Here is a 57,671-nt window from a genome sequence, read left to right as displayed (position 1 = left end):
TCAGAACTCAAGGGGTCTCCTTGGGAACTTTTTTATTGACTGGTGTCAATGTGGCCGATGCGCGTACCTATTTTTTCAGCTACTTCACGCCGCCGCCTGGGGGGCCGGCTTGGATTGGTTGGGCTTATAACCCAGGAGACCCTGAGTATGAAGGAGAAATCCCTGAGTTAGAGGAGATACAGCTAAACCCATCCAAGGGGCAAGCAGAAACCCAACCGGTTCTCCCCCTGGATGATAAGGTGCTTATTGGTATTTATCATACTCACAACTCGGAAAGTTACGCCGGTGACGGGGGAGAGGAACGGGATGATGGGGGGAACGGAGAGATAGTCAGTGTCGGAAAAACTTTAAAGGAATCTTTAGGTAAGCATGGTATTCGAGCTGTTCAAACCTTGGATCTTCATGATGTTGAAGATTTCAATAAAGCCTACAGTAAGTCGGTTTATACCGCCGCAGCCTTGGTCAGGAATTATCCTTCTATAAAACTCCTCTTGGATCTTCATCGGGATGGGCTGCCCCCAGGGGTCAATAAGTCCACGGTTATGATCCAGGGCAAAGAAGTTGGACGGGTAATGATCGTCATCGGCCAAAAAAATCCTCATTGGGAAAAGAATGAAGCCCTGGCCAAAGAGATTATTGCTTTTGCGGAGGAGAAATATCCGGGATTATTTATTCCCCGAATAACCTATGCCTCGGATGCCCGCTATAATCAGCATTTGCTGGATGGAGCTATTCTGTTTGAAATCGGTAGTCAACTAAATACCTATGAGGAGGCGGAAGGGACTGCAGAAATCCTGGGAAGCCTATTGGCGGATTGGCTAAAAGAGAAAGAGTCTGACCTAGGATCAGAATAAGATTCAGCATGAGAATGGCGATTGTCCTGGTTTAGCTTTCCCCCCGTATGGAAAAATGGTATAATTCCATATTAGAGAATTTTAGCATCAAGATGAGAGGCAAAAGGGGACGAAACTATGTCAGGTACGCGGACGGTTGCTATGGCGGCCGGACTCTTAATGCTTACACAGCTTGCTTCAAGGGTTCTGGGCTTTTTAAGAGAATCTTTGATGGCGAATTTCTATGGGAAAACGGGAGTGACCGATGCTTATCAAACGGCATTTATTCTTCCGGATTTAATTTATTGGTTATTAGTAGGCGGAGTTTTAAGCTCTGCCTTTATTCCTGTATTCTCGGAATATATCCATAAAGGAAAAGAAGAGGAGGGCTGGCGGGTAGCCAGCTCCTTCATTAATCTTATCCTATTGTTTTTAAGTATTTTGGTTATCTTGGCCCTTATCTTTACTCCCCAATTTATTCGTTTGCAGGTTCCCGGATTTACAGCGGAAAACCAAGCCTTAACAGTTCTTCTCACCCGCATTATCTTGATTCAACCCCTGCTTTTGGCTTTAAGCGGAATTACCATGGGAATCTTAAACTCCTATAAAATCTTTTGGCCTAGTGCCTTGGGTACGGTTCTATATAATGCCAGCGTCATTGTCTTCGGTGTGATTCTGGCACGACCCGATGATCCGGAATCCATCTCGGGTTTCGCAATCGGGGTCGTGGTAGGAGCCTTGCTTAATTTTGTGGTGCAGATACCTGCTCTGCGCCGTCAAGGTCTTCGCTATTACCCCATCATTGATTGGCGGCACCCTGGGGTTCGCAAAATAGCGGTACTAGCCGTTCCCATTATTCTTAGCTATTCCTTGAACCAAATCCAAGTGGTGGTGAATTCAAACTTAGGGTCCCACCTTGTAGAAGGGAGCTTGACGTCAGTATGGTATTCTTACCGTTTATACCAGCTTCCGGTGGGTATCTTTGCCCTGGCTATTGCTGTGGCTGTATTTCCAACCTTAAATGAACATGCTACACTGAATAAATGGAAGGAATTTGTCCGGACTTCATCCCTTGCTGTGCGTATGGTAATTTTTATTACCTTACCCATTTCTGTGGGAATGATTGTTTTGCGCTATCCCTTGATTCGGGTACTCTTTGAGCATGGTGCCTTTACCCCTGTAGATACTTTCGCTACGGCTATTCCTCTTTTGTATTTTGCCGTAGGGATATCCGCTCAATCTGTGATTCAAATCCTGCCTCGGATGTTTTATGCTCTACAAGACACCTGGACTCCGGTCATCATCGGCATTATCTCCATGTTAGCCAATGTGGCTTTCATGTTTCTCTTGGTTAAACCCCTGCAAAGTGGTGGTCTGGCTTTTGCAACTTCCTTAGCCGCCGTGCTTAATATGATCCTGCTCCTTTATCTCTTACGTAAGCGTTTGAAATCTATCGATGGATGGAGAATGCTCACAACCACCCTGAAGACTTTGCTGGCCTCCGGTGTGATGGGGATTGCAGTCTGGTTTGGGGGACAGTGGCTGACCTCCCTTGTAGGAGTAGGAAAATTTGCTTCCGTCTTTGTTTTGCTGGCGGGAACCTTTATCGGCGCACTCATTTTTGCTGGTATAACAAAGATTATGGGGATGGAGGAATTTGACCAGACCCTTGGATTGTTCCAGAAACGTTTCAAGAGAGGGTAAGTCGGCATAATGAAAAAACCTAGGAGTTATCTCAGCCTGGAAAAAACAATACTAATATTAATCTGCTTAGTGGTGGCTTTATCTTTATTGGTTACGAATGTTTTGGTAAGCGAAGAAGTAGCCACCGTTACGGAGAAAAATATTGCCAGTCGGGCAGTGAATATATCCCGGATCGTGGCCCATTCACCTATCGTTATTGAAGGCCTCAGTGATCGGCGGGATAAAAGCGAGATTCAAACCTATGCCAGTGAATTGATGGACTTGACTAAAGTAAATTTCATTGTGGTCATGGACATGGAAGGTATTCGTGTATCCCATCCCAATATTAATGAACTGGGAAAACCATTTATGGGAGGAGATGAAGGAGCGGTTCTGCAGGGCAAGGAACATATTTCCACAGCTGAAGGAACCTTAGGTTTGTCCATGCGGGCCTTCTCTCCCGTTTTTGATGAAGAGGGTAAGCAAGTGGGCGCCGTCGCTGTGGGTATTCTTATGAATACTGTTGAAGAGGCTGTGAAAGAAAGCCGGTCAAAAACATATTTCGGTATGGGCTTAGGGCTTATTGTGGGAATCCTGGGGGCGATCTTTTTGGCCAAGCGCATCAAGAAAATTATGTTTGGGCTGGAACCCTTTGAGATCGCTCGGATTCTTCAGGAACGGAGCGCTATGCTGGAGTCGGTGAGAGAAGGGATCGTAGCTATCGATGCTGAGGGAAAAGTCACGTTAACCAACGCTGAAGCGACGCGCCTCATGAGCCTGGCAGGAATCGGTGATGTAAAAGAAGTTGATATGGAGATGATTCCTAATCCAGTATTTAAACACGTCCTTGATAAGGGTGAGCCGGTGCTGGATTTAGAATATGATGTTCGGGGAGTTACTCTTCTTACTAATACGGTGCCTTTAAAAGTGAATGGGGAAATTGTGGGTGCTGTCTCAACCTTTCGGGACAAAACAGAAATTAAGCAATTAGGGGAAGAGCTATCCGGGGTAAAGATTTATGCGGAGGCATTAAGAGCTCAGGCCCATGAATTTATGAATAAAATCCATGTGATTCTGGGTTTGGTTCATATGAAGAATTATGATCAATTAGGACCTTATGTAAGTCAGATCGCCAATCAATATCAAACGAAGGGCGGACCAATTGTCCGTAATATCCGAGATCCTATCCTTGCAGGGTTTATCCAAGCTAAAATGAGTTATGCCCGGGAAAATGGCGGTGAACTGGTGCTTGACGAAGAGAGTTATTGTCCCCAGGCCAAAGATTCATCCATGGTTCATGACCTGGTAACTATTATCGGAAATCTTTTAACCAATTCCTTTGAGGCCGTAAAAGAGAAAGATTATAAAGAGGTAGAGCTCAGCCTTATATACAGTGAAGGGGAATTGGTCATCCGGGTTTCTGACCAGGGATCAGGAATTCCCACTCCTGTCATGAAAGATATCTTTGTTAAAGGCTATTCTACTAAATCCAATGGCCGCGGTTTTGGATTGTTTTTGGTTCAGAAAAGTGTGGAACAACGAAAAGGGCGAATTCATATTGATTCAGGAGATAATAAAGGTACCACCTTTAAAATTTTCCTACCTTACGACCCTTTGGAGGAGACGCTATGATTAAAGCACTAATTATAGAAGATGACCCGATGGTCGCTGAACTCAATCGTCTTTATCTGGAACAAGTCGGAGGATTTCAACTGGTTGCTAGTGCTGGATCGGCAGCTGAAGCTATGAAGGTGTTAAAAAAGAAAAAGGTTGATTTAATTCTTCTCGATATTTTTATGCCCGGCATTAATGGTCTGGAATTTCTCACTCAACTTCGAAAAAGCGAGATAGAATCTGATGTCATTATTGTGTCAGCATCCACGGATAGCCAAAGCATTCGCAAGGCTCTTCAGCATGGCGCGGTGGATTATCTAATTAAGCCTTTTGAGTATGAGCGTTTTCGGGATGCACTTAATGCTTACAAAAAAAGAGAACTGCTTATGAAAAACAAGGAAAAGCTCAGCCAAAAGGATCTGGATGAGCAGATTTTTAATAAGGAAGAGGAAGAGATTGTCGAGAAAAAACCTGATCTGCCAAAGGGCATTAGCCGAGACACCTTAAAATTGGTCTGGGATCATATCCTGGTAACTTGTGATACATCCTTCACCACAGAGGAAATGGCTCAGAGGGTAGGAATTTCTCGCGTTTCCATGAGTAAATATATAAGCTTTTTACGCGGGCAAGAGGTTTTGAATACAGAGATCAGTTATGGAGCTGTAGGTAGGCCGGTTAATTATCATCGAATCAATCAGTTGAAAGTAAAGGACTTCAAACAGTATTTAAAAGAAATTCAGTAGAATTAGCTATTTATCAGGAAAGAAAGTACTGGGGTGAATGCTCCGATACTTTCCTTTTTTTAGGCTTAATTGGACTATGTTCACTTTCATAAATTACATAACTCTTTTTAAACTTACTTAAACTGTTTAATATTTTGTGAAAGATTTATTATGGACAAAAGGAAGGTTAAATAGTCGGCAAAGGGCTTATTAAGCCTTCTAGACAAAAATTGAAAAGGAGAGGAAAAGGAGTATGAAAAAGATTAGCGTGTTGATTCTTGCCCTTTTAATGGTCGTTGGTCCTATCACAGGCTGTAGCACGGAATCTGCAACCAATGAAACTCCTGGAACGAGTACACTTGTCGTACAAGACAAAAGTGCGGATATCGTAGTTATCGGTGCCGGCGGAGCAGGAATGACTGCAGCTATTCAAGCGGTACAAGATGGTGCGAAGAATGTGGTTCTTGTGGAAAAGATGCCCATTACAGGCGGAAACAGTGTTCGTTCCACAGGTGGTTTAAATGCAGCTCCTACTAAGTATCAAGAAAGAGATGGGATTGAAGACTCCATCGAGCTTTTTGTGGAGGATACCATGAAGGGCGGACATAACCTCAATGATGAAGCACTGGTTAGAACTCTGGCTGAACACTCTGCCGCTGCGGTAGACTGGGTCAATGAAATCGGCGGCGATTTAAGCGTGGTCGGTATGTTTGGCGGAGCCAGTGTAAAACGGATTCACCGTCCCTCAGATACAAGTGCTGTAGGTCCTATGCTCGTTACTACCTTAAACAATAAAGTTAAAGAGCTAGGCATTCCCATTCTCCTTAATACCAAAGCCGAAGAAATTCTTGTCGATGTTAATGGAGCAGTAACCGGAGTTAAAGTAACAGGTGAAGAAGGAACCTATACCATTAATGCCAAAGCTGTGGTTTTGGCTACCGGTGGTTTCGGAGCCAATGCAGATATGGTGACGAAGTACAAATCGTCCCTGAAAGGTTTTGCAACAACCAATCATAAAGGGGCTACAGGGGACGGAATCGTCATGGCCGAAAAAATCGGTGCTGATTTCGTCGATATGGATCAAATTCAAACCCATCCCACTGTAAATCCTACTGACCAAACCATGTACACTGAAGGTGTTCGTGGTAATGGGGCAATTCTCGTGAATAAAGAAGGAAAGCGCTTCATCAATGAATTAGAAACTCGTGATGTGGTTTCAGAAGCCATCTTGAAACAAACGGGTGGTCAAGCTTATCTATTATTCGATCAAGAAGTCCGTGAAAGCTTAAAAGCTATCGAATCCTATATCAAGGGTGGAATCATTTTTGAAGCCGATACTATTGAAGGTCTGGCTGAACAAATCGGTGTCGACCCAGCTAATTTGAAAGAAACCATGGAAAAGTACGCCGGATATCAAGCATCTGGCAGCGACCCGGATTTTGGACGGGCTAGTATGGAGTTCCCTCTTACCCAATCTAAATACTATGCCGGATTATGTGCTCCTGCAATTCACCATACTATGGGTGGGGTAAAGATCAATACAGAGGCTCAAGTACTCAACACAGAGGGCAGCCCCATTCCGGGACTCTTTGCCGGTGGTGAAATTACCGGTGGGGTTCATGGTGGAAACCGTCTTGGTGGCAATGCGGTTGCCGATATTGTAATCTTTGGTCGTATCGCCGGATCTGGTGCTCATGCTTATGTGATGGAGAACGGTGGAATCACTGAACCCACTATCCAAGCTGCTGCTAAACCTGCTGAGGCGAAACCGGAAGTCGAAGCTAACTACAAAGACGGCACCTACACTGGTGTTGGCCAAGGTAAAGGTGGCGAGATTAAGGTAGAAGTCGTGGTTAAAGACGGCCAAGTTATTAAAGTAACGCTGAAGGAGCATGCCGAAACCCCCGGTATATTCGAGAACGCTGAAGAGGGCGTGGTTGGTGAAATCATCAGAAAGCAAGTCACTGAAGTGGATGTCGTCGGTGGTGCCACTATGACCAGTAAAGGTATTATGGAAGCTGTAGCCCAAGCTTTAGAAGGAGCAAAATAAAGTTCCGTGTTATTCTGTTGATTAAACCTCATAGAAAATAAGAAGGAGCAAGTAATTGCTTCTTCTTTTTATATCGTAGGGGTGTTGAAAATCAGAGCAGAATGTGAAATGGAGCGAAATTTTCCTTGCCCTTCTCTTTCAATTCTTGCTCAAATAAGTAATTGGCAGTATAATATTAGTTTAGAATGTATCTTAAAAATCGTTTTTTCTAATACAAAACTGGATTTTGTTGAAATGAGGGGTAAAAACTTGGCACAGGCCTCACAACGTATACGCAACTTTTCAATCATTGCTCATATTGACCATGGAAAATCCACACTTGCCGACCGTTTGATCGAATATACGGGAGCTCTCAGTAAGCGGGAAATGGAAGCCCAGGTCTTGGATAATATGGATCTGGAGCGGGAACGGGGGATTACCATTAAACTGCAGACCGTTCGTTTGCAATACCCAGCTAAGGATGGAGAAACCTATGAATTGAATTTGATTGATACGCCGGGTCATGTTGACTTCACTTATGAAGTATCCCGTAGTTTGGCAGCCTGTGAAGGAGCCTTATTGATTGTGGACGCAGCTCAAGGGATTGAAGCTCAGACCTTAGCCAATGTCTATTTGGCCTTGGAAAACAATCTGGAGATTATTCCTGTCATTAATAAGATAGATCTACCCAGTGCCGAACCGGAGCGGGTTAAGCAGGAGATCGAGGATGTTATTGGCTTAGATGCCGGTGAAGCCATCCTGGCTTCTGCCAAAGCCGGAATTGGAATTGAAGATATCCTGGAAGCCGTCGTCGCCAAGGTTCCACCGCCCCAAGGGGATGATAATGCACCTTTAAAGGCTTTGATTTTTGACTCGTATTTCGACGCTTATAAAGGAGCCATTTCCTATGTCCGAGTCATGGAAGGTCGTGTGGCTAAAGGAACCCAGATTAAGATGATGTCTTCAGGGAAAGTTTTTGATGTTACAGAAGTAGGGATGTTTACCCCGGCCTTAAGGATCGTTAATGAAATTAAAGCGGGTCAAGTAGGCTATATTGCTGCTAGTATCAAGAACGTAAGAGATACCCAGGTGGGGGATACCATTACCGATGCGGAAAATCCGGCACTTTATCCTCTGCCGGGGTATCGCAAGGCTACACCCATGGTCTTCTGTGGTCTTTATCCTGTGGATTCCAGTGACTATGGTCGGTTGAAGGACGCTTTGGAGAAGCTACACCTCAATGATTCCAGCTTAGTCTTTGAGCCGGAGACCTCCAGCGCTCTGGGTTTCGGTTACCGTTGCGGCTTCTTGGGACTTTTGCATATGGATGTCATTCAGGAGCGTTTGGAGCGGGAATACGATTTGAATTTGATCACCACTGCACCCAGTGTGGTCTATAAAGTGTATAAAACCGACGGAGAGGTTTTAAATATTGATAATCCCTCCAACCTTCCTAAAGTCGATGAGATAGAGACCATTGAAGAGCCTATCGTCAAAGCAAATATTATGGTGCCTTCGGATTTTGTGGGAGCTATCATGGAGCTGAATCAGGAAAAGCGGGGTAATTTCCTCAATATGGATTATCTGTCGGCTAACAGGGTCAGCTTAATCTACGAACTTCCCTTAAGTGAGATTGTCTATGACTATTTTGATCAGCTTAAATCCCGAACCAAAGGATATGCTTCCCTGGATTATGAATTAGCCGGATACAAAGCGGCTTCCCTGGTTAAGCTGGATGTTCTCCTCAACGGTGAGCTGGTGGATGCTCTTTCTTTTATTGTTCATAAGGAAAAGTCCTATGCCCGTGGCCGTCGCTTAGTGGAAAAGTTACGGGAGATCATCCCCCGTCAGATGTTTGAGGTGCCTATTCAAGCGGTTATTGGGCAAAAGGTTGTCGCCAGAGAGACCGTCAAAGCCATGCGCAAGGATGTCCTGGCCAAGTGCTACGGAGGGGACATCTCCCGTAAGCGGAAGCTCCTGGAGAAGCAAAAAGAAGGTAAAAAGCGCATGAAACAAGTGGGAAGCGTTGAGATTCCCCAGGACGCCTTTATGGCAGTGCTGAAGATCGACGACTAGTGAATCATGGGGACAGGTACTTGTGACATGTGCCTTAAGTCAAATGCCGTTCACATGCTGAAATTCGAATACTTGATAAGACATGGCGAACTGTCTGCCCTTTGAGGGCATGGAGTTCGCTGCCTCTTTATATAGAGGAATTTGGGGAGAGCCCCCCAAGAAAGGGGTGAAGGTATGCCTTCTCTTTATGTCCATGTTCCTTTTTGTGTGAAGAAATGCAATTATTGTGCTTTTTATTCGGAACCTTTGCAACGATCTAAGGTTGAGGGTTATTTGACAAGCTTAAACCGCGAGGCTGACTTAAGGCAACAGAAGGTTCAAGAGGGGATGTCTACCCTTTTTATTGGGGGCGGGACTCCTACGGCTTTAAATGAGGAGGAATTAGATACTCTCTTAAGTATCATCAACAGTAATTTTAAGTTTAAAGATTCGGCGGAAAAAACAATAGAGGCCAATCCGGGTACCCTGACGACTCAGAAGCTCCAGACGCTCCGCAAACAAGGTATCAATAGAGTGTCTTTAGGTGTTCAATCCCTAAATGATGACTTATTGAGACAGATCGGCAGAATCCATCGATCCGAAGAGGTTAAGGATGCGGTACGCTTGATCAGGGAGGCGGGCTTTAAGAACCTTAATCTGGATTTGATGTTCGGGTTGCCAGGGCAGAACCTGGCGGACTGGCGGGATACTTTGGAAGAGACTCTTAGGATCCGGCCTGAGCATATTTCTGTTTATGGACTAATGGTCGAAGAGGGTACGCCTATTGCCCTAAATAAAGAGCTGATTGCTAATCTTCCTGATGATGATACCCAAGCCGAGTTGTACCACTTGACTAGAGAGATTCTGGGCAAGGCGGGATATCAACATTACGAAATTTCTAATTATACACTTCCAGGCTATGAATGTCAGCATAATCTTGGCTACTGGCGAAGGATGGAGTATTTAGGGATAGGGCCAGGTGCCGTATCTTGCCTGAATAACCGCCGTTATAAAAACGTTGAAGACATTCTTTTCTATGAAAAGATGCTATCCCAAGGGGAAATTCCGGTAGATAGTAAAGAGAATGAATTTCTTTCAAAACGTGAGCAAATGGTAGAACTTTTGATACTGGGTCTGCGTCTTAAAGATGGGGTTAATTTGCTGCAGTTCAAAAAAGAATATGGTACAGATCTTTTTGAGCTCTATCCTGCTGTTCTGGAGCGTTACCTTAAGGCCGGTGTCTTAAGGATCGAAGACGGCTCCCTTCTCTTAAAACCAGAGTATTGGTTTGTCGCTAATGGAGTGTTGCAAGAATTTGTGTGAAAATGTATCTTGCTCAGGGGAGAAAACCAATGAAGATCTCAGATAATAGCAAGCTATTCATTATTTTCCTTTTTATTCCTATTGTTGTTTTTCCAATTTTATTTGGAGCTTTAAATCAAGAATTTCTGAAAAGGTCTTCTCCTATGGCCGAGAAGGGAATTCTTGATCTTTCGGCTTGGGATTTTTCGGATGATGGAATCATTGAACTCAATGGGGAATGGGAATTTTATTGGGGGCAGTTGCTTTCTCCCGATGATTTTAAACATTCCAACTATCCTGCCATGACCGGGTATTTGAATGTTTTGTCCGATTGGATAGGAAATCTGGATCAAACCCAATTAGCCGCAATGGGATCAGGAACCTATCGTCTATTAGTGAAAAATGTACCAAGTGAGGAAGTCCTCGCTATCAAAAAATCGAATATCAGAACGTCAAGCACCGTATTCGTCAATGGAGAAAAAATAATACAAGATGGCCGGCCTGCCCTCTTAGAAAACGAGTATCTCTTTAGTAATATTCCTCGCGTGGGGTTCTTTGATCTGCACTCCCCGGATATTGAAATTCTCGTACAAGTGTCTAATTATGACTATATGTATGGAGGGATTGTTGCCCCCCTTCTCTTAGGGGAAACTCAGGATATTTTAGAGCTAAGCAACCGTAGGTCCATGGTAGAATTGATTATAGTAGGGATCATTTTTACAATCGGATGGATCTGTTTTCTATCCTACTTCTTTCTTTTCAGGCATAAAAAAAATAAAATGTTTATGAGTATGGCTGTATTTTGTTTTTTTCACGCATTGACCAATTCCATGTATGGGGAAAGAACTCTTTTATTTTTATTTCCCCACATCCCCTTTGATGCCGCCTATAAACTCCTTCAGCTTTCGCTGATTATAACCATTATGAGTTTGGCTGTGTTTCTTAAACAGCTGGATAAAAATTTTATTCCGAAAAAAGTTTATCATATAATTTTAGGACTGTATGCTCTATTCGCCGTGGCCCTACTTCTTCTTCCTTTAAGCATATACGCTTATCTTTGTATCCTCGTCGGCATAATCGAGCTTATTATTTATATTGGAATATTCATAAGAGCGGTCTATATCTATAACATAGTAAAGGAGAATGAACAGGAAAGGACTAAATTTGGCTTCTTGGCTTGTGCCTTAGGGGTACTCAGTTTATACGTGGTGAATCTGGCATTTTTCAGCTTCGGATTAATAGAGGATATGTTTTTCGGGTTTATGCTTAGTTTGATTCTTGCACTCAAGTTAATGGTCTATTTAGCTGTCCAACTATCCGATCTCTATGTGAAGAATAGGGAGATATCTTTAAAATTAGCACTGCAAGAGAAAGAAAATATCGAAAAAGAGTATGCTTTCCTGCGTTCCCAGATTAAGCCCCATTTTCTTTATAATGCCTTAAACACCATCATCTCGTATTGTTATTCGGATAGCCATAAGGCGGGAGAGCTTTTAAGAAGCTTTAGCAATTATCTTCGGGGATCTTTTGATTTTGAGCATTCCAATGGCCTTATAAGCATTGAGCAAGAAATGATGATGGTTTATGGATATGTGGATATCCAAAAGGCACGTTTTGGAGACAAAGTGGAAGTCCTCTTCGATATCGACCCTAAGCTGCTGCAATGTCAGGTTCCGGCTCTTTCCATACAGCCTTTGGTGGAGAACGCTATAAGACATGGCATAATCAAAAAAGAAGCAGGGGGAACCGTCCAAATCAAAATCAGTAAGAAATCAAGTCACATTATGATCCAGGTATCCGATGATGGTATAGGGATTCACAATCAGCGGAGAATGCAAATCCTTAATCATGGAAAAGGAGACACAGGTAAAGAGTCTTTAGGAGGGGTCGGTCTGTATAGTGTTCAAAAACGGTTGAAACATTCCTTGGGCAGTATCTTAAAGATTGAGAGTACCGAAGGTATGGGCACAAAGGTTTATTTTGAAATTGACGAGAGTGAGTAAGGCCTGATTAGGATTAGCCGGTAATTATGATATGGATTCTAGTGTTAAGGGGAGATTTAATGCTGAGAGTGATCTTGGTGGATGATGAGAAACCAGCCCTTGATCTCATGGAGCGAATGTTCAGCAAGAGGAAGGATGTAGAAATTGTCGGGAAGTTTCTGAAGCCTTCTGAAGTGTTGCTGAATGTTGAGAAATTGAAACCTGATGTGGTATATTTGGATATCGATATGCCTGGTACAAATGGAATTGAACTGGCAATGCAAATTGCTGAGATAAATGATCAAGTGGCTTTTGTCTTTGTGACTGCTTATGATCGATTTGCCCTTAATGCCTTTAATGTCAATACCCTGGACTATATACTGAAGCCCGTTGTCGAGGAAAAGCTGGATCGTTCTATAAACAGAGTATACAAACTAAAGGGGATAGGAAAAAGTAAACACAAGACTGAAAGCAATTCAATCGATATAAGGATGTTTGGTGGTTTTGAAGTAAAGATCGGGAGTCAAATGCCCATACGCTGGACGACCGCGAAGGCAGAAGAGCTATTTGCTTATTTATTGCTTAATGATTGTTCCGTGTCTAAATGGGTGCTGATGGATAGGCTATGGCCTAATACTGAAACTCATAAAGCTGAACAAAGTCTATATACAACAATATTTCGGTTGAAGCAATCCTTTAAAGAAAATAATTTAGGCTTTGAGATTCAAGCAGTAAAAAAGACCTATCGACTTATCTCTCTAACAGAATTGCATTGGGATGTAAAGGAGCTGCTTAATTCCCTATCCTTTGACGATGAAGGCTCTATGCAAAGAGCTATGAAAATCTATAAAGGGGATTTGCTGGCAGGAAAAGACTATTTCTGGTGTTATCAGATGAGAGTGGAAATGTTGGCGATCTACCAGAAGCTGGCATTAAAGCTTTTCTACTATTATTTTCAAGAAAAACGCTATCGTGAAGGTTTGGACGTTGTAGAAAGTGTTTTAAGACATACTCCCCTTAACGATGAATTCATGGAGAAGCTTGAATCTTTATTGGATACTAAACTGGATAAACGGATAGTCAGACGGATTTCCGCGATCATAGAAAAAGTGACAATGGAAGAATTGATCTACAAGCACGATTTAGATTCAAATTGATAACATTTTAACTATGATTTTAGAAAAATTATTTTGTGATAGAAGATAAAAGATAAGAATTATAAAGATGGTATTTAAGTATGAGAACCGATGCATGGCTGTTTTAGCAAGCCTTGCGGCGGTTTTTTTTTATATGGGGATGTAAGTTTTTTGTAAGGTAGCTCTCTTTATTATATAGAATACCCGTATTAATAGGTCTGTCTTATTAAACGAAATAGGTGGTGAGAGAAATGAGATGCTTAAATTCTGAATAAGTTAAAATGTATTCCTCAGATGATTTGCTTTTTTGGCTACATTAGGAAATGGCTGCTGGGAATTTAGACTGACCATTAGTATGGTGAGCTCATATGGAGCGAAAGGAGGCTTTACTATTAGTGAACAATAGATCTAAAATGAAATTCAGGAGGAATGACCTGAAAAGCAGATTCAAGTTTTTAATAACTTGGTTATTAACCGCTTGCCTACTGGTGTATAGTCCATTTGGAGCTGTCTCAGTTGCCGCAGAATCTGATGGGGTTATCATGAACGATATACTGGATGACAACAATAGTCTCGAAGAACCATTCTTTCAAATCCAGTCGACTACTCCTTCAGGTATTACTGTGACTACCCCATCAGCAATCAACTACATAGAAGGTATTAGCGATAGAGTAATAGTCACAGATTTACTGCCCGGAGATATTGTAAAAGTATATGATCAGGCAACAGGGGGCGACATCCTTGGACAGGGCACAGTAGCTTCAGGTGAAACTTCAGTAACAATAGAGATTCCTCAGCTTGGTAAAGGGAAGGGAACGGTCTACGTTTCGGTTACCTCCGGCGGAATAGAGAGTGACAGGGTAGAAGTGGATTATGTAAGTGAGCCGATACCCTGGCAGATTTATGGTCACACGGGGAACTGGGGTGAAGATGTTAAGTTACCAAGAACGCCATTCAAGAAAGATAATGCCTCACCGCCCGCTTATCCTAAAGATGAGAACGGTGTTAGCGACGATAGTCCTCTGGGGCTTTATTATAATCAACATATTATAATAAAGGGAAGTGGAACCAGGGTTACGTTTTATGGTTACGCTACAAATGCATATAAGGACTTTGTTTTGTTACCCAGTGTATCCACGTCAAAGAAAACAATTACATTTGATATGGATCTATCCAAGGTTAACTATCACAGCATGGAAGGCGCAGGCATTTTGCTTAATAGCAAAATAGAGGCGGGAAAGCTATATGGGTATGCGATTCTCTTTACAGGTGCAGTGAAAAGTGATGATAGCGAAGATATAAGCAAAAGAAAAATCAGATTATTCCAGATAAATGGTGTAGACATAAATAGTTTCTACAATAAGACAGGTACCAGTGGTGGAGAATTAACTTCCTTCAGTGAGATCAAAGAGATTGTTGGGGCCGCAGTGACCCCTGCTTCTGGTGATCAACACTCACTGGAACTTGAAATAACTTCTGATAATGTTAAGTTAACTGATCAGGTAGAAGGTCAGCCCTCGGTTGTATTGGAACAAACGTTAAATCAGGTAAATAATGCTGGTAATGGGTTTGGCTTTATTGCTAGTCATATTGGACATCAATGCCACATGCTTTCTTACTTTACGATTACTGATGTGTCCATATCCGATGCTGATAAAACTCCCTATACTTGGCCTTTACTTGATTTGACGGCCAAACTTTCTAGCGAGGACCCCTATGGCTCCGTTGAGTTGAATTATACAGCACCGGAGAATGCTGAAGTAGTAATTCTTCAATATTCAACTGACAGTAACTTCCCGGAAGAGAGTACAGCTAGTATGCCCCTCGATCCGGAATCAGCTCAGACAACGGTCAATGGCTTGAAGGATAATACAAAATACTATTTTAGACTTTTGATAGGCGGAGGGGGAAATGGCGGGATTTCCAATACCGCCGATGCGACAACCCAGGAAAATCCCAACACAGCTCCGACTGCAACATCTGTAAGCATTACCGGCAAGCTTGAAGTCGGTCAAACCCTGACCGGTAATTATACTTACTCTGATGCGAACGGTGACCTGGAGGAGAAGGGGAAAGGGGGAACTACCTTCAAGTGGTACCGGGGCCAAAATCAGGATGGAACTGGCAAAGTTCCCATTGATGGGGCAACCTCTCAGACCTACACCTTAGGCATTGAGGATCAGGGCCAATACATTTTCTTTGAAGTCACCCCGGTTGCCCAAACCGGAGTTCTAAAGGGCTCACCAACGGCCAGCAACGGGCAAGGCCCAGTGATCCTGCCCTCATCCATAAATCTGGATGGGACTGTGACTGATCAGAAGACAGATGAAAAAATAGCAGAGGCCACTGTTATCCTTAAGGACCTCAGCGGCAATGAAATCGACAGAGCAAAGACTGACAAAGACGGAAAGTATTCTTTTAACAAGGTAAAATTGGGCAAATATAAGATCGTCGTGGAAAATCCCCAATACAGTACGAAGACTACAGATATTGATGTTATGCCCAATAGTTCCAATGGTACTGTCGGAGTAGATGTTTCCGGCAACTTAACCTTAACTAAAGATGTTGAATTGGTGGATTTTATTATCACCCTGGTTGCCAATCCCAGCAGTATTGTTGGAGACGGGAAGCAGACTACCACCCTCCATGCTCTGATTACCGATAAGGATAATAATCCGATTCCAGGTATTAAAGTAGACTTCAGCGCCCTTGATGGGAATTCCGCCATTGGAAGTTTCCCAGGTGGTTCTGAGGCAACTACGGATCATGAAGGAAAATGCTCTGTAGTTTATAAGTCAGCGAATTTGTCCGGAATTGAAAGCAAAACTGTTATTGTTCGGGCAGAGGTCGACGATGATATAAAGAATCTTCATGCTGCCAGTGAAATTATAGTAACCTTTGAGCCCAGCAGCATCCAAGGCATTGTTATGGATAATGCAACAGGAAAGCCTGTAGCAGGGGCTATCGTAGAGGTAGCAGAGGATTTTGATGGAGATGGCATCGTCGACTTCTACGCTAAAATGATTACCGGGTCTGACGGAAAATACAAAATTGCCGTACCCAAGGGAAATATGCCTTATAATGTGAACATTGCAAAACCTGTGATTGTAGATGGTGTACCATTGGGGGAAGTAACCTTTACTCACACCTGTATTGTCGGTGAGATTACAGGGGCAGCGAAAGAGAGCTTTGATTCTTCCAAAACCATTACCGGGGTAGCGTTGATGAAAGCCCCCGATGGCAGTGCTCATAGATTAAGTGGAAATAGCTATGAAATAGAGCTTGTCGACAGCAATCAAAACCCGGTTTCCCTTCCACCCGGTTCCAGTGCGCTAACGAGCGAGGGAATTTTCAAGGCTGATAACCTCCCACCTGGAACCTACACTATCAATTTGAAACATAATGTTGGCGGTACCGGCCAAAAGCTCACCATAGGAAAGGCCGTAGCCACTGTAACCGCTGATGGTGAGATCGTGATCAGCACAATCCTTATCGACCCCTATGGCACGGTCACGGATCGTGATACGGGACTGCCCATCAGCGGGGTAACTATGGAACTCTACTGGGCGGATACTAAACTGAATAAGGATAACGGTCGTACCCCGGGGACATTGGTCGCTTTGCCGGCTGACCCGGCTGCAACCAATAATAATGCCAATCCCCAGCCTACATCAAGCACTGGATACTATGCCTGGATGGTCATCCCTGACGGGGATTATTACATCATTGCTAAAAAATCCGGCTATTACACCTACGATAGCCGTCGGGATAAGCGCCAGGAAACCATTGGGGACAGCTGGATCAAAGATGGTATAATCCATGTGGGAACCGACATTGTCCTTTATGATCTACAGATGGAATCGCGGGACAGGGATAGAGACGATGGCGGTGGTGGCGGTTCTGCTCCGATAGGCCCTGTTACTCCTCCAATCACTCCTCCTGCAGAGAATACTTCCAACCTTGTCAATCCTCAAAATCCGGCGCTGGTTGTTCCTGCTGATCGATTGACCAAAAAGGAGATTTTGATTGCGGCGATAAACCAATACAATGAGCGGGAAAAAGCCAATGCTCAAAAAGAAAACCGTACGCCCCGGTTGATTAGTGTAGGTCATCTAAATGAAAGTGCTTACGCAATCAGCAGCAGCAACTCTTCAATTGCCGATTTTGACACCAATGGCCTTCTCAATATTTCCGGAAAAGGGTTATTTGTGATCAGGATCAGTGAAAAGGGTACCAAAAATGTTTATGAATACCAAATGGTAGCCTCTCAAGGGCTGCAAAGACTTGCCGGAGCGAACCGGGTTGATACTGCTTTAGCCATTGCCCGGGGCAGCTATTACGGTAAAGTGAAAAGTGTGGTTGTAGCCAGATCGGATGAGTTTCCTGACGCCTTAACCGGAAGTGTGCTGGCCTATAAAAAAGAAGCGCCTGTCCTGCTGGTTGGACACAGTGAAACCGATTGTCAAAAGCTTATAGAATACCTAAAAGGCTATCTGGAGCCCCAGGGAACGGTGTATATCCTGGGAGGAACCAGGGCGGTAAGCCAATATGTGGAAGACAGTGTAAAAGACAATGGCTTCAGCAATATCATACGCTTGGGCGGGGCGGATCGCTATGGAACGGCTGCCAGGATCTCCGAGCATCTGGACGTTACCCAAGGCAGACCGGTGGTCATTGCTTCAGGGCAAAGCTTCCCGGATTCCCTGTCCGTAAGCAGTATTGCTGCGGCACAACAATTCCCTCTTCTTATCGTTAACCCCAATTCTATACCGGATGAGATCAGGGAAGAATTACTCCAGCGGAACCCCAGTAAGGTGTATATCATTGGCCTGCAAGGGGCGGTCAGCGATGGAGTCAGAGATGAAGTGGCACAGCTTACCGGGCTGGGACAAGAGAACATCGTTCGGATTGGCGGACAGGATCGTTATGCAAGTACCCTGGCCGTTGCCCAATACTTCGACCCAAGCGGACGGGGAGTAAGCATAGCAACTGGTCGGGATTTCCCGGATGCTTTGGCCGGAAGTGTTTATTCAGCCAAATTGAAAGATCCTCTAATCTTGGTAGGGGAGACCCTAAGTACCGATCTCAAAAATTATCTAAAGGTAAGAAAACCTTCTGATATTGTAATTTTTGGTGGACAGGGGGCTGTCAGTCCTGCTATAGAGGAGCAACTCAAGAGTTTGGTAGAGTAGTGCCTTAGAAAAAACGATTCGTATTGATTCCCAGCAAATAAATAGTCATGTGAGATGGGCATCATAAATAGGAATTACTATTTATGATGCTTTCTTTTTTAGTGCAATTTGGACGGCCTTTTTTAGCTTGCCTGATACTTGACAATCAAGAATGAGAGCGGTACTATAATATCATAAATCGTTAGCACTCATTGAGGTCGAGTGCTAACAAAGAAAAAACGAAGGTGGAAAGGTGGTTATGTTGATGCAGATGGACGAGCGAAAAAAGAAGATCCTGCGGGCTATCGTTCAGGATTATGTAAATACTGCTGAGCCGGTTGGTTCAAGGACCATCGCCCGGAAATTTGATTTAGGCATCTCGCCGGCCACCATTCGTAACGAAATGTCCGATATGGAAGAGCTGGGTCTTATCGAACAGCCTCATACTTCAGCAGGCCGCATTCCTTCGGATGCGGGTTATCGGTATTATGTGGATTGCCTCATGGAGAAATCCAATGTTACTGATGATGTAAAGGATGTTATCGAAAAGGAGACCACGAAGAGGATTGCGGAGATTCAGACTGTCATTGCTCATTCCAGCAAACTGCTTTCCGAGCTCACTCACTTGACCAGTATCGTGATAGGGCCGGACAAGGGGAAGAGTGCTTTTAATCAGATACACTTCCTTCCTTATGAACCCAGCAAAGCCATCATGGTAGTGGTCAAGGAAAATGGTGTGGTGGAGAATCAAATTGTCGATATTGGAGAAAATGTAACGGCCGAGGAACTTCAGAGAATTGCCAACGTATTTAACCATAAGATGCGTGGGCATTCTATGGAAGAAGTGAAAAGGGATATGCTTCACGAGATATATAGCGAACTGACTCGTCAACGCTTCCTGATCGACAATGCTTTGGAGCTTCTTTCCGCTATTCTGAGCAATGGCCCTGAAGAATCCAATAAGGTCTATCTGGGTGGAACTCTGAACATGTTGAACCAACCTGAATTCCGGGATGTGGAAAAGATCAAAAACCTTTTCCAGATTTTTGAAGAGGGAGATCAGATCATAAAAGTGCTCCATCCCCAGAAAGAGGGTCTGGCAGTTACCATTGGTGGAGAAAATAAACTAAAGGAACTTCGGGACTGTAGTATTATTACAGGGACCTATTGGATTGACGGAGAGCCTTTGGGTACCATCGGTTTGATTGGACCTACCCGTATGGATTATGGGAAGGCTATAGCCATGGTGGATTATATGACAAGAACGCTCACTGAGCTTCTTACTATACGACAAAGGAACTAGGAGAGGTGGTTTCAATAATGGTGAATTGGGGCGGGAAAACCCCTCCATCGGGTCATACCGAATGGGAAAATAAGAATGCCCAAGAGTCTAAGGAAAATTTAACGGATACCGTTGAAGAAATCCTTGAAGAAGCTGTCCAGGAAGATGAAAGGGGTAATGAATCTTCCCAGGAGCAGGATGTTTCTTTAGAAGAAAAAGTGCTCACCCTTCAGGCGGAGCTTGACCAGACCAAGAACCAAGCGGATGAATACTATGCTCATCTTCAGCGGTTACAAGCCGAGTTCGACAACTATCGCAAGCGGACACAAAAAGAGAAAGAGGATTTTGCCAAATATGCATCGGAACGTGTCATGGAAGGGCTGCTGCCTGTATTGGACAACTTTGAACGAGCGATAGAGGCATCTAAGACCACTCAAGATATAAAGTCCTTTTCCCAAGGAGTGGAGATGATTTTCAAGCAGATGCAAAGCATTCTCGCCAAAGAAGGACTGGCGCCTATTGAGGCGGTGGGGCAGCCCTTTGACCCTAATATACACGAGGCAGTACTCCAAGTGGATTCAGAGGAACACCCGGAGAACACCGTTGTAGAGGAACTCCAAAAAGGTTATTATCTTAAAGAAAAAGTAATACGTCCTAGTATGGTTAAAGTGTCCCGCTAGGTGCGATAAGGAGGAAGTATTGAACATGGGTAAAGTGATTGGAATTGACTTAGGAACCACCAACTCTTGTGTGGCAGTTATGGAAGGCGGCGAAGCCGTTGTTATTACCAACGCGGAAGGGAATCGGACCACTCCATCTGTGGTTGGATTTTCCAAGACAGGAGAACGTTTAGCAGGTCAAGTGGCTAAGCGTCAAGCTGTTTCTAATCCGGATAAAACTGTGCTCTCTATTAAGAGACATATGGGAACGGATTACAAAGTGAAAATTGATGATAAAAACTACTCTCCCCAAGAGATTTCTGCAATGATTCTACAAAAATTGAAAGCAGATGCTGAAGCTTATCTGGGACAGACGGTCACCGAGGCCGTTATTACCGTCCCCGCTTATTTCACCGACGCCCAACGGCAAGCTACCAAAGATGCCGGAACCATCGCCGGCCTGGAGGTTAAGCGGATTATCAACGAGCCTACGGCTGCAGCTTTAGCCTATGGTTTAGACAAGCAAGAGGATCAGACCGTTCTGGTCTTTGACTTAGGGGGAGGAACCTTCGACGTGTCCCTTCTTGAGCTTTCTCAGGGAATGGTTGAGGTTAAAGCCACCAGCGGGAACAACAAGCTCGGTGGGGACGATTTTGACCAACGTCTGATTGACTATATGGCAGCAGAATTTAAAAAAGATCAAGGTGTGGATCTGACTAAAGACCGTGTTGCCCTCCAACGCTTAAAAGAAGCTGCAGAGAAAGCCAAAGTGGAGCTTTCCGGAGTGAGCACCACCAATGTGAATCTGCCCTTTATCACCATGACGGCCGAAGGACCCGCCCACTTAGATATGAATGTTTCACGGGCTAAGTTCGAGGAATTGACTGCGGATTTGGTAGAAGCGACCCTTGGACCTACTCGTCAAGCTTTAGCCGATGCTAAGCTGTCCTGGAGTGATGTGAATCAAGTCATTCTCGTAGGCGGATCCACCCGGATTCCCGCTGTACAGGAAGCCATTAAAAAGCTAAGCGGCAAGGATCCCCATAAGGGTGTTAACCCGGATGAAGTGGTATCCTTAGGTGCGGCGATTCAAGGTGGAGTTCTGGCCGGTGAAGTGAAGGATATTATTCTCGTGGACGTCACTCCATTGTCCCTGGGAATTGAAACCTTGGGCGGAGTATTTACCCGGATTATTGATCGCAACACCACAGTTCCGACCACAAAGAGCCAAGTCTTCTCTACTGCGGCAGATAGCCAGACCTCTGTGGATATCCACGTCCTCCAAGGAGAGCGTGAAATGGCGGCATATAATAAAACCTTAGGCCGGTTCCAACTTTCCGGAATCCCACCTGCTCCCCGCGGCATCCCTCAAATCGAAGTAAAATTTGATATTGATGCCAATGGTATCGTCCATGTTTCTGCTAAAGATATGGCTACAGGTAATGAGCAAAAGGTTACCATTACCGCTTCTACAGGTTTAAGTCAAGAAGAAATCGAGAAAATGAAAAAAGATGCAGAAGCCCATGCCGACGAAGATAAAAAGCGCAAAGAATTGATTGATGCTAAGAACCAAGCGGACTCTATGGTTTACCAAACTGAAAAGACCCTGAAGGACTTTGAAGGTAAGATTCCTGAAAATGAAGTAGAGCCGATCAAGAAGGCTCTTGAAGAATTAAAGGCCGCATCTGCCGGGGAAAATATCGAGTTGATCAAAGAAAAGACTGAAGGAGTAACCAAGGTGCTCTATCCCATCATAGAGAAAATGTATCAACAAACCGGTGGGGCAGCACCGGGACCGGATATGGGAGCAGACCCCGGAATGGGTAGTGCAAAAGCAGATGACAATGTAGTCGATGCCGAATATACTGAAGTAGATAAGGATCAGAAATAATCGAAAGAAGGAAAAAGTTGGGTACAGGGGTTTTCCCCTGTGCCCAATCATCATGTACTGAAGACGGATAAGACTTCAAGAGGGAGAATCAGGAGTGATGGAGGAACAACATGAAACGGGATTATTATGAAGTACTCGGAGTCTCTAAGAACGCAGACGAACAAGAAATCAAAAAGGCCTATCGAAAACTAGCCCGCCAATATCATCCCGATGTTAATCCGGGAAATAAAGAGGCTGAGGAAAAATTCAAAGAGGCAACCGAAGCCTATGATGTCTTAAGCGATTCTGAAAAACGTACTCGATATGATCAAATGGGCCATTCCGCCTTCGATCCCAACCAGCAAGGTTTTGGCGGAGATTTTGGCGGCTTTGGGGATATCTTCGATATGTTTTTTGGCGGCGGTGGTGGTCAGCGTCGGCAAGGCCCCACTCGAGGGAATGACCTTCGTTATGACTTAACCATTACTTTCGAGGAGGCTGCTTTTGGTACCGAGAAAGAAATTCAAGTTCCTCGTCAAGAGGCCTGCACGGAATGTCATGGCTCTGGTTCAGCCCCTGGAACTCATCCTACCACCTGTTCACATTGTCATGGAACAGGGCAGGTTAAGGCTACCCAACGAACCCCCTTTGGAGCGATTCAAACTGCAAGAACTTGTCCAAACTGTAATGGTTCAGGTCAATTTATATCTTCCCCATGTAAAGAATGCAGCGGAAAAGGAACCACACGGAAAGTCAAAACCATTAAAGTCAATGTCCCCGCAGGATCAGAGGATGGTCTTAACCTTCGTTTCAGCGGCAGCGGGGAAGCGGGACTGCGGGGGGGACCATACGGAGACCTTTATGTGGTCCTCAATGTCAAAGCCCATAAATTCTTTGAAAGAGAAGGGAACGACGTGTATTGCGAGATTCCCATAACCTTTGTACAGGCTGCCCTTGGGTCGGAGATCGATATTCCGACCCTGGATGGCAAAGTCAAAATGAAGATCCCCGAAGGAACTCAGACCGCCACGGTGTTCCGTCTAAGAGGTCATGGTATTCCTTATCGCCGTGGCAACGGGAGAGGGGATCAGCATGTGCGGGTGGTCGTAGCCACTCCGACTAAACTCACCGACCGCCAAAAGGAACTGCTTCGTGAGTTCGGAGAGGTTACCAGCGATCAACAACAAATGGGTAAAAAGTCCTTCTTCGAAAAGGTCAAAGAAAATATACGGGATGCCATCGATTTATAATTAAAAGGAGTTCTGAAGCATGAATTGGCGCGAAATTGCGGTAACTGTTTCATCGGCAGGAGAGGAAGCTGTTGCCGATCTTTTTTATCAGCTTGGCTGCCCTGGAGTAAGTGTGGAAGATCCGGAACTTCTGCGAAGTTATGTGGAATCCGGGAACTGGGATTACCATGATTTTGGAGAGATTGCATTAACCGGAACCTCTGTGGTAAAAGGATATTTCTGTGAAGATCACGAGCTTCAGTCCAAGCTTCAGCGACTTGATGAGGGACTGAAGGAGGTGCTTCATTGCTTTCCTGAATGGGTTCTTCAAGTGAAAGGCTTGACCGTACAAGAGGAAGATTGGGCCACCTCCTGGAAGGCTTATTTTAAGCCAGTTCGAATCGGTGAGCGTTTTTTGATCAAGCCCTCTTGGGAAGAAGTAACTCCTCAGCCTCAGGATATTGTCCTGGAGCTGGATCCTGGAATGGCCTTTGGTACGGGAACCCATGCCACGACATCTTTGTGTCTGGGGACCCTGGAAGAGAGGGTGAGACCGGATATGCGGGTCTTTGATTTGGGAACAGGATCGGGGATTCTCGCCATTGCAGCAGCAAAACTAGGCGCTCAAGTAGAGGCTATCGATTTAGACTCTGTTGCCGTTAAAGTAGCTCAAGAAAATGTGGAACTCAATCAGGTGGCTGGACGGGTCCGGGTCCAGCAAGGGGATTTGGGGACGGTATTGCATGGACAAGCCGATTTAGTGGTAGCCAATATCATTGCCGATGTCATCCTGATGCTTATCCCCGACCTAAAGCGGATCATGAGAGAGGATGGAGAATTCCTCGCTTCAGGTATTATCGAACACCGTTCTCCAGATGTGGAAGCAGGACTGCGTGAGCACGGGTTGGAAGTTCTGGAAAAGAAAGAGGATTCGGGATGGGTCCTCTTACGAGCGGGGTGGCAGGGTGCATCGCTTTAAAATATCGGAACTGGGTAGAAATGTTTTCTGGCTTAAGGGTCCCGAAAGAGAACACCTTGTCCGGGTCTTGCGTCTTGCGGTGGGTGATCAGATCATCGGCTTTGATAACTCGGGAGCAGAGTACAAAGCAGTTATCAATAAAATAGAAGACCAAAGCGTGACCTGTGGAATCATGGAACAGGATTACCCGGAAGTAGAAGCCCGAACCCAGGTCTACCTGGCAGCCGGTCTCTCTAAAGGGGAAAAGATGGAGTGGGTCATACAAAAGGGAACGGAATTAGGAATGGCCGGTTTGATTCCCCTGCGCACGAAACGGGCTGTCATGAAGCTGGAAGGGAGCAAGGCCAAAGACCGGGTGGAACGTTGGCAGAAGATCTCCAGTGAGGCATCCAAGCAATCTCATCGGGTCCGGGAACCAAAGCTCTTCCCAGTCTCTGATTGGAAAGAGCTTAAGACTCTCCTCCCGTCAACCACTCAGTGGCTTATTCCTTATGAAAGCGAGAAAACCAAGACCCTCCAATCTGTGCTCAGGAATTTCAGCCCACAGGAACCTATAGCACTCTTAATCGGGCCTGAAGGAGGCTTCGATGAATCGGAAGTACTTTGGGCCCAGGAGAATCTCCAGGCTCAAAGTGTGTCCCTGGGGCCAAGGATTCTGCGGGCAGAGACTGCGGCCATTGCGACCCTTACTCTTGTGCTGGGGCATTATGGGGATCTGGGATAACCGTTCTTCTGCTAAATCGTCAATTAATTCCTAACGGGGGTGCCAAAATGGCAGATTCCATACAGCAAAGAAATCCGTCGTCTTTAGCCGGATGCAGCGGTGATCATTTAGAGCCGCGGGCCCCCGGGGTTTGTTTTGTTACCCTTGGGTGTAAAGTGAATCAGACCGAGAGTGAAGCCTTAGGGCAACTGTTTCGGAATAATGGATATCATGTGGTGTCTTCCACGGAGAAGGCGGATGTGGTCGTGGTCAATACATGTACCGTAACAAATACGGGGGATGCTAAGTCACGGCAAACCATTCGGCGTATGGTAAAGGCTCATCCGGATGCTTTTGTGGTGGTCATGGGGTGCTATGCCCAGACTGCTCCGGGGGAGATTCTTGATATTGAAGGGGTTGACCTGGTCTTGGGAACTCAGGATCGGGGGAGAATCATGGAGCTTATTGCTCAAGTGAAGCAGGAGCAGCAGCCGAAGAACAGTGTACATGCTATTTGGGATGCTAAGACCTTTGAAGAACTGCCTCTGATCGAAGAGGAAAGCAGGACAAGGGCGACTTTAAAAATTCAGGAGGGGTGTAACAAATTTTGCACCTATTGCATTATCCCTTACGCCCGAGGGCCCGTCAGAAGCAGAATCCCTGAGAACGCCGTCACAGAAGCGGAAAAGCTGGTTGCGGCAGGTTATAAGGAGATCGTATTGACAGGAATTCATACGGGCTCTTATGGAGAAGATCTGGGAGAAAATTGGGATTTGGCCCGGTTGGTCAAAATGCTTGCTCAGGTCAAAGGGTTGCACCGCCTGCGCTTGAGCTCTATTGAACCCATGGAATTTACCCCTGAGCTCATCGATGTGATTATCAATCATCCCACGGTCTGCCCTCATCTTCATATTCCTTTGCAATGCGGCAGTGACGCCATTTTAACTCGAATGAAAAGACCCTATGCTGTCAAGGAATTTAAAGAGCTCATTCTACGGCTGAATGCTCTGCTGCCGGGGATCGCCATTACCACGGATGTGATCGTCGGTTTTCCGGGGGAGACGGAACAAAACTTCCGGGAGTCTCTGGAGACCGTTCGTTCCTGCGGCTTTTCCGGAGTTCATGTGTTTCCTTACTCCAAGCGCAAAGGAACTCCCGCTGCTAAATACCCTGATCAGATTCCCAACAAAATCAAAGAGCAGCGAGTGAAGGATCTTATGCAGGTAGCCAGAAAAAGCCAGGAAGACTATGTCCGCAGATTTATCGGGCAGACGGTGGAAGTCCTGATTGAGCGGGTCAGCCCGGAGGGAGTGGCTGCAGGTCATACGCGAAATTATATTCAGGTTCACTTACCCCCTCGGGAAGGAAAAACCTGGGCAAGCGGCGAATTGGTGAATTGTGTACTTGAAGAAAGTTTTGTGAATTAATTTAAATAAACTTCATAGTATGGTTGATTTTTTAAGGACTCCGGCAATAATAGAGGCAGAAAGAAAACCTGGCGAAGGGGAGGTTCAATAAAGAACCATATGAAAAAGGATGGCTTTTTTTTAAAAGGACGGTTTTTTAAGGCAAAGCGGTGGAAGATAGCAGGTTTTCTTTTAGTTCTCGTTATCTTGCTGGGCATTGGCTCCTTTTTAATGATGCCCGCTGTGACATTTCATGCCCCCCGCACCGTGTTCAACCGACACACTATTCCCCCCTTCGTCGCGATGGTTGAATCAGGCGGAAAGGTTGCCACCTGGAATAAGTCCAAGGGTGAAATGACGATCGAAAAGGTTGGCGACAGTATAAAGCTTCATATCGATACTGAGCAGAGTCAGGGGATTCCAATTTATATCAATGGTAGCTATGTGGGCAAATCGCCATTGAATAAGCGTCTTTTTCCTGGAAAATATGAAATTGTAGCTAAACCTCCCGGATATTTGGGATCTATCCGGTATTTGAAACTGAGCACTGAATATCCGAAAGACAAACAGGTTATCTTGCCTGTGGACCGGCACCGTTATCAGGATTATTTGGATGAAATCCTCCGTCTCGGCTATACTCCCATTAAAGTGATGGATTATTATAACAATGTTCCCATAACGGACAAAACCCTCATCTTAAGACACGATGTGGATGAATCGGCGGATTATGCCTTAGAAATGGCGGAACTGGAAAAAGCCCGGGGAATCAAAAGTTCCTACTATTTCCGGTGGCGCACCGCTGATCCGGAAGTGATCCGAAAAGTGAGGGCAATGGGCCACGAAGTGGGTCTGCACTATGAGACCCTGGCTTTTTACGCTCAGGAAATGGGCTTAAAATCGGCCGAGGACATAACTCCCACTGTCCGACAAGAACTGAGGCGACGCCTGAAATTTGAAATAGCCGAATTTGAACGGCTCCATGGAGATATATATACGATTGCCTCTCATGGAGCGGAGGAGAATAGACGGCTGAGGCTTACCAATTACCAGGCCGTTATGGAAGGGGAAAATCCCTTGGATTATGGAATTATCGGGACAGCTTATGGACCGATAATAGAAAAATTCTCTTATATGAGTGATGTCGGCGGTATCTGGGAACCGTTCCCCTATCCGGAATTAAAAAATAATAAAGGACCGTTCTACTTCCTCATCCATCCTATTCATTGGGTCTCTAGTTTTACTGAATAAAATATAGGATAAAAGAAATAACTCAATCATTAGCGAAGTGAGTAGCTTTTGCATATAAACATAAAGGGAGGGTTTTTATGTCGGAGTGCATCTTTTGTAAAATAATCAATAAGGAGATTCCCAGCCAGGTTGTTTTCGAGGATGAGTATGTGTTGGCGTTTAAGGATATTAATCCTGTAGCTCCGGTACATTTGCTTATAATTCCAAAGAAACATATGGAAAGCCTAAATGATATTGAAGTTGTGGATGAGGCCTTAATCGGGCATATTTTGATGGTGGCTAAAAAACTGGCTCAAGAGTCTGGTATAGCTGATTCAGGTTATCGTGTGGTTAACAATTGTGGTGACGATGGGGGCCAGGTGGTTAAGCATTTGCATTTCCACCTGATTGGCGGTCAGCCTTTAGGCATAAAAATTTGTTGATAAAGAAAACCCCTTAAAACATAGCCAAAACGACCTGTATGTCCGTCAGGAACTTGACGCACGCCATCTCATCCAGTATAATTATCTAGTATATCTGTACATGATCCAGTGGAGGGAGGGATAAGATAATGAGCGAAATTAAAGTCGGTAAAAACGAATCCCTGGATAGCGCACTCCGCCGGTTCAAGCGTACTTGTCAGCGTGCAGGCGTATTATCAGAGGCTCGTAAACATGAGCATTATGAAAAGCCTAGTGTTAAGCGGAAGAAGAAATCCGAAGCAGCACGTAAACGTAAGTTTAAATAAGGAGTTGCACTGAATTGTCCCTGAAAGATCGCCTCGTTGAGGATATGAAGGTTGCCATGAAGGCCAAAGAGGAGGGGAAGGTTAGACTTTCCGTCATCCGAATGACCCGGGCCGCCATTAAAAATGCTGAAATAGATAAGCAAGTGGAATTTAACGATGATCAAGTCATCGAAGTCTTAGCTAAAGAAGTCAAAATGCGTCGTGATTCGATTGAAGAGTTTTCTAAGGCGAATCGTCCCGATACAGTGAAAGCCCTGGAGGAGGAAATCTCCGTTCTCATGGAATACCTTCCTCAGCAGCTTTCTGAAGGGGAAATACGCCAGTTAGCCCAAGAGACTATTGCCGAAGTCGGTGCTCAAGGACCGAAAGATCTGGGTAAAGTCATGGGCAAGATTACTCCGAAGACAAAAGGACGCGCTGACGGCAAACTGGTTAACCAGATCGTGCGTGAACTTCTAGGATCTTAGCTCACTAAAAACCTGATTGCAAGCTTAGCAATCAGGTTTTTAACATTTTAAGGAGGTCACATGTCAGTTGAAACGGTGAAGAATTTTTTCCATATGAAGGGGAAAATAGTACCTATTCTGAAATTTGAAGATACCAGTACTGTTGCTAAAGCCGCAGAGTCCTTGGGTGTTACCCCGGGGGAAATTGCCAAGTCTCTCCTTTTACAGGTTCAGGGAGATTTTGTCATGGTGCTCATGGCAGGGGATAAAAGACTGGATAACCGAAAATTCAAGGATGCCTTCAACGGAAAACCCAAAATGCCTGCGGTAGAGCAGGTTTTGGAATTGACCGGACATCCGGTGGGAGGGGTCTGCCCTTTCGGATTAAGGCAGGAAATTCCTGTTTATTTAGATGAATCATTAAAGAAATACTCTGTAGTCTATCCGGCAGCAGGTGCCCCTGATGCAGCAGTAAAGCTGACAGTGGTAGAATTGGAAGAGCTTGTGGCAACAGGCTGGGTGAATGTGGCTCAGGATTAATCATTACCATATCGGACGCTTGATGCATAATTTATGTAAGAAGCATATGAAAGGTGGTAGCAAACCGTATGAATGGTATATACCTGGCATTAGGTGACTCATTAACGACAGGTTATGGAGTGGGGCTCAATTGTTCGTTTGCTACCTTGTATTATTCAACCTTGTTGTCCGGTTGTCCGAATCTAAGATACGAGAACCTTGGGGTTAATGGTCTGACAAGCAGCCAGTTGGTTGATGTGGTTGGACAGACTAATGTACAGCGTTTAATTTCTCAAGCCGGAATCATTACAGTGACCATAGGCTCAAACGATCTTCTTGCCCTTGGCAAAGGTTTGGTATCAGGTCGGCTGGTCAATCCGGAGCTGACTCTGCGAGACTTCCACCAAAATCTTATGTCACTGGGAGATAGGATAAGAAGTGTTAATTGTTCAGCAGTCCTCAAGATAGCAAGTATCTATAATCCTTTACCTCCCCTAGATAAACAAACCGATGCTCTCGCGTATACTTTGCTGAAAAGTGCCAACCATACGGTCACTCAAATGGCCAGACATTATAGAGGAATCGTGGTGCCGGTTGCCAAAGCATTTAAAGGCCAAGAAATGCTCCTTCTTAGCTCTGACCATATTCATCCTAATATTGCTGGACATCAAGTGATGGCTGAGCTCTTCGCACGATATTAAACTCTAATGTTAGAATTCCCTGACTAAATGGTTAGGGAATTTTTTGTATAAAAAAATGTTTTACCCTCTGAGCATGGCACGGTTTTTACAATTATTGTGTTATCGAGCCTACAACCTCGAAAAGTCTGTGAAAAAACTTCACTTCCCTTTTGCTTTTAACGCATTTTAAAGGATTTGTTCCTTATAAACTTAAAGACTTTTGAAGAGAATTCTTGTTTTTTATTGTCAATAATGAGAATTGGAGGGGTTAAAGGCAAAAAGAAGGGCTAGTGAACGAAAGTATGGGGTAAATAAGGGTTAACTAGAAATCAGGCTGAATGAGGGAAAAAATGCATACTTATGCAACTTGTTTATAGAGGCAAAAAGGAGGTAAGATTAAAGAACGTGTTATAGAACAATTAGATACAGATTCCTAAAATAAACATAAGATTGCTTGTGTTATAGTACAATAATTTTCTGGGCTGGAAAGGATGAGACGATGATGGTGGGTATGGAGCGAGGTGTTAGGATAGGAACAATGAGCCTAACGCTAGTGATGGCAATCCTCGGAATTTTCTTTCTGGGCTGGAATTTTCCGGTTGGTGATCCTTCGGGTCAATGGAATGTGGCCGGTTTTTCTTTCGATGGATTGACCGCATTCTTCCTTTTTTTGCTTTTTCTTGGGCAAGGAGTGGCATCTCTTTACGGCCTGGGCTATATGAAGGAATATGAGGAAAAAAAATCTCTTATATCCTTTTCCTTATCCTGGGTGGCCTTTCTGGGTAGTATGGCTGGGGTTTTACTTGTCAATAACGGCTTTTATTTTCTCTTCCTTTGGGAACTTATGTCTCTTTTCTCATTTTTTTTGGTGGTCTATGAACATGAGGAGACTTCCAATCGCAAAGCGGCCTTCATTTATTTTGTTATGACCCATGTGGGAACGGTCTTTTTGATTGCGGCCGTTCTGTACCTCTACAGCAAGACCGGAAGCTTTCTTTATGGGGATTGGGCCGCCATAGCCTCAGAATTAAGCCCAGGAGAAAAAAATAGTCTCTTTCTATGTTTTCTGGTGGGTTTTGGAACGAAAGCAGGGCTGGTGCCATTTCATATCTGGCTGCCCTATGCTCATCCTGTTGCCCCCTCTCCGGTATCTGCATTAATGTCCGGGGTGATGGTAAAGATCGCGCTCTATATGATCATGAGGCTGGTTTGGTTAACTCTGGCCCCCATGGAGCTATGGTGGGGCGGGCTAATGCTGGCGCTTGGAGTGCTTTCGGCTTTTATCGGGATTCTCTACGCCTGTGTGGAACGGAATGTAAAACGCTTGCTAGCCTACTCGACAGTGGAGAATATGGGTATTCTGACTATGGCCTTAGGGACGGCTATGATCGCCCAAACCTTGGGTTATACGGAATTAGTGGTCCTTGCCCTGGCTGCCTTTTTCTGGCATGGGGTTCATCATCTCCTTTTTAAGTCCAATATGTTTATGGCCGCGGGAAATATTATTCAAGCAACCCATACAAAAAAGCTTGATCAGATGGGTGGTTTACTCAAGAAAATGCCCAGAACTGGCTTATGGGCAATGGTTGGCGCTGTCGGACTTGCCGCACTCCCGCCCTTGGGAGGTTTTTGGGGGGAATGGCTGTTATTTCATGCCTTATGGAAGACTTCCATTCAAGTGGGAGGGGGACTGCTCAAGCTGATGTTGCCTTTAATTCTGACAGCTTTGGCTTTTGTCTCTGCCTTGGCTTTGGCAACCATGGTGAAATGGTTCTCCGGGGCTTTTTTGGGGCAGGCTCGGACGGCAAATGCTGAAAAGGCTCAAGAGCTGCCCTGGTCACAGACAGCATCCATGGGAAGTTCAATGATGCTAACCCTACTCATTCTGCTTTGGCCGCAAGGCCTTTTGAAACTCATGAGTGTCCCCATTCAAGTGCTAAGCTATCAAAGCTCTTCTTCATTAACCGACAGCTTAATTTCTCCGTTTTTTTCCGATTTCCTTAGCCTGATTACTCCTTATATTTTACTTCTGGGTCTTTTCTCCGGAACGCTCTATTTGTTATCAGGAGGAAAACGGAGGAGGGTAAGCGGAACCTGGAACTGCGGTGTTCCTTTAACCCCTCGTATGCAATACACAAGTTTAGGGATAACCATGCCTTTGCGGATTGTCCTGAAACGGATTTTGGCCTTTCATTCCATTATCGATAAAAAGTTTGGGGAAAACCCCTATGTATTACAGTCTTTAAAATATCGTGGCCGAACCCGTGAAATGGTGGAGGAAGCGTTCTATCGGCCTTCCATGAAACTGGTTTTGTGGTGTGCGGATCGGATTCGCATTCTGCAAACCGGCAGTATCCACACTTATCTGGCTTATATTCTGTTGACCTTAGTGGTTGTATTGATTTGGACTATGTAGGGGGGAAAGAGGATGCTGAACTTTGGAGAATGGAATGGGGGAGTAATCTTCTTTTCCATTGTGCACTTGCTCATATTTTTGCTCGCTGCTCCCTTGTTGCAGGGATGGATAAAAAAAGTAAAAGCCTTTTGGCAGATGCGTCAGGGACCATCTCTTCTCCAGCCCTATCGGGACCTTCGGAAGTATATGGGGAAAGAAGAAGTTATCTCAGAGCATGCTTCATGGATCTTCCTGGTTACTCCTTCCCTTGTCTTAGGTAGTACCTTCCTTGCCTGTTTTGTTGTTCCCGGTCCCTGGGGATGGGCACCCATCCACTCTCTGGGATCCCTTTTTTGGCTGGCGGCCAGCCTTGGTCTGGCTCGGTTTTTTCTTGCACTTGCCGGCTTGGATGCCGGAGGAACCTTTGGCGGTATGGGAAGCAGCCGTGAGGTTTTTGTAGCGGCCTTAGCGGAACCCGGATTTATTCTGAGTTTGGTCGTTCTGGCTCTGATGACGGAGACCACTTCACTCATGGGAATGATCACCGGGCTGCAGGGGATGTCCATCTTTGAGACGCCCCGAGTTCTTGCGTTATTGGCCCTTTTTATTATCGTCATCGCTGAGATGGGGAGGATTCCGGTGGATAATCCCGACACTCATCTGGAGTTGACTATGATTCATGAAGGTATGCTTCTGGACTACTCAGGTCGTTCTTTAGGCTTTTTACTTTGGGCAGAACAGCTGAAACAGCTGCTTCTGCTTCAGCTTCTGACTGTCTTGATTTTACCTGCCAATATAAATCTTATGAATCCCTCAGGCCAGGGCATCCCACTCGAGACGTTACTTATCCAGGGAATCCTCCAGATCGGCCTTATAGTTTTACTGGGTGCTTTCTTTGCCACCCTTGAAAGCATTAATGTTAAGGTTCGGCTTTTTCGGATTCCCAATATTCTAGCTATGGGTTTGGCTTCTGCTGTCCTGGCTCTGATAACTCTTTGGATTATGAAAGGAGGGATATGACATGGAAGGAACCTTGGAAAATCTTCAGCAGTTGGTGCTCTTTGCTCTTTTGGCTGTCGGTTTGTATATCGTTGGTTGTGTCAAACTGAAGAAAGTACTCGTGGGTTGGACTTGGCAGGCAGTATTTCTCGCGGCGCTTATTTTCTTGGAAGGGGTGAAGGAATCTGAGCTTGAGCTCCTTGCCATTGCTCTTCTCTCCTTATTGGTCAAAGGAGGAGTGATCCCCTGGGTGCTTAAGCGTACCGCAGATCTATCCCATACCCAATGGGTAGGTGAAGTGTTTCTGCACCGGCCCTCTTCTTTAGTGGTGGCTGCGGCCTTAACTATCCTTGCTTATGCCGTAACCCAACCGCTGCTGTCTTTAGTAGAGCCTGCTCTGCGCAATGGATTGGCTATTGCTTTTTCTTTGCTCTTTTATGGGCTGTTGCTTATGGTGATTCGCAAAGTAGCCTTGGTTCAAATGGTGGGGATTTTACTGATCGATAATGGTATCTTCCTGGTAGGTTTCCTTCTCACTAGCGGTATGCCTCTTTTAGTAGAAGTAGGAGTGATCTTCGATATTCTCATTGGGGTTTTGATCCTGGGGATCCTGGCCAAACGGATGATTCAGAAGTTCGATTCGCTGAATGTAGAGAGACTTAATTCTTTGAAAGGGTAGGAAAGCTGAATGTTTGTCCTTGTAGCTTTTATGGCAGCTCTTTGTATGCTCATCTCTTCAAGCAACCGGGTGTTGAGACTATGCAATAGTCTGGCTCTTATAGCGTTGCTTGGCTTGGTTGGAGAAATGGTCCTGCGGGTGTTCAGTCAAGGTCCTCAAAGTCTGTGGGGAGGTTTTTTTTCCTGGGATGCGTTAAGTGCCTTGCTTCTCGGAGTGATTGCGGTTATTGCTGCTTATGTGATTGTGTATTCCTTTTCATATATGGAGAAAGAGGTGGAAGAAGGAAAGATCCCCCAAAGCCGGCTGCCCTGGTATTACTTCTGGATTTGGATGTTTATCGCTACCATGCTTTGGGTGGTGAGTACTCCGAATCTGGGGCTATTGTGGGTAGGGATAGAAGGAACCACTTTGGCTACGGCCCTCCTCGTGGGGTTCTACCGGGAAAAAGCCGCTGTTGAAGCCGCTTGGAAATATATTGTTCTTTGTACGGTGGGTATCAGCTTTGCTTTATTAGGGACTATGATTCTCTATGCGGCGTCTGGGCGGATTAATGGTTATAGCCTGGCTGCTCTGGACTGGAGATGTTTAGTGGGGATGGCATCTCAGTTGGATCCAGCCTTAGTTAAGCTGGGCTGTGTCTTTGCTTTTATCGGGTATGGGGCTAAGGTTGGCTTTGTTCCCATGCATCCATGGCTGCCGGATGCCCATAGTCAGGCTCCTTCTCCGGTCAGTGCTTTATTATCCGGGGTTTTGCTTAATTGTGCTTTATATGCCATTCTGCGCTGGCATATCCTGGTCCGTCAAACAAGCCTGGGCCCGGGTTTTTCCGGGAAGCTGCTCCTTGTCTTTGGGTTGATTTCCTTAGGTGCCATGGTTGCTTTTATTCTTTTACAAAAAGATATTAAACGCCTCCTGGCTTACTCCAGTGTGGAGCATATGGGAATTATTGCTTTGGGCTTTGGACTGGATACCCCTCTTGCTGTATGGGGAGCCTCATTTCATCTCATTCTTCATGCTTTGACTAAGGCTAATCTTTTTGTGGCAGTTGGTCATCTCGTCCAGATGACGGGTACTCGTCAGATTCCCAAAATTCGGGGCGTTATGAGTTTATGGCCCTATACCGGTGGAACTCTCCTCATGGGTTTGCTGGCCATTACAGGAACACCGCCCTTTGGAACCTTCCGCTCTGAAATCAACATCATGGCCGGGCTTTTCCAGAACAATCATCCTATCTTAGGCTTTTTAACGGCCTTGTTCTTATCGGTTATCTTTGCGGGGTTCCTTTATCATTTTCTGGGGATGCTTTTTGGTACACCGGGTGAACGTCACCTGGAGGATAAGGGGGAAGGTAAGGAAGTGCTTTGGTTAGCCGTTCCCATGGTTCTGGTCCTGATTTTGGGAGTGTTTGTTCCGGAGTCTCTTGACCAGGCTTTGGGTCAGGTTGTGGAGCTAATTCTGGGAGGGGGTGGAGAGTATGGAGAATTCATTGAAATTACGCGAGTATTTTGAAGGGCGGGTACTTAAGCAACCGGAGGATTTTTCTTTGGATCTTTGGACCAAAAATGAGGGACTGGTTTGGCTGAAGTCCAATTACCTGCCCGAGGTGGTGGAGCACTTTTGGCTGGATGCCCAATCCCGTCCCGTGCTGATGACTCATATAGGAAATGATGAACGGGGCTTAGGTTATGGTTTTGTACTTTATCTACTCTTCCATTTTTCCAGCGATTTCACCCTAACTTTAGGGGTCCAGGGAATCGAAGAGAGCTTTCCTTCCTTGACCATAGTGTGCCCGGCCCTGAACTGGCCGGAACGCGAGGTAAGAGATCTGTTGGGACTTCGCCCCGAGGGACATCCCGATGACCGACCTTTGGTTCTTCATCCTGGCTGGCCCGAAGGTTTTTATCCATTGCGAAAGCTTGAGCCGGAATTATCATCAATGTCTGAGGAAAGATCCCCCGGATTCGATCCTCAACCCCTCTCTTTTACGGAGGCTAAAGGTGAAGGGACCTTCGAAATTCCGGTAGGACCTATTCATGCAGGGATTATTGAACCGGGTCATTTTCGTTTTCAAACGATCGGAGAAACCATTCTTCACCTTGATGCTCAGCTTTTTTATACTCATAAAGGGATTGAGAAACTTCTGGAAGGAAAAAGTCCTGAAGAAGGATTGGAAATCGTAGAGCGGGTCTGTGGAGTGTGTACGGTCAGTCACGCTCTTGCCTATTGTGAAGCGGTAGAGAAGCTTAAAGGGGTGCAGGTTTCCCGCCGAATATTAGGCTGGCGGACCGTGCTTGCTGAGCTGGAAAGGCTCTATAATCATGTAGGGGATATCGGCAATCTCTGCGCCGGAGTGGGCTTTGCCCTAGGTAGTGGAAATGCCTTACAGAGTAAGGAACAGCTCCAACGTCTCAACCATAAACTGTTCGGGCACCGTTTCCTGCGGGGAAATATCACTCTTGGTGGAGTTAGAAGAATCCCTGAGCAGGAGGAAACCGCCTGGCTGCAAAGGCGTCTGGCTGGGCTGGAGCGGGATTTTGAGGAATGGATTCCTTTGATTCTGGAGCATGATGGGTTTCGTCAGAGAGCTATTGCCACCGGAGTACTAAGTAAACAAAGTGCTCTGGACTTAGGAGTTACCGGTCCGGCGGCTCGTGCCTCAGGAATCTCACAGGACTGGAGGGAACGTCACGCTCATCTTTTGTATGGGGAGCTGAAGGTGGAGCCTCAGGTGGAGCAGGAGGGGGATGTCTGGGCCCGACTTATGGTCCGGGTACGGGAAGTGAAACAAAGCTTTGCTTTGCTTGCCAAGCTTCTGGAAGGAGATTATTTACACGATTCTTTAGAACCATGTTTACCGCCGGCCGCTTATTCTTTCGCTTGGGGCTGTGCTGAATCTCCCCGGGGAACGGATGTCGTCTGGCTGATGCTGGATGACGAAGGGAAAATTTATCGCTGTCGGATTCGCTCCGCTTCCTATGCCAATTGGCCTGCTGTTCCTCTGGCTGTTCTGGGGAATATTGTTCCGGATTTTCCGTTGATTAATAAGAGTTTTGAACTATGCTACAGCTGCTGTGACCGTTAGGATGGAGGAGTAGAACTATGTTGAATTTACTGAAACGAAGCTTGAAGATGGGACGCTTAACTGAAAAAAAGTTAGAGCAGAATGAAGCCTATCTCCGTTCCCTCCATCAATCCTGGCATATCCGGCATCTGGATTGCGGTTCATGTAATGGCTGTGACTGGGAAATGTCTGCTCTCCTCAACCCCATCTATGACCTGCAGCGTTTTGGTTTTGATTTTGTAGCCTCCCCGCGCCATGCGGATATTCTAATGTGTACCGGCCCCATGTCCGCTCATCTGATTCAGGCAGCGCTGGCGACCCAGGAAGGGACCCCAAATCCCAAACGGATTATTGCGGTAGGGGATTGTGCCATCGATGGGGGTGTGTTTAAAGGAGCCTATGCAGCTCATGATGGGGTGGGAGAGGTTTTAACCATGGATATCAGTGTTCCGGGATGCCCGCCTTCCCCTGACGATCTGTTGAAGGTCTTGTTTCAGTTAAGGAGAAAAGATTGAGATGTCTTAACCTAATCGGTCATGAACTTTTGCCTGCTTTGTCCTTCAAGCTTGGACTATTTGGCCTCCTTCCTTCATAAACATGGTTTAGAAGGGAGGAGGTTATTTATGTTGGATAAACTCACTAAAAATATAGGGGAAGCGCTGGATTTTCCCCCGGATGTTGCCGGAAATGGACCGCGTATTACCGTTACCGGTCGTCAGGAAGTTCTTGTGGAAAATTACATGGAAATCGTCGAGTTTACTCCAGAAGAGATTCTTTTACATACAACAGAAGGTCAATTAAGGATTACCGGAAAAGAACTCGTTCTCAAGACGGTGTTAGCAACGGAACTGCGGATTGTCGGAGAATTTATAGCTTTGGCCTATTTGGGAGTTTAAATTCTTTTTACACTATAGAGGAGGGGACTCCAAATGATTTCCAGATTCCAAGAATTTTTGCAAGGTCGTGTTCTTTTTGTAGCCCGGGGAGACCACCTTCCCCGATTTATTAATGAAGGGATACGTCAGGGAATCGTGTTTTTTAAGACTCAGCGCTCAGAAAAGGGCGTGAGAGCCCAAGTGAAAATTCAGGACTTTCATCGCCTAAGACGCCCTGCTCGAATGACTCATACCCGAGTGCGTATTGTGGCAAAATACGGGTGGCCTTTTATAGCTGCACGATGGTGGCGCCGGAAGTTTTTATTAGCCGGTATAATGGCCATTGGCATAGCGCTGGCTATTTTTTCCCAGATGATTCTTTCTATTTCCGTGTCAGGGAATACGACGATTTCCAGCCAAGAAATCTTTGACCGCGCCGAAAAGTATGGACTGAAAACGTGGACATGGCAGGATTCGGTGGATTTGAATGAGGTTGCCAAACTGTTGGTCGAAGAATTCCCGGATGCCGCCTGGGTTGGAATCAGCAGACATGGTACCCGTGTGGAGATTAAAGTGGTACAAAAGGTCCGCCCTCAGGTTCCGGGTGAAGCTGGGAATTTGGTGGCAAGCAAGGCAGGACTCGTCCAGCAAGTCATGGTAATCCAGGGGACTCCGCTGGTTCATGAAGGAGAAATTGTTAAGCCGGGGCAAGTGTTGATTCAAGCACCGAAAATTATTCAGAATCCCAGTGCTAAACCGCGGACGGATCGCCAGCTTCAACAAAAGGATTATATTCCTGAAACGGTTCCTGCGGCCAAAGGTTTTGTACGTGGTAGGGTTTGGTACAGTGCCGAAGCTGTGGTACCTTATTATGAAGAACGAATCATCGAGAGCGGAAATGCTGCCAAGGGATGGGGTATAAAATTCGGTGCACGAGTCATAATGGTAACAACACCGGAATCACCTTTCCCCCTAGTCAATGAGGAAGTTCAATATCATGGAATAACCTTATGGAGGAATTGGCGGCTTCCTGTCGAAATAGTATCCGTACAGTATAATGAACTGCAAAAGAAGCAGATTGAACGAAATGAAGCTGAAGCTCGCCAAGCTGCAGAGGAATTGGCACGGACGGAAGTCCATAAGAAGATTTCTCCAGGGGCCCATATTCTGGAGGAAAAAGTTCGTGTCTTGGAAAATGCCGATGGCGAGTGCGTGCGCATTGAAGTAGAGTCGTATGAAGATTTAGCGGTTTACCCAGAGGAATAATTGATGTAAGGAGTTTTAGCACCAGGGGGCGAAAAATTGACGAAAGAATCAAAGATGTATTTGCAAAATGCCACCGAAGCAATGAACTTGCTCGGAGCGGAAGATGCTCATTTGAAAGTATTGGAGAAACACTTGGGGACACGGCTGGTGGTGCGAGGAGAAGAAATGACCATTACCGGAAGTGCCGATGAGGTTGAAAAGACGGAGGTTGTGATTAAGGAGTTGCTGGACATGGTCCGGCAAGGGCACCTTTTGACTCCTGCAGGGGTTTCTTATGTTATTTCCCAAGTGGAAGAAGGCCATGGAAAAGGAATGGCCGATGCTCTCTCTAAGGTCATCGCCACCACTCACAGGGGGCGTCCCATCAAGGCAAAGACGTTGGGTCAGGCAAAGTATCTTGAAGCATTAGAAAAACATTCCATTGTCTTCGGAATCGGGCCAGCGGGTACGGGAAAGACCTATTTAGCTGTAGTGATGGCAGTGTTAGCTCTGCGTGCCAAGGAGATTAACCGCATCGTCCTGACGCGGCCAGCGGTTGAGGCCGGGGAAAAACTTGGTTTTTTGCCCGGTGATCTGCAGGAAAAAGTGGATCCTTATTTAAGGCCTCTCTATGATGCTCTTTATGACTTGCTTGGACCGGAGACGACCCAACGCTATGTTGAGAAGGGAACTATTGAAATTGCTCCTTTAGCCTATATGCGGGGCCGCACTCTGGATGATTCTTTTATGATTTTGGACGAAGCTCAGAACACTACTCCTGAACAGATGAAGATGTTCCTGACCCGTCTGGGGTATGGATCCCACGCCGTGGTGACAGGGGATGTGACTCAAGTGGATTTGCCCCGGGGTCATTATTCCGGCTTAAAAGAGGTCCAAAATATCCTCAAAGGTATACCGGATATTTCTTTTCATTACTTTACGGCTGCCGATGTAGTACGCAATCCTCTCGTTCAGAAAATCATTCAGGCTTATGAAAAGGCCGAAGAAAATTTGGAACCAGGTCAGTGAAAGAAGGATGCGTTTGAACATTCGTAGATTAGGCTCCTTAAAGCTTTTTTCTAATATAAGCACCACTTGGCGATATATCATTGCACTGGTGGTGTGCTTTGTGCTGTTTATAGGAATTTTATCTTCAGGGCTCTTTGTCTCCAAGCTCAATCTTGAGCTGGGGGATCCCAGCCCTCAGCTGGTGACGGCTCCTTATGAAAAAAATATCGAGGATTTGAAAAAGTACTACCAAGACCAAGAAGAGGCAGCCAATGCAGTTAAGCCGGTCTATAAGCACGATGAGGAATATCTGACAAGCATTGCTCGTGATTTAAGTACTGCCTTTATCGCTTTGGAGGAAGCAATAACCAGCAATGAGGATGAGGCGAGCATACTGAAAACATTGCGTCAGACGGCTCCTTTTAACACTTTGTCTCAGGAAGTGCTCCAAGGGCTTTTAAATTCTTCCTCTGAGCTTTTAGACGAAAAAGAACAAAGAGCCACGGAGATTATTTTTGGTAATGCCCGTAAAGATGAAACTGGAGCACGCAATCCTGAGGATGTTCCAACCTTGCGTCAACATATTAAGCGGGATATTGATGATGCTCCTTTTCCTAACGAGTTTAAGCTTTTTCTTAAAGAGTTCGTGGATGTAAAGATCACTCAGCCGACTTTAGAGGAAGATAGCGAAGCTACAGAGAGTTTAAGACAGAATGCGCGGGCTTCGGTGCGGCTGGAAGTGCACCGTTATAAAGCCCAGCAGAAGATCGTCGGACCGGGAGAAATCGTAGATGAGAAAATAATGCAAGTGCTTGCGGCCTACGGATTGGTTGAAAATCGGTCTCCTTGGCGCTCCGTCGCCGGTATCGCCCTGATTGTCTTGGCCGGTATGGCGACCATGATCTTCTATGCTTATCAATATCGCAAAAATGTCTCGGATATGACCAAGAAATTAGTGCTCATTGGCTTAATGATGTTCCTGGTCCTGGCTATGGGGAAGGGTGTAATCTCCCTGAATCTCGGGGATGCAGAATATAATGCCATGACCGGTATCTTGATCCCCGTGGCTTGGGCAACCATGACTATTGCTATTTTAGTGGATGTGGAGATTGCCTATCTTTCGGCAGCACTTTTGTCTGTGTTTGTCGGTTTGCTGGCTGACCCCACTATGTCGTCCGCCACGGGCTGGCAGATTTCTCTTATTGCCTTGTTTGGGGGCTTCATAGGTGTTCATAGTGTCTCCCTGTTAAGCCAGCGTTCCGATTTGGCTCGGGCAGGGCTTTATATCGCAGCCTTCAATGTGATTACGGCAAGTTGTATTGCCTTAGTGTCAGGTACGCGAATATCTACTTGGCTGGTCAGCATAGGTTTGGGGATTGTGAATGGGGTCTTTTCTTCAGTGCTTGCGGTAGGAACTCTTCATTGGTTTGAGACCGGGTTTGGAATTACCTCGGCAGTACGCTTACTGGAGCTTTCGAACCCCAATCGTCCCTTGTTAAAGCGGCTTTTGATGGAGGCTCCAGGTACCTATCATCATAGTGTGCTGGTGGGTAACCTCGCAGAAGCCGCAGCAGAAGAGGTTCAGGCCAACGCTATCCTGGTTCGGGTAGGAGCCTTATATCACGACATCGGCAAGCTGAAACGGCCCTATTTCTTTATTGAGAATCAATTCGCTCAAGATAACCCTCATGATAAAATAGCCCCGACTCTCAGTGCTTTGATCATCACTTCCCATATCAAAGATGGGCTGGAGATGGCCAAGGAAGAAAATCTACCTCAGGTCCTGCAGGACATTATCGCTCAACACCATGGGGATAGTGTGGTCAGCTTTTTCTACCATAAAGCTATGGAGGATAACGCCAATGTTCCCGAAGAGGCCTTTCACTACGAAGGGCCAAAGCCCCAGACCAAAGAGGCTGCTCTGGTTCTTCTGGCAGATAGTGTGGAAGCGGCAGTTCGTGCTATGAAACAGCCCACACCGGGACGGGTTGAAGGATTGGTTCGTAAGATTATCAAGGACAAGCTTAACGATGATCAGCTCAGTCAATGTAACTTGACCTTCCAGGATTTAGATAAGATCGCCACATCCTTTGTCCGGGTTCTGAGCGGCATCTTCCATTCCCGGGTAGAGTATCCCGATATGCAACCCAGACAACTGCCGGAGACTGATAAGATCGGGGAAGTCGGGGGCAGGGAGGAAGGAGAACTTCCTGCAGAAAAAGGACACGCTGCGAAAGAAATCGAAAAAACGGATAATTCGTAACGGAAGGGGGTGAGGGGTCGCTTATGCGGCTCCACACCAATGAATTTGGATATTAATTGGGAGGAAGAATCCATTCCTGAAGATGATCGCGGGGAACTTATAGGTCTTTTGGAGCAAGGAATTGAAAAGGCCATCCGCTTATCCAATGGGCCGGAAGAGGCTGAAGTCAGCCTGACCTTAGTGAATGATGCCAGAATCCATGAACTGAATAGGGATTACCGTGGAGTGGATCGGCCAACAGATGTTTTGTCCTTTGCCCTACAAGAGGAAACGGAAGATGAACCGGATATCCTGGATTACGAGGACGATCTTCTTGGAGATATTATCATTTCGGTGGAGCGGGCAAGAAATCAGGCTACTGATTATGGACACTCCTTTGAACGGGAGCTGGTCTATTTAGCGGTCCATGGAACTCTTCATCTCCTGGGCTATGATCATATGGAAGAAGAGGAAAAAGGGAAAATGCGTCAGCAAGAAGAAGCCGTAATGAGCCAAATCGGTCTTCTGCGTTAAGCTGGTAAAGGAAGATGACTATGGGCCAATATCATAAGAAGCATTCTAACTGGGAAAGCTTTGGCAATGCTTTTAACGGGATTCTTTATAACTGCAAAACTCAGAGACATTTTCGCTTTCATCTATTCGCCGGAGCTTTAGTCCTTCTGGCCGCCGCTTGGCTGGGACTGGACCGCTGGGAATGGGGGATTTTATTGCTGACCATCAGCAGCGTCATGGCAGCAGAAGCTTTTAATACAGCTGTGGAACTTGCGGTTGATTTAGCAGAGCCTGACTTCAACCCCCAGGCCGGCTTGGCCAAGGATGTAGCGGCCGGTGCGGTCTTGATCACGGCTATCGTGGCGGTTGCTGTCGGGATCGTTATTTTTGGGCCTCGTTTGGTTGGCTTTCTTGGGCTGAGTTGAAAAAGCTGTCAGAAGCGGGGGCTTTGGGGATTTTCGGGATTCACCGGATGTCTCCAGGATTTTGCTTTACACCGGTCGCTCAATAAGCTGCGCGGACAAAACTAACGCGAAAAGCCCTCCGCTCCGTCGGGACGCCGCCCAAATCGCTCCCTTTTGTAAAGCAAAATCCTTGGGCTGCTTTTCGGGTCTGAGCAAGTGGGGCGTTGTGGGAGCTGTTGTGGGGCAAGCGTCTTATCCGAGCCACTTTTTCCGTCTTTGCCGACGCCGCTTGAACGGCATGGTCAGCTACTCGGAGAATGGCTCTGAAGATGCCCCCTGGAATTCCTTAATAGGTCTCAGGACCTTAAGGAAAAGCTGAAAGAGACCCAAGAGCTAAGCTGAAGGAGCCCCGTAAGCAGTAGCTTTACGCACAAAAGGGAACGGCTTTAGTGGAGGGGCGGTCGGGTTAAGGTCGCTTTCTTAACGTAGCGGAGCCACGGTTAACATGCAGAAAGCAGCGGGGTTTGGCGGGAGCTGTTAAGAAAGCGAGTGAACCAGCCCCGGAGCTACAGAGTGACCGTTGTGCGTAAAGCTATGCGACCCGGACAAGATCCCAGATCCAAGATCGAAGCAAACGAAAGGAGACCCTATGGACTTACTACAACAAATTCCTCCAGAGCTCATCGAAGAGCTAATTCGCCGGGCCCAAGAAGCCTATAAAAACGCCTATGTTCCTTATTCCCACTATCCCGTAGGAGCTGCTACCCTGTGGGAATCCGGGCGTATCATAGCCGGATGTAATGTGGAGAATGCCAGCTATGGCTTGACCATCTGCGCTGAGCGCAATTCTGTTTTCCATGCTGCCTATCATGGGGAGCGCCGCTTGAGGGCAGTGGCAGTTGCGGTGCCGACGGACGTATTTCCTTCCCCCTGCGGTGCCTGCCGTCAGGTATTACGGGAGTTTTCTCAAGATTGTTTGGTTATTTTAGTCAATGGAAAAGGACAAACTAAGATGACTCGCTTGAACACTTTACTTCCCGATTCCTTTGGCCCCGAATTTTTAGGTTAAGCGTTTGCTTGGCCTTTTCTAATACCTTTGCCAAGTTAGTTATAAGCCTATTAAGGCTATCGAATATTGAACATTGAGGAAGTGAGCAAATTTGCACGGTGCTGAACCCAATAAAGATTTTCGCTCGGGATTTGTCACAGTGGTTGGCCGTCCTAACGCTGGAAAATCTACATTACTTAACCAACTTTTAGGACAGAAGATCTTAATCATGTCCGATAAGCCTCAAACTACTCGGAACAAGATTCACTGTATCCTGACGGAAGAAAGAGGACAGATCGTTTTTCTGGATACACCCGGAATCCACAAGCCTAAGCACAAATTAGGAGAGTTTATGGTGGATTCGGCTCTGGAATCTCTTCGGGAAGTGGATCTTATCTTGTACATGGTGGATACGACTGCTGATTTCGGTACCGGTGAGGAATATATATTAGAAAATCTCAAGCAAGTAAAAACGCCCTGCATTCTGTTGTTGAATAAAATTGATCTGATTGAAAAAGATAAATTATTAAAGCTTATTAAAGACTATTCTGCCCTAAAAGATTTTCTGGCGATTATTCCTATTTCGGCTAAAACAGGGGAGAATAAGGACGAATTATTGAAGGTAATTTTCAAAGAAATGCCTCAAGGGCCTATGTATTACCCCGAAGATGAAGTCACCGACCAACCGGAACGCTTTATCATGGCGGAGCTTGTGAGGGAAAAGGTGCTTCAGCTTACACGAGACGAAGTTCCTCATTCCATTGCTGTAGTGGTGGAGAGTGTGGAAGAAAAGAAAACCTTAATCAAGGTCCGTGCCCTTATCGTGGTAGAGCGGGACTCCCAAAAAGGAATTATCATCGGTCAAGGGGGAAGCCTCCTCAAAGAAATCGGGCGATTAGCTCGCCAAGATATTGAGACTTTGCTGGGCAGTAAGGTTTTTCTGGAACTCTTTGTCAAGGTTGAGAAAGATTGGCGTAATCGGGGAAGAAGCCTTCGCGAATTCGGATATTCGGATCGGAGTTAGAACGAGGCTGATAATGATATGTGTTTTGGGAGACAATTGGAAAGGATGAGGACAATGAACTTAGCAGGTATGATTGATCATACACTTCTCAAACCGGAGGCTACTGAAAAAGACATCGTAAACCTATGCCATGAAGCCAAGCAGCACAAATTTGCGACAGTATGCATTAATCCGGCCTATATCTGTACTGCCGCCAAGCTTTTGCACGGCAGCGGCGTAGGAGTGGCCACAGTTATCGGCTTTCCTCTTGGAGCAACCATGACGGAGATTAAAGTTCAAGAGATTTTCGCGGCCAAAGCTCATGGTGCCCGGGAAGTGGATATAGTGATGAATATAGGCTGGGCAAAATCCGGAAATTGGGAAGCCGTGGAAAAGGATATAACACGGACTGTCGAAGGGGCCCATTCCTGTGGTGTCATAACAAAGATCATTATCGAGACTTCTTTGCTTACTGAAGATGAGAAACAAAAAGCTGCTGAGATCGTTAAAGCATCAGGGGCAGATTATATCAAAACTTCCACAGGCTTTGCCGGTGGCGGAGCCACCGTGGAAGATGTACGCAATCTAAAAGCCTGGGTGGGTCAATCCGTTAAAGTGAAGGCTTCAGGCGGAATACGTTCCCGTGATAGTGCTTTAAAGATGGTGGAGGCCGGAGCTGATCGCTTGGGAACAAGTTCCGGAGTACAAATAATCAGCGGCTGATATGATAATGGCTTCCTTTCACTTTTGTATAAGAACAGGATATTTACAAAGACTATGAGGTGAAGATGTGGGAGTTTACCACGCCGATGCTTTGGTGATTCGAAGCCGGGAGTATGGAGAATCGGACCGTCTACTCACTTTATTTTCAAGAGAATACGGGAAAATCCAGGCTGTTGCAAAAGGGGTGCGTAAACCTAAAAGCCGCCAAAGAGCTGGGGCTCAGTTGTTTACCTATGCGGAATACCTGCTACATAAGGGAAAATCACTGGATACCGTCAATCAGGCCAGCCCCAAGGAGAGCTTTCCTCATTTGTGGACGGACTTAGAAATGAGTATGGCAGCTACGGCAATGGCAGAGCTTCTTGATCTGGCAACCCTTCCCGGGCAACCCCATCCGGAACTCTTCACCCTCACTTTTTCTAGTTTATTCCTTGTGGAAAGCTGTGAACCGTCTTTAGTGCAGTGTGCCTATGCTTTAAAACTAATGAATTATCTCGGTTATCGCCCTCGCTTTATGGAATGTGCCGAGTGTGGGCAAAGGGTTCAAGGGGAGCGGTTATTATTTAGCCCAGATGCTGGCGGAGTGGTTTGTCGACAATGCCAAACTCAAGGAAGTCCCTCCATCATCGGAAGATGGGTTAGTGGGGGAAGTCTTGGGCTAATGCGTCAACTTCTTCAAGGAGAGCTGGAAAAATTGAACCGACTGCGCTGGAACCAATGGAGCAAAAAAGAAATTCTTGATACCTCACAATATTTTTGCGAACAAACCTTAGATAAACAATTGAGGTCTTGGAGTATGGGGAGCCGCTTGGTCAACGTGGGACAAAACCCAAGCGGAAAGGATGATTTAGATGAGCGAAGAGATGTGGACGGAACTTGAGAAAGTTGACATTCTATGTGATCGGTTAAATCTAAGCTATGAAGAAGCGCGCCGCGCTTTGCTAAGGTCCAACGGGGATGTGATTCAAGCTCTGGCGGATTGCGAAAGAGAGAAGGCCCTCGAAGATGGAACGGTAGGGAAGATGTGGAATGGCACAAAGAATCGATTCAACAAGCTATGGCAAACCCAGGTTAAGCTTAAGCATAATGACCGTACAGTATTCAGTATTTCCGCCCCTCTTGGTATTGCCATAGGGTATATGGTATGGAAACGGCCGACTTTGCGGGTACTCGGCTTGGCGGGAGCGGCAATGGCGGCTGTGCAAAATTATGAACTGGAACTGGAGTCCATGATGGATGATAACGAGTTTGAACCCTATTATCATGCATCCTATCCCATGAACTTTCATGAAAATGAAGCAGGCCTCCAATAAGAAAAAGACTTCGGAGAAAGATACTCTCCGAAGTCTTTTCTATATCCTAATTCCTATTTATCTAACCTGGAAAGGCCCCAAGAAGGGGAAGAAACAGAAGAGTTACTGAAAGTTCTCACTTTCTTTATTGTCTAAATTATTTGACAATTCACAAATGCTATGGCAGAATAGAAAATATATTTTTTCGTTATTAAAAATAAATCTAAATTTTCACAGGAGTGATGTTTAAAAATTCACATAAAGCTTTCTTTTTTAGCGATAAAGATTCTACCTTAGTGAGAGAAATTAATATACAGCTAAAGTAGGGTCTTACGTAATTTTTTGTTTCGGCAAAAGCCGGAACAATTGTAATAATAAGAGGGGGAGAGTAAATGGAAGTAACTCGTCGTGGGTTCCTTAAGCTTTCTGGGGCATCTCTATTTGCTTTGGCTTCCGGTCTTGGATTTGATCCACAGATCGCGCAAGCCCAGGGATTCAGCCTTAGAATTGAAGGAACTACAAAAATTCCAAGCATCTGCCATTTCTGTTCCGGCGGATGCGGCTTGCTGCTTCATATTAAAGATGAGAAGCTCGTTTATCTGGATGGAGACCCAGATAATCCGGTGAACTCCGGTACCCTGTGCCCGAAAGGTGCCAGTCTGGGTCATGTCGCCAACGCGACGGACCGGGTCACAAAGCCGAGATACAGAGCTCCTGGAACCAACGATTGGCAGGAAATTTCCTGGGATGACGCGATTAATAAGATTGCCTCAAAGATCAAAGAAGTTCGTGACACGACCTGGATGGCTACGGAAGAAATCGGCGGTACGACTTATGCCGTAAATCGCGCCGAGGGCATTGCCGTTTTAGGCTCAGCGGAAGTGGATAATGAAGAGTCTTACCTGATCAAGAAGCTGTCCGAGCTCATCGGAACACCCTATAACGAACACCAGGCTCGGATATGACACGCTCCCACGGTGGCAAGTTTGTCACCTTCATTTGGCCGCGGAGCTATGACCAACTCATGGACGGATATGCAAAACACGAAATGCTTCCTGATTGCGGGCAGCAACTGTGCAGAGAACCATCCCATAGCCATGCGTTGGATCAATAAGGCAAAAGAAAACGGCGCCAAGGTGATCGTGGTGGATCCACGGTTTACCCGTACCGCCTCACAAGCAGATATTTTTGCCCAGGTTCGTCCCGGAGCAGATATTGCTTATTTAAATGCAATTATCAATTATATTTTAGAGAACAAACTCTATGATGAAGACTATGTACTCAACCATACCAATGCGCTGTACAAGATCAGCAAAGACTTTAAATTTGCCGATGGACTGTTTTCCGGATTTGATCCCGAGACCAAAAAGTACAATTTTGATAGCTGGGCTTATGAGCTCAATGCTGAAAATAAACCGGTGATAGCCGAAAGTCTGGATGATCCTGATTGCGTATTTGGCAAACTTAAAGAGCATTTTTCTCGTTATACTCTGGAAGTAGGAGCTGATATCAGCGGTATACCTGCTGAAAAAATTAAAGAAATCGCTGATACCTTCTGCAATACCAGACCGGGTAGTATTCTTTATGCACTGGGCATGACCCAACACACCACCGGTGTTCAGGGAATCCGCAGCTACGCGATCATCCAGTTGCTTTTGGGTAACGTAGGTAAAGCGGGCAGCGGCATCCAAGCCTTGCGTGGTGAGCCCAATGTTCAAGGCTCTACCGATATGGCCAATCTCTTTAATAACCTGCCGGGTTATCTGGGGGCTCCAGTTCATACGGATAAAGATCTGCGCAGTTATCTGGTTCGCAACGGATCGGCTTTTGAAAGGCATATTGTCTCTCAACTCAAAGCTTGGTTTGGTGAAAATGCTACCAAAGAAAATGATTATTGCTTTAATTATCTGCCTAAGTACAACTCGGGCAAGAATTACAGCATGGTGAAACTTTGGGAGGCTATCAATGGCGGACAGTTTAAGATGCTGCTTAATTTTGGCTCGAACTCCATGGTATCCATCCCTAACCGGCAAATCGTCCGTGAGGGTTTGGCTAAGCTGGATATGCTGGTTGTGGCGGATGTTTACGAGATTGAAACCGCCCAATTCTGGCGTGAAAAGGATCCGACAACAGGTGAGCTTTTAGTCGATCCTGCTAAAATCAATACAGAAGTCATACTCCTTCCGGCAGCTTTTGTTTATGAAAAAGGGGGTACTTTATCCAACTCCGGTCGCTGGATCCAGTGGAAGGATGCGGCTCTGAAGCCTCCTGGCGAAGCTAAACCCGACTTGGATATACTGGACCATATCTACCACAAACTCAAGGAGCTCTATGCCGGCAGTACCGATCCTAAAGATGAACCCATTCTCAAGGCTCGTTGGGACTATGGTCATGAAGCGGATCCATTGAAAGTTCTCCAGGAAATCAGTGGTTATGATGAAACAACCGGTAAAGTGCTGCCTACTTTGGCTGATTATTTAAAAGCTCCCATCGGATCAGTCTCATCAGGCTGCTGGATTTATGCAGGTGTTACAGGTAACGGCAATCTTGCTGCCCGTCGTGATAACAGCGATCCTTCCGGGCTCGGATTATACCGCAACTGGAGTTTCTCCTGGCCGGGTAACATCCGAATCCTCTATAACCGTGCTTCCTGCGATATGAATGGTCAACCCCTTGATGAGAATCTCAAGCTGATTTGGTGGGATTCCGCCAAGAATTCCTGGGAAGGCCATGACGGTCCTGATGTACCTGACAAAACCAAAGGGCCGGATACCCCGGAAGGAAAACAGGTTTTTCGCATGAATCCAGAAGGAATAGGCCGCTTATTCACTGCGAAATATTTCAGTGGAATTCCTGCCACACCCTCTGTGGATGGTTTGCCGCACATTGGTGTCAGACCAGCCGGTCAATGTAACGATGGTCCGTTGCCGGAGTTCTATGAGCCGGTGGAAAGTCCGACGGTCAATGTTCTTCATCCGGAGGTAAGCTCTAATCCCACAGTGCCGATCCCGAACTTCCTTCCCGGTGTCACGAACCATGGAACCAAAGAGGATTACCCCTATGTTTTGACAACCTACGCCTTAGTTGAACATTTCTGCGCCGGCGGGATCACTAGAAATATTCCGATGCTCAACGAGCTGATGCCACAACCTTTCGCAGAGATCAGCAAAAATCTGGCCCAAAAGATTGGGGTTAAAGAAGGGGACATGGTAGAAGTTTCTTCTGCCCGGGGTAAAGTCCAAGTTGTTGCTCTGGTAACGGACAGAATTCAGACCTTAAAGATCAACGGCCAGGATTCCGAAACCATTGGTATGCCTTGGAGTTGGGGTTTTGCGACACTTAGTCCTGGACCAAGTGCCAACAACCTGACCATTGGCGCCATCGATCCTACTGCAGGCACACCGGAATATAAGTGCTGTCTGGTCAACATAAGGAGGGCGTAGACAAATGAGTAAAAAAATGATTTTAGTCGACACCTCTAAGTGTACGGGCTGTAAAGCCTGTTCCGCGGCCTGCAAGGAATGGAATGAGCTGCCGGCTGTTAAAACATCACTGGTTAAAAGTTATCAGTCAACCAAAGATTTTGATTATAACACTTACACCTATATTGCCTTCGATGAAAAGTACGAAAACAATAAAATGCTTTGGATGATGCGTAAAGCTCAATGTTTCCATTGTGCCGATGCAGCCTGTTTGAAGGCATGTTCTTCTGAAGCTATATCCAAAACAGAGACCGGATTTACGGTCATTGACAAGGACAAATGCATCGGCTGTGGATACTGTGTGACCAACTGCCCCTTCGACATTCCCAGAGTGGACCAGGCGACGCAAAAAGCTTCGAAATGTACCGGTTGTTGGGAACGTGTAGAAAATGGCCTTGAGCCTGCCTGCGTTGCCATTTGCCAGCCGGGAACCCTTACTTTTGGGGATGATGCCGAGATGATGCAAAAGGCTGAACAGCGTTTGGCTGAGTTAAAGCAGAATTATCCCAAGGCTAATATCTATGGCAAGGATATCGTAGGAGGAACGCTTTACAAATATATTCTCCTGGATAGTCCGGAGTCCTATGGCTTGCCGGTAAATCCTACGGTTCCCTTTACCCTGACCCTTTGGAAAGATATCGCCCGCCCATTGGGTGCGATTGCTTGCGGAGGTGCAGCTGCAGCCGTTCTTGTTGGAACTTTGGTCAATGTGGCTAAAGGCAATTACAGCAAAGAACATTTTGCAGATGATGACCGCCACGGGAAAGGAGGGGCACTATAATGGCACAAAACTCCAAACAAGTCCCTGAGGGAAAAGTTCTGAGATTCACCGGGGGGGAGCGATTCAGTCACTGGGTTCACGCGTCTTCCTTCCTGATTCTTCTCTTTACAGGTTTAGCCGTTCTGTCTGTGACGTTTCGGCCGGTTATGGCAATTGTTGGAGGTATCGAAAACGCACGCATGATTCATCGCGTCGTTGCCGTAATCTTTGTGGTCGTTGTAGGGCTGAAGTTCTTTATCGGTGACACGAAACATCACTGGCAATGGATTCGTTCCGTCTTTACCTGGACTAAGGCCGATGTCATGCACGTAAAGGCTTTTGCAACTGAATTCTTCGGCGGGCATGGTAATTACCCGCCCCAGGCAAAGTATAATGGCGGCGAAAAAATCAATTCTCTATTTACAATTTTCGGATCCATCTTTATTGCCATAAGCGGGTTTATTATGTGGTTCCCCCAGTTCTTCCCCATTTCTCTGGTGCGTATAGCCTATCCTGTTCATGACCTGGCCATGATTTTTATGACTACTGCTTTAATTGGGCATCTCTATCTTGCCTTGTTGCACCCGGAATCACGGGTTGCTTTGCAGGGTATGCTTAAGGGTTATGTACCCAAAGGTTTTGCTAAGTCCCATCATGGCGCTTGGTATGAGGAAATTCAAAAACAAGAAAAAGCCGGAAAATAGACCGGTCAAACTATAATTCCAATTATTGAAATTAATGATTCTAGTCTGTTGTAAACCTGATTCCTGGTTTTGGGTTAAGGGTTTGCAACAGACTTCCTTTAGGAGGAGAAATTGTGCAGACAAATAATCTGAATACTGAATTGGAAGAACAGCATTTGGCTGCAGTAAAAGACAACTATCTGAAATTACAGGCGGAAATAAAGCTTTGGCAGCGAGAGCAGGCTCCCGGAGCAGTGGCTGAGTTCCAGCTTGCCTCTGCCTCGCCGTTTTTTACTTTGGATAGTTTGCCCGAAGAAAGCATCATCGATTTGTGGCAAAGACTCAATCGAGTTGCAGACGAACCACAGGAAAAAGCTGACTTGCGCATCCTCCTGGATAAATTTAAGAATGGCGAGCCGCTGGTTAATCCAGCTGCTGCCCGATTGCAACTAGCCCTGGCAGGTGTTGCCCGGATGATCTGCCAACACTTAGTTCCGAACCCCGGAGAAGCGAATCAACCCTTTGGAACCTGTCCGGTCTGCGGAGAAAAACATTTTATGACCCTTTTGGCTCCGCCTGTAGGGAAGCGCTACCAGCAATGCCTCGTCTGTGGTTATCAGAGACCTGTTAATGCTTCCGGCTGTGCATGCTGCGGCAGCATGGAGGCCAAAAAACAGACATACCTTAAATCCGAACAGTATCCTGGGATTGAGGTGGCCGTCTGTTCTGACTGCGGCTCGTATTTCAAACAGGTGGATCTGAGAGAATTAAGTGTCGAAGATCTGGTCTGGGAGGATATACGGACGATGCCTCTCAACTATGCTGCTGAAAAATGGCTTGCCGGACAGAATGGATGGAATTAGAAAGATTTATAAGAATTTAAATTGCCTATTTGAAAATCATACCATGTATGATATATAATACAGTATGGGAATGGATGGATCCCGGTGGGTTCCGCGGACTTCAAATCCGTTGTCGGGTGGGTGATCCGGCCGAGGTAGGTTCGACTCCTACACATTCCCGCCATGTAATTTAACCAAGAATAGATAAATAGCCCGGAATACTATAGTTGCGATTTGCGGACATGATAAATGCAGTGTGCTTTCTGCTCAATTCATGTCCCTTTCCTATGAGGAGGCACTGTTTTTGGAGAATGATTTAGAATTATTAAAGGCGCTGAGAACCATCGCTCCCATGAATGAAATCCTAGATGACCTTGAAGTTGCGGCTTTGACGGACAGGATTGGAAAAACCGTGCTCAGCGAAACACTAAAGCAGGTAATCGACGACTATCGAAAACAGTTGCTTGAGGACAAATTCTTCATGACATCCATGTCTCTTCTACCTCGGCAGGAACTCACATCATATTTGATTCAGAAGCTCAAAGAAAAGCTCAGCGAACAGAGAAACACAGGCTTACAAAAGTTGATTAATGCCACAGGAATTGTGCTTCATACCAATTTGGGCAGAGCCCCCCTGCCTGGTTCCGCTATTGGCTTAATTCAAGAAGTCAATGAAGGTTACAGCAACCTGGAGTTCGATCTTGAAAGCGGCAGCAGAGGCTCCCGTCACGCACATATTGAGTCCCTGATTACCCGTTTAACCGGCGCTGAAAGTGCTATGGTAGTCAACAATAATGCTGCTGCAGTATTTATAAGTCTCCATACCTTGGCAAGCCGGCGGGAAGTCATTATTTCCAGAGGCCAACTGGTGGAAATCGGCGGAAGCTTCCGCATACCGGATATTATCGCCTCCAGCGGCTGTGCCATGATCGAAGTTGGCACAACGAACAAAACAAAAGTGCATGATTATGCCGAGGCTGTTTCCGAAAATACGGCTGTATTGTTAAAAGTTCACACCAGCAATTATAAAATCTCCGGCTTCACTGAAGAAGTTCCTCTTCAGGATTTAGTACAGTTGGGCAGAGAAAAAAATGTACTGGTGTTGGAGGATTTGGGCAGCGGCTGCCTTTATGATCTGACCAAAATCGGACTGCATCATGAACCGACCGTGCAGGAAGTCATCGCCGGCGGCGTGGATCTCGTCACGTTTAGCGGGGATAAATTGCTGGGCGGTCCTCAGATTGGTGTCATTGCCGGCAAAAAGGCATTGATTGATAAAATTAAGAAGAATCCTTTTGCCCGCATTGTCCGCTGCGATAAAAGTTCCATCGCGGCCTTGGCTGAGGTGCTGAGACTCTATATGAATCCTGAAAAAGCGATTGAGCAGATCCCGGCTTTAAACATGCTGGCATTAAAAGAAGAAGAGTTACTGCTCAGAGCACAGGAGTTGGAGCGACAGCTCCATGCTGCGCTGAATGAGCGATGCCAAACGGATATCGTAGATGTTTATGATGAAGCAGGGGGCGGTTCTTTGCCGGATGTCCTGTTAAAAGGCAAGGCGGTATCCTTAACAATTGACGATTTATCTGCAAACCAGCTGCAGGATCTTCTCAGAAAAGGGTCGACCCCGATTATTTGCAGGATTATTAAGGACAAAGTCCTGCTGAATGTTCGAACGATATCAGAAAAGGAATTTCCCCTTATTACGCAAACCTTGCAGAGCATCGTGGGGTGAATCAATGAAAAAGATTGTATTAGGAACTGCTGGGCATATCGACCACGGCAAAACATCCTTAGTGAGAAAACTGACCGGTATTGATACAGATCGTCTCGATGAAGAGAAACGCCGGGGCATGACCATTGAACTGGGCTTTGCCTCATTGACTTTGCCCTCAGGCCAGAATGTCTCCATTATTGATGTTCCTGGGCATGAGAAATTCGTGAAGACGATGGTGGCTGGTGCTACGGGTATCGATCTCGTCATGCTGGTCATTGCTGCTGATGAGGGAATTATGCCACAAACTAAGGAACATCTTGATATTTTAAACCTGCTCAATGTTAAGACCGGTGTTATCGCCTTAACAAAAACGGATCTTGTCGACGATGAGTGGTTGGAAATGATCCTTGAAGATATTCAAAACACACTGCAGGGGACAACTCTGGAAGAAAGCCCTATTGTCCATGTATCCTCCGTAACCGGCGAAGGGATTCCTCAACTGATGGAAACCTTGGATCAGCTCGCTCTTAAGGTACAGGTAAAAGAAGGTCAAGAACTATTTCGGCTGCCTATTGACAGGATATTTTCTATGGCAGGTCATGGGACTGTCGTAACTGGAACGATAACCAGCGGAATTGTCAACAAAGGAGAGACTCTGGCAGTCTATCCTTCAGGATTCACCGCAAGGGTCAAGGGAATTCAAGTCCATAATAGCGGTGTGGATGAAGCGATCGCCGGAGATCGGTGTGCCCTGAATCTCACCGGGATCGAAAAATCAGAAATCCAGCGAGGCGACACCATTGCCCGTGAAGGAACACTGAACCCGATCTGGATTGCGGACGCTCTGATTTATATTGTTAAAGGCAAAGGTAGTTTGGTACATAATCAAAGGGTCCATGTTCACACGGGAACCAAGGAGGTTCTGGCCAGGGTCAGACTCTTGGGAACGGATGAAATCGCTGAGGGGAGCAAAGGCTATGGTCAGCTGCGTTTCGAAGAACCGGTAGTCGTACTGCGTAAAGATCGGTTTATTATCCGCAGTTATTCACCGGCAGTTACCATTGGTGGTGGCTGGATCTTGTATCATGCCACGAAGAACAGACAGCGGTTTTCCCAAGAAAGCATGAATGCCATGGCCATCGGTGAAAATGGCACCTTGGAAGAGTTAATCTCCTTAGTATTAAATTCCTCGGAAAAACCTCTCAGCTCAGAGGAGCTATGGCGAGGGCTGAATACAGATCGGATTAAATTACAGGAAACCCTGGATAGGGAAGTTGTATCGGGAAAATTAATTATATTAAAAGAAACTCATAAATATTTAAGCCTTAACCAATATGAAAAATACTTCAATAAAATAACATCTGCATTTAGGAAAATGTATCAAAAATATCCCTATCGCTATCAAATCGATAAGGAAGAACTAAAAAGCGGAGCTTTTTCCGGGATAGATCCCAAAGATTTTGCCGCATTGCTAAATTATTTTGTTTTCAATCATCGTTTGCTCACGGATGGAAATTATCTGTCTGAACTTGACGGAAAAGCCTTGGCAAGAATCCGGGCATCAAAGGAAGTAGCCCTGATTGAAACGACGTTTTTGAACTATGGCATTAATGCCGGAAGTATTCTGCAGGTTTCAAAAGATGGTAGTATAAAAATAGGCGACATTGAGGAAATAGTGAAATTCCTGCAAAAATCAGGTAGACTTTTTGATCTGGGGCAAGGAATCTTTGTCCATAAAGAGGCCTTCCAAAAGGTCTACCAAACCGTTCGCTCCTTAATGGATGTCAAAGGGAGCGTCAGTGTGATCGAAGTCAGGGATTCATTGAATATTGGCAGAAAAGCCGTCATTGCTTATTTGGAGTATTTCGATAGTGTTAAAATTACACTAAGAAAAGAAGATCAGCGTATACCGGGAATTCATTATCATGACTTCTTAGGAGAGCTTTCAGTTTAGCCTGATCTATTTTCTTAGGAATTATGAGCTGGGGCTCATGAGATTCAAAAGACTTCGAAGAGATGTTCTCCTCGAAGTCTTTTAATTCTATAAAACTATATGACTGAATTTGTCACAAGAGCTTTGTATTGCTCTTCGGTCAGGTCACAATGATAGAAAAGTTTATAGTATCTGGCTGTTTCTTTGTAAAGATCATATTGAGCTTGTTCAGGATAGAGCAGCTGAGTTATCCAAATCATGCCAATATAGCGATTGACTGAAGGGGGATTACCCATCCAATTATAGGGGCCCAGTGGAACCTGATAATACTTGCCGTTTTTAATGGCTTTTAATTCCTGCCAGGTTTTATCCTCAGACACTTTACTGTATATACTGTTCGGCGCAAAAACGATCACATCAGGATCCCATAAGATGATTTGCTCCATATCCACGGGGTTGCCGTCGCCTTTACTGGAGATATCATCGACAACG

47 protein-coding genes and 1 tRNA gene (2 of these 48 cut by a window edge) are annotated in these 57,671 nt (G+C 45.7%); 47 read left to right on the top strand and 1 reads right to left on the bottom strand.

Annotation, left to right across the window (positions count from 1 at the left end; genetic code table 11):
- The 47 genes from spoIIP to selB all read left to right on the top strand — a co-directional run.
- Positions 1-854, top strand: partial view of a stage II sporulation protein P gene (gene spoIIP / locus DESPCE1_RS0117970; RefSeq protein WP_019851239.1) — the 3' portion only. 250 nt of this gene lie to the left of the window's left edge; the window shows 854 of its 1,104 coding nt (coding positions 251-1,104); its start codon lies off the left edge, out of view; its stop codon occupies positions 852-854.
- Between the two features lie 117 nt (positions 855-971).
- Positions 972-2,537, top strand: a complete 1,566-nt coding sequence (murJ, locus tag DESPCE1_RS0117965) for a murein biosynthesis integral membrane protein MurJ (protein ID WP_019851238.1) — start codon at positions 972-974, stop codon at positions 2,535-2,537.
- A 9-nt stretch (positions 2,538-2,546) separates the two neighbouring features.
- Entirely contained in the window at positions 2,547-4,148 is a 1,602-nt protein-coding gene (dcuS, locus tag DESPCE1_RS0117960; RefSeq protein ID WP_019851237.1) for a DcuS/MalK family sensor histidine kinase, read from the top strand.
- Positions 4,145-4,873 carry a response regulator gene (locus DESPCE1_RS0117955; protein WP_014795419.1) on the top strand — a complete coding sequence of 243 codons (729 nt, stop codon included), beginning with the start codon at positions 4,145-4,147 and terminating at the stop codon, positions 4,871-4,873. Before dcuS ends, DESPCE1_RS0117955 begins: the two co-directional genes overlap by 4 nt.
- Before the next feature lie 232 nt (positions 4,874-5,105).
- Complete coding sequence (locus DESPCE1_RS0117950) at positions 5,106-6,902, top strand: flavocytochrome c (RefSeq protein WP_019851236.1); 1,797 nt, start codon at positions 5,106-5,108, stop codon at positions 6,900-6,902.
- A gap of 249 nt (positions 6,903-7,151) precedes the next feature.
- A complete protein-coding gene (lepA, locus tag DESPCE1_RS0117945) occupies positions 7,152-8,957 on the top strand; it encodes a translation elongation factor 4 (protein ID WP_028305619.1) in 1,806 nt (601 codons plus the stop codon).
- A gap of 174 nt (positions 8,958-9,131) precedes the next feature.
- Entirely contained in the window at positions 9,132-10,259 is a 1,128-nt protein-coding gene (gene hemW / locus DESPCE1_RS0117940) for a radical SAM family heme chaperone HemW (protein ID WP_019851234.1), read from the top strand.
- A 29-nt stretch (positions 10,260-10,288) separates the two neighbouring features.
- A complete protein-coding gene (locus DESPCE1_RS0117935; protein WP_019851233.1) occupies positions 10,289-12,241 on the top strand; it encodes a sensor histidine kinase in 1,953 nt (650 codons plus the stop codon).
- Positions 12,242-12,300: 59 nt separating this feature from the next.
- Entirely contained in the window at positions 12,301-13,377 is a 1,077-nt protein-coding gene (locus DESPCE1_RS0117930) for a response regulator (RefSeq protein ID WP_014795414.1), read from the top strand.
- A 392-nt stretch (positions 13,378-13,769) separates the two neighbouring features.
- Entirely contained in the window at positions 13,770-18,548 is a 4,779-nt protein-coding gene (locus tag DESPCE1_RS0117925; protein ID WP_019851232.1) for a cell wall-binding repeat-containing protein, read from the top strand.
- A gap of 244 nt (positions 18,549-18,792) precedes the next feature.
- Entirely contained in the window at positions 18,793-19,830 is a 1,038-nt protein-coding gene (gene hrcA, locus DESPCE1_RS0117920) for a heat-inducible transcriptional repressor HrcA (protein ID WP_019851231.1), read from the top strand.
- A 17-nt stretch (positions 19,831-19,847) separates the two neighbouring features.
- Positions 19,848-20,489 (top strand): nucleotide exchange factor GrpE, encoded by a 642-nt coding sequence (gene grpE / locus DESPCE1_RS0117915; RefSeq protein ID WP_019851230.1) that lies wholly within the window; start codon positions 19,848-19,850, stop codon positions 20,487-20,489.
- A gap of 25 nt (positions 20,490-20,514) precedes the next feature.
- Positions 20,515-22,359 (top strand): molecular chaperone DnaK, encoded by a 1,845-nt coding sequence (gene dnaK / locus DESPCE1_RS0117910; protein ID WP_019851229.1) that lies wholly within the window; start codon positions 20,515-20,517, stop codon positions 22,357-22,359.
- Between the two features lie 110 nt (positions 22,360-22,469).
- Positions 22,470-23,588 carry a molecular chaperone DnaJ gene (gene dnaJ / locus DESPCE1_RS0117905; protein ID WP_019851228.1) on the top strand — a complete coding sequence of 373 codons (1,119 nt, stop codon included), beginning with the start codon at positions 22,470-22,472 and terminating at the stop codon, positions 23,586-23,588.
- Between the two features lie 19 nt (positions 23,589-23,607).
- Positions 23,608-24,546 carry a 50S ribosomal protein L11 methyltransferase gene (prmA, locus tag DESPCE1_RS0117900; protein ID WP_014795408.1) on the top strand — a complete coding sequence of 313 codons (939 nt, stop codon included), beginning with the start codon at positions 23,608-23,610 and terminating at the stop codon, positions 24,544-24,546.
- On the top strand, positions 24,533-25,270 hold the full coding sequence (locus DESPCE1_RS0117895) for a 16S rRNA (uracil(1498)-N(3))-methyltransferase (RefSeq protein ID WP_014795407.1): 738 nt from the start codon (positions 24,533-24,535) through the stop codon (positions 25,268-25,270). Before prmA ends, DESPCE1_RS0117895 begins: the two co-directional genes overlap by 14 nt.
- 47 nt (positions 25,271-25,317) lie before the next feature.
- Positions 25,318-26,676 carry a tRNA (N(6)-L-threonylcarbamoyladenosine(37)-C(2))-methylthiotransferase MtaB gene (mtaB, locus tag DESPCE1_RS0117890; RefSeq protein WP_019851227.1) on the top strand — a complete coding sequence of 453 codons (1,359 nt, stop codon included), beginning with the start codon at positions 25,318-25,320 and terminating at the stop codon, positions 26,674-26,676.
- Positions 26,677-26,775: 99 nt separating this feature from the next.
- Complete coding sequence (locus tag DESPCE1_RS0117885; RefSeq protein WP_019851226.1) at positions 26,776-27,903, top strand: PEGA domain-containing protein; 1,128 nt, start codon at positions 26,776-26,778, stop codon at positions 27,901-27,903.
- A 77-nt stretch (positions 27,904-27,980) separates the two neighbouring features.
- Positions 27,981-28,325 carry a histidine triad nucleotide-binding protein gene (locus DESPCE1_RS0117880; protein WP_014795404.1) on the top strand — a complete coding sequence of 115 codons (345 nt, stop codon included), beginning with the start codon at positions 27,981-27,983 and terminating at the stop codon, positions 28,323-28,325.
- Between the two features lie 128 nt (positions 28,326-28,453).
- Positions 28,454-28,630 (top strand): 30S ribosomal protein S21, encoded by a 177-nt coding sequence (gene rpsU / locus DESPCE1_RS0117875; protein ID WP_005816464.1) that lies wholly within the window; start codon positions 28,454-28,456, stop codon positions 28,628-28,630.
- A gap of 14 nt (positions 28,631-28,644) precedes the next feature.
- Positions 28,645-29,097 carry a GatB/YqeY domain-containing protein gene (locus DESPCE1_RS0117870; protein ID WP_014795403.1) on the top strand — a complete coding sequence of 151 codons (453 nt, stop codon included), beginning with the start codon at positions 28,645-28,647 and terminating at the stop codon, positions 29,095-29,097.
- A gap of 60 nt (positions 29,098-29,157) precedes the next feature.
- Positions 29,158-29,616, top strand: a complete 459-nt coding sequence (locus DESPCE1_RS0117865) for a YbaK/EbsC family protein (protein ID WP_019851225.1) — start codon at positions 29,158-29,160, stop codon at positions 29,614-29,616.
- A 68-nt stretch (positions 29,617-29,684) separates the two neighbouring features.
- Positions 29,685-30,296 (top strand): GDSL-type esterase/lipase family protein, encoded by a 612-nt coding sequence (locus DESPCE1_RS0117860; protein WP_019851224.1) that lies wholly within the window; start codon positions 29,685-29,687, stop codon positions 30,294-30,296.
- 481 nt (positions 30,297-30,777) lie between these two features.
- Positions 30,778-32,691: a proton-conducting transporter membrane subunit gene (locus tag DESPCE1_RS0117855; RefSeq protein WP_019851223.1), complete on the top strand. Its 1,914-nt coding sequence runs from the start codon at positions 30,778-30,780 to the stop codon at positions 32,689-32,691.
- Between the two features lie 12 nt (positions 32,692-32,703).
- Entirely contained in the window at positions 32,704-33,690 is a 987-nt protein-coding gene (locus tag DESPCE1_RS0117850; RefSeq protein WP_014795399.1) for a respiratory chain complex I subunit 1 family protein, read from the top strand.
- 1 nt (position 33,691) lies between these two features.
- Entirely contained in the window at positions 33,692-34,348 is a 657-nt protein-coding gene (locus DESPCE1_RS0117845; protein ID WP_014795398.1) for a hydrogenase, read from the top strand.
- Between the two features lie 9 nt (positions 34,349-34,357).
- The gene (locus DESPCE1_RS0117840) at positions 34,358-35,857 is read left to right on the top strand and encodes a hydrogenase 4 subunit F (RefSeq protein WP_019851222.1); all 1,500 of its coding nucleotides are present in this window, start codon (positions 34,358-34,360) and stop codon (positions 35,855-35,857) included.
- Positions 35,823-37,430 carry an NADH-quinone oxidoreductase subunit C gene (locus DESPCE1_RS0117835; RefSeq protein ID WP_019851221.1) on the top strand — a complete coding sequence of 536 codons (1,608 nt, stop codon included), beginning with the start codon at positions 35,823-35,825 and terminating at the stop codon, positions 37,428-37,430. The genes DESPCE1_RS0117840 and DESPCE1_RS0117835 overlap by 35 nt, the downstream gene beginning before the upstream one ends.
- 17 nt (positions 37,431-37,447) lie before the next feature.
- Complete coding sequence (locus DESPCE1_RS0117830) at positions 37,448-37,924, top strand: NADH-quinone oxidoreductase subunit B family protein (protein WP_019851220.1); 477 nt, start codon at positions 37,448-37,450, stop codon at positions 37,922-37,924.
- 108 nt (positions 37,925-38,032) lie between these two features.
- Positions 38,033-38,305 (top strand): YabP/YqfC family sporulation protein, encoded by a 273-nt coding sequence (locus tag DESPCE1_RS0117825; protein WP_014795394.1) that lies wholly within the window; start codon positions 38,033-38,035, stop codon positions 38,303-38,305.
- Between the two features lie 33 nt (positions 38,306-38,338).
- Positions 38,339-39,550: a sporulation protein YqfD gene (yqfD, locus tag DESPCE1_RS0117820; RefSeq protein ID WP_019851219.1), complete on the top strand. Its 1,212-nt coding sequence runs from the start codon at positions 38,339-38,341 to the stop codon at positions 39,548-39,550.
- Between the two features lie 36 nt (positions 39,551-39,586).
- Positions 39,587-40,558 carry a PhoH family protein gene (locus DESPCE1_RS0117815; RefSeq protein WP_019851218.1) on the top strand — a complete coding sequence of 324 codons (972 nt, stop codon included), beginning with the start codon at positions 39,587-39,589 and terminating at the stop codon, positions 40,556-40,558.
- 13 nt (positions 40,559-40,571) lie between these two features.
- Positions 40,572-42,800: an HD family phosphohydrolase gene (locus DESPCE1_RS0117810; RefSeq protein WP_014795391.1), complete on the top strand. Its 2,229-nt coding sequence runs from the start codon at positions 40,572-40,574 to the stop codon at positions 42,798-42,800.
- Positions 42,801-42,839: 39 nt separating this feature from the next.
- Complete coding sequence (gene ybeY / locus DESPCE1_RS0117805) at positions 42,840-43,313, top strand: rRNA maturation RNase YbeY (protein WP_019851217.1); 474 nt, start codon at positions 42,840-42,842, stop codon at positions 43,311-43,313.
- Positions 43,314-43,333: 20 nt separating this feature from the next.
- Positions 43,334-43,717 carry a diacylglycerol kinase family protein gene (locus DESPCE1_RS0117800; RefSeq protein WP_019851216.1) on the top strand — a complete coding sequence of 128 codons (384 nt, stop codon included), beginning with the start codon at positions 43,334-43,336 and terminating at the stop codon, positions 43,715-43,717.
- Between the two features lie 628 nt (positions 43,718-44,345).
- Positions 44,346-44,765, top strand: a complete 420-nt coding sequence (locus DESPCE1_RS0117795) for a cytidine deaminase (protein ID WP_014795388.1) — start codon at positions 44,346-44,348, stop codon at positions 44,763-44,765.
- 91 nt (positions 44,766-44,856) lie between these two features.
- Positions 44,857-45,768: a GTPase Era gene (gene era / locus DESPCE1_RS0117790; protein ID WP_019851215.1), complete on the top strand. Its 912-nt coding sequence runs from the start codon at positions 44,857-44,859 to the stop codon at positions 45,766-45,768.
- A gap of 45 nt (positions 45,769-45,813) precedes the next feature.
- A complete protein-coding gene (deoC, locus tag DESPCE1_RS0117785; RefSeq protein WP_028305618.1) occupies positions 45,814-46,470 on the top strand; it encodes a deoxyribose-phosphate aldolase in 657 nt (218 codons plus the stop codon).
- A 67-nt stretch (positions 46,471-46,537) separates the two neighbouring features.
- Positions 46,538-47,350, top strand: coding sequence for a DNA repair protein RecO (gene recO, locus DESPCE1_RS0117780; RefSeq protein WP_014795385.1), 813 nt, complete (start codon positions 46,538-46,540; stop codon positions 47,348-47,350).
- On the top strand, positions 47,322-47,783 hold the full coding sequence (locus DESPCE1_RS0117775; RefSeq protein WP_019851213.1) for a DUF4342 domain-containing protein: 462 nt from the start codon (positions 47,322-47,324) through the stop codon (positions 47,781-47,783). The genes recO and DESPCE1_RS0117775 overlap by 29 nt, the downstream gene beginning before the upstream one ends.
- 371 nt (positions 47,784-48,154) lie before the next feature.
- Positions 48,155-51,205: a formate dehydrogenase-N subunit alpha gene (gene fdnG / locus DESPCE1_RS0117765; protein ID WP_014795383.1), complete on the top strand. Its 3,051-nt coding sequence runs from the start codon at positions 48,155-48,157 to the stop codon at positions 51,203-51,205.
- Between the two features lie 4 nt (positions 51,206-51,209).
- Positions 51,210-52,025 carry a 4Fe-4S dicluster domain-containing protein gene (locus DESPCE1_RS0117760; RefSeq protein WP_014795382.1) on the top strand — a complete coding sequence of 272 codons (816 nt, stop codon included), beginning with the start codon at positions 51,210-51,212 and terminating at the stop codon, positions 52,023-52,025.
- Complete coding sequence (locus DESPCE1_RS0117755; protein ID WP_014795381.1) at positions 52,025-52,708, top strand: formate dehydrogenase subunit gamma; 684 nt, start codon at positions 52,025-52,027, stop codon at positions 52,706-52,708. The genes DESPCE1_RS0117760 and DESPCE1_RS0117755 overlap by 1 nt, the downstream gene beginning before the upstream one ends.
- 113 nt (positions 52,709-52,821) lie before the next feature.
- Positions 52,822-53,550, top strand: coding sequence for a formate dehydrogenase accessory protein FdhE (fdhE, locus tag DESPCE1_RS0117750; RefSeq protein WP_014795380.1), 729 nt, complete (start codon positions 52,822-52,824; stop codon positions 53,548-53,550).
- Positions 53,551-53,616: 66 nt separating this feature from the next.
- Positions 53,617-53,713, top strand: a tRNA-Sec gene (locus DESPCE1_RS23065).
- A 120-nt stretch (positions 53,714-53,833) separates the two neighbouring features.
- On the top strand, positions 53,834-55,264 hold the full coding sequence (selA, locus tag DESPCE1_RS0117745; protein ID WP_019851210.1) for an L-seryl-tRNA(Sec) selenium transferase: 1,431 nt from the start codon (positions 53,834-53,836) through the stop codon (positions 55,262-55,264).
- 4 nt (positions 55,265-55,268) lie between these two features.
- On the top strand, positions 55,269-57,200 hold the full coding sequence (gene selB, locus DESPCE1_RS0117740; protein ID WP_019851209.1) for a selenocysteine-specific translation elongation factor: 1,932 nt from the start codon (positions 55,269-55,271) through the stop codon (positions 57,198-57,200).
- A gap of 95 nt (positions 57,201-57,295) precedes the next feature.
- Here selB and DESPCE1_RS0117735 read toward each other — a convergent pair whose 3' ends face one another.
- Positions 57,296-57,671, bottom strand: partial view of an ABC transporter substrate-binding protein gene (locus DESPCE1_RS0117735; protein ID WP_014795377.1) — the final stretch only. The gene runs 737 nt beyond the window's last position; 376 of the gene's 1,113 nt are visible here — the last part of the coding sequence; its start codon lies off the right edge, out of view; the stop codon is at positions 57,296-57,298.

Source organism: Desulfitobacterium sp. PCE1 (genome assembly GCF_000384015.1).
In the GTDB taxonomy this organism is placed as follows: Bacteria; Bacillota; Desulfitobacteriia; order Desulfitobacteriales; family Desulfitobacteriaceae; genus Desulfitobacterium; species Desulfitobacterium dehalogenans.
Note: the sequence above shows the minus strand (reverse complement) of the source record. Positions and strands in the feature narration are given on the sequence as shown.

Coding starts and splice junctions, on each gene's coding strand:
- hrcA (WP_019851231.1), top strand. CDS start 18,793: ATGCAGATGGACGAGCGAAAAAAGAAGATCCTGCGGGCTATCGTTCAG.
- dnaJ (WP_019851228.1), top strand. CDS start 22,470: ATGAAACGGGATTATTATGAAGTACTCGGAGTCTCTAAGAACGCAGAC.
- hemW (WP_019851234.1), top strand. CDS start 9,132: ATGCCTTCTCTTTATGTCCATGTTCCTTTTTGTGTGAAGAAATGCAAT.
- murJ (WP_019851238.1), top strand. CDS start 972: ATGTCAGGTACGCGGACGGTTGCTATGGCGGCCGGACTCTTAATGCTT.
- prmA (WP_014795408.1), top strand. CDS start 23,608: ATGAATTGGCGCGAAATTGCGGTAACTGTTTCATCGGCAGGAGAGGAA.
- DESPCE1_RS0117830 (WP_019851220.1), top strand. CDS start 37,448: ATGTTGAATTTACTGAAACGAAGCTTGAAGATGGGACGCTTAACTGAA.
- grpE (WP_019851230.1), top strand. CDS start 19,848: ATGGTGAATTGGGGCGGGAAAACCCCTCCATCGGGTCATACCGAATGG.
- DESPCE1_RS0117860 (WP_019851224.1), top strand. CDS start 29,685: ATGAATGGTATATACCTGGCATTAGGTGACTCATTAACGACAGGTTAT.
- DESPCE1_RS0117755 (WP_014795381.1), top strand. CDS start 52,025: ATGGCACAAAACTCCAAACAAGTCCCTGAGGGAAAAGTTCTGAGATTC.
- DESPCE1_RS0117760 (WP_014795382.1), top strand. CDS start 51,210: ATGAGTAAAAAAATGATTTTAGTCGACACCTCTAAGTGTACGGGCTGT.
- DESPCE1_RS0117800 (WP_019851216.1), top strand. CDS start 43,334: ATGGGCCAATATCATAAGAAGCATTCTAACTGGGAAAGCTTTGGCAAT.
- DESPCE1_RS0117795 (WP_014795388.1), top strand. CDS start 44,346: ATGGACTTACTACAACAAATTCCTCCAGAGCTCATCGAAGAGCTAATT.
- DESPCE1_RS0117955 (WP_014795419.1), top strand. CDS start 4,145: ATGATTAAAGCACTAATTATAGAAGATGACCCGATGGTCGCTGAACTC.
- DESPCE1_RS0117835 (WP_019851221.1), top strand. CDS start 35,823: ATGGAGAATTCATTGAAATTACGCGAGTATTTTGAAGGGCGGGTACTT.
- DESPCE1_RS0117845 (WP_014795398.1), top strand. CDS start 33,692: ATGGAAGGAACCTTGGAAAATCTTCAGCAGTTGGTGCTCTTTGCTCTT.
- dcuS (WP_019851237.1), top strand. CDS start 2,547: ATGAAAAAACCTAGGAGTTATCTCAGCCTGGAAAAAACAATACTAATA.
- mtaB (WP_019851227.1), top strand. CDS start 25,318: ATGGCAGATTCCATACAGCAAAGAAATCCGTCGTCTTTAGCCGGATGC.
- dnaK (WP_019851229.1), top strand. CDS start 20,515: ATGGGTAAAGTGATTGGAATTGACTTAGGAACCACCAACTCTTGTGTG.
- DESPCE1_RS0117855 (WP_019851223.1), top strand. CDS start 30,778: ATGGTGGGTATGGAGCGAGGTGTTAGGATAGGAACAATGAGCCTAACG.
- DESPCE1_RS0117850 (WP_014795399.1), top strand. CDS start 32,704: ATGCTGAACTTTGGAGAATGGAATGGGGGAGTAATCTTCTTTTCCATT.
- rpsU (WP_005816464.1), top strand. CDS start 28,454: ATGAGCGAAATTAAAGTCGGTAAAAACGAATCCCTGGATAGCGCACTC.
- ybeY (WP_019851217.1), top strand. CDS start 42,840: ATGAATTTGGATATTAATTGGGAGGAAGAATCCATTCCTGAAGATGAT.
- yqfD (WP_019851219.1), top strand. CDS start 38,339: ATGATTTCCAGATTCCAAGAATTTTTGCAAGGTCGTGTTCTTTTTGTA.
- DESPCE1_RS0117930 (WP_014795414.1), top strand. CDS start 12,301: ATGCTGAGAGTGATCTTGGTGGATGATGAGAAACCAGCCCTTGATCTC.
- DESPCE1_RS0117925 (WP_019851232.1), top strand. CDS start 13,770: ATGAAATTCAGGAGGAATGACCTGAAAAGCAGATTCAAGTTTTTAATA.
- DESPCE1_RS0117880 (WP_014795404.1), top strand. CDS start 27,981: ATGTCGGAGTGCATCTTTTGTAAAATAATCAATAAGGAGATTCCCAGC.
- DESPCE1_RS0117840 (WP_019851222.1), top strand. CDS start 34,358: ATGTTTGTCCTTGTAGCTTTTATGGCAGCTCTTTGTATGCTCATCTCT.
- DESPCE1_RS0117950 (WP_019851236.1), top strand. CDS start 5,106: ATGAAAAAGATTAGCGTGTTGATTCTTGCCCTTTTAATGGTCGTTGGT.
- selB (WP_019851209.1), top strand. CDS start 55,269: ATGAAAAAGATTGTATTAGGAACTGCTGGGCATATCGACCACGGCAAA.
- DESPCE1_RS0117775 (WP_019851213.1), top strand. CDS start 47,322: ATGAGCGAAGAGATGTGGACGGAACTTGAGAAAGTTGACATTCTATGT.
- DESPCE1_RS0117885 (WP_019851226.1), top strand. CDS start 26,776: ATGAAAAAGGATGGCTTTTTTTTAAAAGGACGGTTTTTTAAGGCAAAG.
- DESPCE1_RS0117825 (WP_014795394.1), top strand. CDS start 38,033: ATGTTGGATAAACTCACTAAAAATATAGGGGAAGCGCTGGATTTTCCC.
- DESPCE1_RS0117865 (WP_019851225.1), top strand. CDS start 29,158: ATGTCAGTTGAAACGGTGAAGAATTTTTTCCATATGAAGGGGAAAATA.
- deoC (WP_028305618.1), top strand. CDS start 45,814: ATGAGGACAATGAACTTAGCAGGTATGATTGATCATACACTTCTCAAA.
- DESPCE1_RS0117935 (WP_019851233.1), top strand. CDS start 10,289: ATGAAGATCTCAGATAATAGCAAGCTATTCATTATTTTCCTTTTTATT.